Source organism: Pseudomonas folii (genome assembly GCF_014357575.1).
Lineage (GTDB): Bacteria > Pseudomonadota > Gammaproteobacteria > Pseudomonadales > Pseudomonadaceae > Aquipseudomonas > Aquipseudomonas folii.
In genome coordinates, this window is sequence record NZ_JACONW010000002.1 from 50,150 (window position 1) to 95,886 (window position 45,737).

At 56.8% G+C, this 45,737-nt stretch carries 46 protein-coding genes and 2 pseudogenes (1 of these 48 cut by a window edge); 44 read left to right on the forward strand and 4 right to left on the reverse strand.

Annotation, left to right across the window (positions count from 1 at the left end; translation table 11 throughout):
• From H8S59_RS00975 to H8S59_RS01040, 14 genes are all read left to right on the forward strand, one after another.
• Nucleotides 1-25, forward strand: partial view of a hypothetical protein gene (locus H8S59_RS00975; RefSeq protein ID WP_187520143.1) — the end only. Its footprint begins 692 nt before the window's first position; only the last 25 of its 717 coding nucleotides appear in the window; its start codon lies beyond the left edge, outside the window; its stop codon occupies nucleotides 23-25.
• 14 nt (nucleotides 26-39) lie between these two features.
• Nucleotides 40-1,068 carry a coat protein gene (locus H8S59_RS00980; protein ID WP_187520144.1) on the forward strand — a complete coding sequence of 343 codons (1,029 nt, stop codon included), beginning with the start codon at nucleotides 40-42 and terminating at the stop codon, nucleotides 1,066-1,068.
• 43 nt (nucleotides 1,069-1,111) lie between these two features.
• Nucleotides 1,112-1,618, forward strand: coding sequence for a hypothetical protein (locus H8S59_RS00985; RefSeq protein WP_187520145.1), 507 nt, complete (start codon nucleotides 1,112-1,114; stop codon nucleotides 1,616-1,618).
• Between the two features lie 9 nt (nucleotides 1,619-1,627).
• Complete coding sequence (locus tag H8S59_RS00990) at nucleotides 1,628-2,131, forward strand: DnaT-like ssDNA-binding protein (protein WP_187520146.1); 504 nt, start codon at nucleotides 1,628-1,630, stop codon at nucleotides 2,129-2,131.
• A 14-nt stretch (nucleotides 2,132-2,145) separates the two neighbouring features.
• Complete coding sequence (locus tag H8S59_RS00995) at nucleotides 2,146-2,514, forward strand: hypothetical protein (protein WP_187520147.1); 369 nt, start codon at nucleotides 2,146-2,148, stop codon at nucleotides 2,512-2,514.
• Nucleotides 2,511-3,164 carry a hypothetical protein gene (locus H8S59_RS01000; RefSeq protein WP_187520148.1) on the forward strand — a complete coding sequence of 218 codons (654 nt, stop codon included), beginning with the start codon at nucleotides 2,511-2,513 and terminating at the stop codon, nucleotides 3,162-3,164. Before H8S59_RS00995 ends, H8S59_RS01000 begins: the two co-directional genes overlap by 4 nt.
• Entirely contained in the window at nucleotides 3,161-3,571 is a 411-nt protein-coding gene (locus tag H8S59_RS01005; protein WP_187520149.1) for a phage tail terminator-like protein, read from the forward strand. The genes H8S59_RS01000 and H8S59_RS01005 overlap by 4 nt, the downstream gene beginning before the upstream one ends.
• Before the next feature lie 69 nt (nucleotides 3,572-3,640).
• The gene (locus H8S59_RS01010) at nucleotides 3,641-4,294 is read left to right on the forward strand and encodes a phage tail protein (protein ID WP_187520150.1); all 654 of its coding nucleotides are present in this window, start codon (nucleotides 3,641-3,643) and stop codon (nucleotides 4,292-4,294) included.
• A gap of 3 nt (nucleotides 4,295-4,297) precedes the next feature.
• A complete protein-coding gene (locus H8S59_RS01015) occupies nucleotides 4,298-4,681 on the forward strand; it encodes a phage tail assembly chaperone (RefSeq protein ID WP_187520151.1) in 384 nt (127 codons plus the stop codon).
• A 62-nt stretch (nucleotides 4,682-4,743) separates the two neighbouring features.
• Nucleotides 4,744-4,992, forward strand: coding sequence for a DUF1799 domain-containing protein (locus H8S59_RS01020; RefSeq protein WP_187520152.1), 249 nt, complete (start codon nucleotides 4,744-4,746; stop codon nucleotides 4,990-4,992).
• 10 nt (nucleotides 4,993-5,002) lie between these two features.
• Nucleotides 5,003-7,966, forward strand: a complete 2,964-nt coding sequence (locus H8S59_RS01025; RefSeq protein WP_187520153.1) for a phage tail tape measure protein — start codon at nucleotides 5,003-5,005, stop codon at nucleotides 7,964-7,966.
• The gene (locus H8S59_RS01030) at nucleotides 7,966-8,304 is read left to right on the forward strand and encodes a phage tail protein (RefSeq protein WP_187520154.1); all 339 of its coding nucleotides are present in this window, start codon (nucleotides 7,966-7,968) and stop codon (nucleotides 8,302-8,304) included. Before H8S59_RS01025 ends, H8S59_RS01030 begins: the two co-directional genes overlap by 1 nt.
• A gap of 11 nt (nucleotides 8,305-8,315) precedes the next feature.
• Nucleotides 8,316-9,068: a phage minor tail protein L gene (locus H8S59_RS01035; RefSeq protein ID WP_187520155.1), complete on the forward strand. Its 753-nt coding sequence runs from the start codon at nucleotides 8,316-8,318 to the stop codon at nucleotides 9,066-9,068.
• A 2-nt stretch (nucleotides 9,069-9,070) separates the two neighbouring features.
• Nucleotides 9,071-9,835, forward strand: a complete 765-nt coding sequence (locus H8S59_RS01040) for a C40 family peptidase (RefSeq protein WP_187520156.1) — start codon at nucleotides 9,071-9,073, stop codon at nucleotides 9,833-9,835.
• A 228-nt stretch (nucleotides 9,836-10,063) separates the two neighbouring features.
• Here H8S59_RS01040 and H8S59_RS01045 read toward each other — a convergent pair whose 3' ends face one another.
• Entirely contained in the window at nucleotides 10,064-10,585 is a 522-nt protein-coding gene (locus H8S59_RS01045; RefSeq protein ID WP_187520157.1) for an aspartyl protease family protein, read from the reverse strand.
• A 599-nt stretch (nucleotides 10,586-11,184) separates the two neighbouring features.
• Between H8S59_RS01045 and H8S59_RS01050 the strand changes: the two genes are divergently transcribed.
• The 15 genes and pseudogenes from H8S59_RS01050 (at nucleotide 11,185) to H8S59_RS01120 (ending at nucleotide 22,060) form a co-directional block, all read left to right on the forward strand.
• Nucleotides 11,185-11,772 (forward strand): tail assembly protein, encoded by a 588-nt coding sequence (locus H8S59_RS01050; RefSeq protein ID WP_187520182.1) that lies wholly within the window; start codon nucleotides 11,185-11,187, stop codon nucleotides 11,770-11,772.
• A 60-nt stretch (nucleotides 11,773-11,832) separates the two neighbouring features.
• Nucleotides 11,833-15,399 carry a TipJ family phage tail tip protein gene (locus H8S59_RS01055; protein WP_187520158.1) on the forward strand — a complete coding sequence of 1,189 codons (3,567 nt, stop codon included), beginning with the start codon at nucleotides 11,833-11,835 and terminating at the stop codon, nucleotides 15,397-15,399.
• The gene (locus tag H8S59_RS01060; protein ID WP_187520159.1) at nucleotides 15,396-15,764 is read left to right on the forward strand and encodes a hypothetical protein; all 369 of its coding nucleotides are present in this window, start codon (nucleotides 15,396-15,398) and stop codon (nucleotides 15,762-15,764) included. The genes H8S59_RS01055 and H8S59_RS01060 overlap by 4 nt, the downstream gene beginning before the upstream one ends.
• Nucleotides 15,761-16,426, forward strand: a complete 666-nt coding sequence (locus H8S59_RS01065) for a hypothetical protein (protein ID WP_187520160.1) — start codon at nucleotides 15,761-15,763, stop codon at nucleotides 16,424-16,426. Before H8S59_RS01060 ends, H8S59_RS01065 begins: the two co-directional genes overlap by 4 nt.
• 31 nt (nucleotides 16,427-16,457) lie before the next feature.
• Nucleotides 16,458-16,889, forward strand: a pseudogene (locus H8S59_RS27130) (tail fiber domain-containing protein); the annotation flags it as partial.
• A gap of 512 nt (nucleotides 16,890-17,401) precedes the next feature.
• On the forward strand, nucleotides 17,402-17,767 hold the full coding sequence (locus H8S59_RS01075; protein WP_187520162.1) for a hypothetical protein: 366 nt from the start codon (nucleotides 17,402-17,404) through the stop codon (nucleotides 17,765-17,767).
• Nucleotides 17,764-18,045, forward strand: a complete 282-nt coding sequence (locus H8S59_RS01080; protein ID WP_187520163.1) for a tail fiber assembly protein — start codon at nucleotides 17,764-17,766, stop codon at nucleotides 18,043-18,045. The genes H8S59_RS01075 and H8S59_RS01080 overlap by 4 nt, the downstream gene beginning before the upstream one ends.
• 61 nt (nucleotides 18,046-18,106) lie before the next feature.
• Nucleotides 18,107-18,544, forward strand: a complete 438-nt coding sequence (locus H8S59_RS01085; protein ID WP_187520164.1) for a cell wall hydrolase — start codon at nucleotides 18,107-18,109, stop codon at nucleotides 18,542-18,544.
• Nucleotides 18,541-19,044, forward strand: a complete 504-nt coding sequence (locus H8S59_RS01090; protein WP_187520165.1) for a DUF2514 family protein — start codon at nucleotides 18,541-18,543, stop codon at nucleotides 19,042-19,044. Before H8S59_RS01085 ends, H8S59_RS01090 begins: the two co-directional genes overlap by 4 nt.
• An 87-nt stretch (nucleotides 19,045-19,131) precedes the next feature.
• Nucleotides 19,132-19,428, forward strand: a complete 297-nt coding sequence (locus H8S59_RS01095) for a hypothetical protein (protein WP_187520166.1) — start codon at nucleotides 19,132-19,134, stop codon at nucleotides 19,426-19,428.
• Nucleotides 19,421-19,687, forward strand: coding sequence for a hypothetical protein (locus H8S59_RS01100; protein WP_246474978.1), 267 nt, complete (start codon nucleotides 19,421-19,423; stop codon nucleotides 19,685-19,687). Before H8S59_RS01095 ends, H8S59_RS01100 begins: the two co-directional genes overlap by 8 nt.
• 817 nt (nucleotides 19,688-20,504) lie before the next feature.
• Nucleotides 20,505-21,023, forward strand: coding sequence for a GNAT family N-acetyltransferase (locus tag H8S59_RS01105; protein WP_246474987.1), 519 nt, complete (start codon nucleotides 20,505-20,507; stop codon nucleotides 21,021-21,023).
• An 88-nt stretch (nucleotides 21,024-21,111) separates the two neighbouring features.
• Nucleotides 21,112-21,327 carry a hypothetical protein gene (locus tag H8S59_RS01110; RefSeq protein ID WP_095095815.1) on the forward strand — a complete coding sequence of 72 codons (216 nt, stop codon included), beginning with the start codon at nucleotides 21,112-21,114 and terminating at the stop codon, nucleotides 21,325-21,327.
• A gap of 192 nt (nucleotides 21,328-21,519) precedes the next feature.
• The gene (locus H8S59_RS01115; RefSeq protein ID WP_095095817.1) at nucleotides 21,520-21,699 is read left to right on the forward strand and encodes a hypothetical protein; all 180 of its coding nucleotides are present in this window, start codon (nucleotides 21,520-21,522) and stop codon (nucleotides 21,697-21,699) included.
• Nucleotides 21,700-21,802: 103 nt separating this feature from the next.
• Complete coding sequence (locus tag H8S59_RS01120; protein WP_187520169.1) at nucleotides 21,803-22,060, forward strand: DUF1652 domain-containing protein; 258 nt, start codon at nucleotides 21,803-21,805, stop codon at nucleotides 22,058-22,060.
• A 31-nt stretch (nucleotides 22,061-22,091) separates the two neighbouring features.
• Here the strand turns inward: H8S59_RS01120 and H8S59_RS26875 are convergent.
• Nucleotides 22,092-22,387 (reverse strand): annotated as a pseudogene (locus tag H8S59_RS26875) (DUF2388 domain-containing protein).
• Nucleotides 22,388-22,657: 270 nt separating this feature from the next.
• Between H8S59_RS26875 and H8S59_RS01130 the strand changes: the two are divergent.
• The 4 genes from H8S59_RS01130 (at nucleotide 22,658) to H8S59_RS01145 (ending at nucleotide 26,967) form a co-directional block, all read left to right on the forward strand.
• A complete protein-coding gene (locus tag H8S59_RS01130) occupies nucleotides 22,658-23,140 on the forward strand; it encodes a DUF6882 domain-containing protein (RefSeq protein ID WP_187520170.1) in 483 nt (160 codons plus the stop codon).
• Nucleotides 23,141-23,676: 536 nt separating this feature from the next.
• Nucleotides 23,677-23,898 (forward strand): hypothetical protein, encoded by a 222-nt coding sequence (locus tag H8S59_RS01135; RefSeq protein WP_095095829.1) that lies wholly within the window; start codon nucleotides 23,677-23,679, stop codon nucleotides 23,896-23,898.
• Nucleotides 23,899-24,105: 207 nt separating this feature from the next.
• On the forward strand, nucleotides 24,106-25,350 hold the full coding sequence (locus H8S59_RS01140) for a PrpF domain-containing protein (protein WP_187520171.1): 1,245 nt from the start codon (nucleotides 24,106-24,108) through the stop codon (nucleotides 25,348-25,350).
• A gap of 537 nt (nucleotides 25,351-25,887) precedes the next feature.
• Nucleotides 25,888-26,967: a polyamine ABC transporter substrate-binding protein gene (locus H8S59_RS01145; protein WP_095095838.1), complete on the forward strand. Its 1,080-nt coding sequence runs from the start codon at nucleotides 25,888-25,890 to the stop codon at nucleotides 26,965-26,967.
• A 9-nt stretch (nucleotides 26,968-26,976) separates the two neighbouring features.
• On the opposite strand, the gene H8S59_RS01150 is transcribed toward H8S59_RS01145, so the two are convergent.
• Nucleotides 26,977-27,873, reverse strand: coding sequence for a LysR substrate-binding domain-containing protein (locus H8S59_RS01150; RefSeq protein ID WP_095095841.1), 897 nt, complete (start codon nucleotides 27,871-27,873; stop codon nucleotides 26,977-26,979).
• Nucleotides 27,874-28,240: 367 nt separating this feature from the next.
• On the opposite strand from H8S59_RS01150, the gene H8S59_RS01155 reads away from it, so the two are divergent.
• The 7 genes from H8S59_RS01155 (at nucleotide 28,241) to H8S59_RS01185 (ending at nucleotide 35,555) form a co-directional block, all read left to right on the forward strand.
• The gene (locus H8S59_RS01155; protein WP_187520172.1) at nucleotides 28,241-29,074 is read left to right on the forward strand and encodes a transporter substrate-binding domain-containing protein; all 834 of its coding nucleotides are present in this window, start codon (nucleotides 28,241-28,243) and stop codon (nucleotides 29,072-29,074) included.
• Between the two features lie 70 nt (nucleotides 29,075-29,144).
• Nucleotides 29,145-29,807, forward strand: a complete 663-nt coding sequence (locus H8S59_RS01160; RefSeq protein WP_187520173.1) for an amino acid ABC transporter permease — start codon at nucleotides 29,145-29,147, stop codon at nucleotides 29,805-29,807.
• Complete coding sequence (locus H8S59_RS01165) at nucleotides 29,807-30,583, forward strand: amino acid ABC transporter ATP-binding protein (RefSeq protein WP_187520184.1); 777 nt, start codon at nucleotides 29,807-29,809, stop codon at nucleotides 30,581-30,583. Before H8S59_RS01160 ends, H8S59_RS01165 begins: the two co-directional genes overlap by 1 nt.
• A gap of 79 nt (nucleotides 30,584-30,662) precedes the next feature.
• Nucleotides 30,663-31,796 (forward strand): enolase C-terminal domain-like protein, encoded by a 1,134-nt coding sequence (locus H8S59_RS01170; protein WP_214658152.1) that lies wholly within the window; start codon nucleotides 30,663-30,665, stop codon nucleotides 31,794-31,796.
• Complete coding sequence (locus H8S59_RS01175; RefSeq protein WP_214658153.1) at nucleotides 31,793-33,091, forward strand: NAD(P)/FAD-dependent oxidoreductase; 1,299 nt, start codon at nucleotides 31,793-31,795, stop codon at nucleotides 33,089-33,091. Before H8S59_RS01170 ends, H8S59_RS01175 begins: the two co-directional genes overlap by 4 nt.
• Before the next feature lie 160 nt (nucleotides 33,092-33,251).
• The gene (locus H8S59_RS01180; protein WP_187520174.1) at nucleotides 33,252-34,193 is read left to right on the forward strand and encodes an aliphatic sulfonate ABC transporter substrate-binding protein; all 942 of its coding nucleotides are present in this window, start codon (nucleotides 33,252-33,254) and stop codon (nucleotides 34,191-34,193) included.
• A 33-nt stretch (nucleotides 34,194-34,226) separates the two neighbouring features.
• Entirely contained in the window at nucleotides 34,227-35,555 is a 1,329-nt protein-coding gene (locus H8S59_RS01185) for an LLM class flavin-dependent oxidoreductase (protein ID WP_187520175.1), read from the forward strand.
• A 294-nt stretch (nucleotides 35,556-35,849) separates the two neighbouring features.
• Here the strand turns inward: H8S59_RS01185 and H8S59_RS01190 are convergent, their stop codons facing one another.
• Nucleotides 35,850-37,052 (reverse strand): MFS transporter, encoded by a 1,203-nt coding sequence (locus H8S59_RS01190; protein ID WP_187520176.1) that lies wholly within the window; start codon nucleotides 37,050-37,052, stop codon nucleotides 35,850-35,852.
• 402 nt (nucleotides 37,053-37,454) lie between these two features.
• Here H8S59_RS01190 and H8S59_RS01195 point away from each other — a divergent pair, with 402 nt between their 5' ends.
• The 4 genes from H8S59_RS01195 (at nucleotide 37,455) to H8S59_RS01210 (ending at nucleotide 45,696) form a co-directional block, all read left to right on the forward strand.
• Nucleotides 37,455-39,020 (forward strand): ATP-binding protein, encoded by a 1,566-nt coding sequence (locus tag H8S59_RS01195; RefSeq protein ID WP_187520177.1) that lies wholly within the window; start codon nucleotides 37,455-37,457, stop codon nucleotides 39,018-39,020.
• Nucleotides 39,021-39,044: 24 nt separating this feature from the next.
• The gene (locus H8S59_RS01200; protein WP_187520178.1) at nucleotides 39,045-39,659 is read left to right on the forward strand and encodes a response regulator transcription factor; all 615 of its coding nucleotides are present in this window, start codon (nucleotides 39,045-39,047) and stop codon (nucleotides 39,657-39,659) included.
• A 97-nt stretch (nucleotides 39,660-39,756) separates the two neighbouring features.
• Nucleotides 39,757-40,119 (forward strand): response regulator transcription factor, encoded by a 363-nt coding sequence (locus tag H8S59_RS01205; RefSeq protein WP_187520179.1) that lies wholly within the window; start codon nucleotides 39,757-39,759, stop codon nucleotides 40,117-40,119.
• A gap of 9 nt (nucleotides 40,120-40,128) precedes the next feature.
• Nucleotides 40,129-45,696, forward strand: a complete 5,568-nt coding sequence (locus tag H8S59_RS01210) for a trifunctional serine/threonine-protein kinase/ATP-binding protein/sensor histidine kinase (protein ID WP_187520180.1) — start codon at nucleotides 40,129-40,131, stop codon at nucleotides 45,694-45,696.
• Nucleotides 45,697-45,737 lie beyond the last annotated feature (41 nt).

Sequence of the window (45,737 nt, forward strand, 5' to 3'; positions counted from 1 at the left end):
GAAAGCCGCTGCTGAGGCCAAGTAAAAGGATCATCCGCAATGCCTACCATTCTCTCGGACGTCGTATTTCGCGACGAGCTGCGCGACTACATCAGCGTTAATACCGTTGAGCGTACCGCGTTCTTCCAGTCGGGCATCCTGACCAATAACTCGGATATGTCCCAGTTGCTGGCAAGCCCGTCGAACACTTTCACCATTCCGTGGTGGGTCGATCTGGATGCGTCTATCGAGTCGAACTACTCGAACGACGTATACACCGACATCGCTGTGCCGTTGTCCGTTACCAGTGCTTCCATGCAGGCGCGCGCTGCGTACCTCAACGAAGGCTGGAACTGCATGAATCTGGTGAAGAACATCACCAAGCAGGACCCGCTGGAGTTCGTAGCAGGTCGCCTGATCTCCTACTGGATGCGTGTTGCTCAGCGCCGCACCATCGCCACGGCTGTGGGTATCTACAACGACAACGTAGCCAGCAACGGTGGCGACATGGTTGTGGACGCAGGCGGCATCATCAACCCGACGGCAGTGATTCGCGCCAAGGGCTCGATGGGCGACTACACCGGTCAACTGGGCGGCCTGAGCGTCATCGCGATGCACTCAGCTGTGCACACCGAGCTGTCGATCCAGAACCAGATCGACTTCGCGCCAATTGCTGATCAAACCCCAGAGTTCGGTCGCTTCCAGGGCATGATCGTTGTTCTGGACGATGGCCTGCCTGTGATCGGTACGGGCGCATCTGCCAAGTACCTCTCAATCATCTTCGGCCCTGGCGCAATGGGTTACGCCGAAGAGCAGCCAGAAGGTCTGGACGGTCTGGAATACGAGCGAGCGCCTGATCGTGGCAACGGTGGCGGTACTGAGACCCTGTGGACTCGTCGCAACTTCGTTGTGCATCCGCTGGGCTACTCGTTCACCAGCGCAACCATCACCGGTACCCCGACCACCACTCGCCCGATCTCGGCGAACTGGGCGGACCTGGCGCTGGCTACCAACTGGGAGCGCAAGTTCGCTCGCAAGCAAGTGCCACTGGCGTTCATCACTTCCCTCGTAACCGCTCCAGCGGCCTAGTCGAAGCTCGGCCCTTCGGGGCTGGCCTTCAAAGGAGAAAACCATGGCTGTCGATAAAGACAATCACATCAACCCGAACCTAAAGGCTCGATGGGGCTTTGCTGGCGAGGAGGGCGATATCACTGTCGGGCCTCAGACCGTTGGTGAAACTGGCGGCGTAGATCACGCTCGTACGCGAACCGCGGAAGGTGGTGGTCGCAATAGCGGTGGTGGCGCGGATCCTGCCGTAGAAACCTTGCAGCTTGATGCGATCGGCAAGTTGGCTGAAGGGTTGGAAAACGGTGTATTGCTGGAGCCTGAAAGCGATGGCCCAGCAATGCGTATTCACCAGGCGCTCGTTGGTTTTCAGGAAGGCGTTCAGAACCTTTCTGATGAACTCGCCCAGGCGAAGCTGGACTTGGAGGCTGAACGCGCCAAGAACACTGACCCCCGTGATAGCCTCACCATCCCGGAAATCAAAGAGCAGCTGGACGCGAAAGAAGTCAAGTACACGTCCACTGCCAACAAGGCCGAGCTGCTCGAACTGCTGAAGGCTCAGCCCGCACCCTAGGAGTAACACATGGCACTCATCGTTGAGGATGGCACCGGCAAGCCGGATGCAGACAGCTACTCGACAGCGGCGGAACTGGTCAGCTATGCCGCAAGGTACGGCGTGACCATCCCTGCTGAAGAGACTGCGCAGGAAGCGCTACTGCGCCGGGCCGCCTTGGCGATGGATGGCATGAAGTGGAAAGGGAGCCGCCAAAGCAGCGACCAGGCTCTGGCGTGGCCACGCAAGGATGTCATCATTGATGACGAGATAAAGCCGTCGGGCTACATCCCGGCAAGAATTCAATACGGCCAGATGGCTCTGGCCGCCGAGATACACCAAGACGATATCGACCCCATCGATAAACGCAAAGGCGCTGTGACTCTTGAGCGTGTCGAGGGCGCAGTGACTCGCGAATATGCAGCGATCAGCAACAGCAGCGGACGACTGCTACCGGCAGCGCCAGACCGGCCAAGCCGCACGCAGTTTGCTGACTATCTTCAAAAGCGCGGGCTGTTCGCCATTCGCGCATAACAGTCGGAGCCAACATGGCCTTCTACGACGAAATGGCCGCGTTGGCTCTCGAACTGATAGCCGAGTTCGGCCAGCCGGTCACTTTGCGCGACGTTGTGAAGGGCGCCTACGATCCATCCATAGGAGGTACGGCGCCTGATTCAATCACCGAGCGGACCGCGCAGGGCATCCTTACCGACTTTACCGGTCAAGAGTTCCAGACGAACACCCTGATTAAAGTAGGCGATAAGAAGCTAAAGATAGCCGCTAGCGGACTGACTGCGCCGCCAAACCTGCTCAGCAAAGTAGTTGTGCAAGGTCGCACATGGTCAATCATCCCTCCGCTGAAAGAGATCAACCCAGCCGGGACGCCTTTGCTTTATGAGCTGCAGGTGCGGGCATGAGTAGGTACACAGGCCTCAATGGCAGTTTCGCTGAGCAGATCGCCCAGTTTGCCGAAGGCGCGCGCCAAGCGATGGACGCCAGTTTCCGAGAAATCATTATCGAGCTGGGCGGCTCTCTGATTCGAATGTCTCCAGTCGGGAACCAAGAGCTTTGGGCTAGTAATGTGGCTTTCCGAGCCAAGAATACCCGTGCAGCCGACGACTACGACTTTAAGGTGTCCGTCCGTAACACCGTCATCAACCTGACCGACTCTAATTTCACTAAGTCAGGAAACCTTCGCAAGGGTGTTAAATATGCCAAGCCCTTGACGAAGACCGAGCGAGACCAGAACTACAACGTCAATGGACTGGTCGCCGGAAAGGATTATGTCGGCGGTCGCTTTCGCGGCAACTGGCAATTTTCTATCGAGGCTCCTGCAGACGGGACGCTCGATATCGTCGACCCGAGTGGAAGCATGTCTCTGGCCCTACTGAGGGGGCAGGTCGCTTCGCTCACTGCGGGCCAAACAGCCTACATCGTGAACAATCTGCCTTATGCAATCCCGCTGGAGTACGGCCACAGCAGCCAGGCCCCATCGGGCATGGTCCGCGTGACGATTGCCCGCTTTCAACAGATCGTGGCCGAGGCCATCAGGAACAACCAGGTATGAGCCATAAGATAATCAGGTCGCTGCTGGAGACGCGCATTGCTGCGTGGGCCGCAGAGCGCGAACTTCGCGTTGCATACCAGGGTGTGAACTTCACCCCCGTATCCGATGAGACCTACCTGAGCGCATTCATGCTCCCGGCCGGGACCGGCACGGACACACTGTCAGGCGATCACCGGGTTTACACCGGCGTATTCCAGATCAACGTGGTGACGCCAGTCGGTAACGGTACCGGCGACGCTGAGGGCTTGGTTGATGAGCTGGCCGAACTGTTTCCGGCTTTCCTCAGGCTTAAGCGTGATGAATTCGAAGTGATGGTATTAACGCCGGTCGAGCCTGGACCGCCAATCACTGCCGACACGACTCTGACCGTCTCGGCCTCGTTCCAGTATCGATCCGACACCAACTAATTCGCCCGTTGGGCAAACCTGAACCCGCCACTGAGCGGGTTTTTTCATTTCTGAAAAGAGGAAACACCAATGGCGTTCAAGCTCCCCAACGGCGCGATCATGGAGATTGCATCTGTTTTCAACGCTGCCGTGCTGGCCACTGCGATCAGCAACGGCAATCCTGCTGTAGTCACTGCTGTAGGTCATAGCCTGGAAGATGGCGACATCATCGTCGCAACGTCCGGCTGGACACGGCTGAATGATCGTGTGGCGCGCGTTGATGCTTCACTGGCTGACTCGTTCGCACTGGAAGGCATCGACACCACCAAGACCAACGTTTACACCGCTGGCGCTGGTATTGGCTCTGTGCGCAACGTCAGTGCCTGGGCGCAGATTGCTCAGATCACCGAGGTTGCTACGAGCGGCGGCGATCAGCAGTTCACCACCTTTGGCTTCCTGGAAGACGATGACGACCGCCAGCTGCCGACCACCAAGTCGCCGATCAGCATGACCATTACCGTCGCCGATGACCCATTGCTGCCTTACGTGCCGATCTGCGAGGGTGCAGATGAGGACAAGGAATCTCGCGTGGTTCGGCTGAAGCTGCCGAATGGCTCCGAGATCTACTACAACGCGTACATCTCGATCACTTCCACCCCGACGCTGTCGCGCAACAACATCATGACCCGCACCATCACCCTGTCGTTGGCCTCGCGCCCTACTCGTTATCAGGCGGCGGCGTAACCCATGGCGAAGATCAAGATTGCTCAGACCCCGACCTTCAAGGCTAAGGTCGGAATTCCTCGCGTTGGGGCCGATTCTGTTCAGGTGGATTTCACCTTCGCCTACCTGAATCGCCTGGAGCTTTCGGCGCTGTTCGACAAGTGGAACCAAGCGCGTGACGCGCATGCAGCCAAGGTCAAGGAAGGTGGCATGTCGTGGCAGGAGGCTACGGCGTCCGAGATCGAGCTACAGGTTTCCCAGATCAAGGAAATCGTTACCGACTGGGCCTTCGAAGACAAGTTTGACGAAGAGGCTATCACTGCGCTTGTCACTACTTGCGTCGGCGCACCTCAGGCGGTACTTGAAGCCTATCAAGGCGCGTACAACCCGGCTCGCTTGGGAAACTGATTGCGGCGTCCAGGGCCTTGTACGAACCGGGCCCGTCGGATGCCGATCTCGCAGCATTCGGTATGACCAAGGCTGACATTCCCGATGTCGAGTTCGAGGTTTGGCCGGACATCTGGCCTGCCTTCCTCCTTTTCGAAGCAATGTCCACGCAATGGCGGGTCGGCATGGGCGGGCCTATTGGCCTGGACTACGCCGCAATCCCTGCCGTCGGCCAACTGCTGGGCATGAAGAAAACCGAAACCACCAAAGCATTCCAAGACATTCGTGTCATGGAGGCCGAAGCCATGCTCGTTATGAGCGAATCGAAGTAACGGAGCGCGCATGACAACCATTGCTGAACTCGGTATCAAGGTCGATTCGACCGATGCCGCGCAGGCGAGCTCTGACCTCGACAAGCTCACGGCGGCGGGCGGTCGGGCAGAAAAAGCTGCTGAGGGTGTGGCGAAGGGTGCTGACAAGGCATCTGCCGCCATTCACAAGCAAAGGGATGAGCTGAGCGACCTGCTGGGCGAGATTGATCCTACGGTTAAGGCCCTCGGTCGCCTGGATGAGCTGGAAACTAAGCTCGCCAAACACAAAGGCGTCGGGCTTGATGCTGCGACGTTCAGTGAATACCAGGCGAAGATCGATCAGTCCCGCGCGAACCTCGGCCGATTTGATGACAGCCTGACCCGCACCGGCAACACGGCCAAGCAAACTGCCGCAGCGCTGCGTGGCGTTCCTGCTCAATTCACTGACATTGCTGTGTCCCTGCAAGGCGGCCAGGCACCGCTTACCGTGCTGCTCCAGCAAGGCGGCCAGCTCAAAGATATGTTCGGCGGCATCGGGCCAGCGGCCAGGGCGCTGGGCGGATATGTCCTCGGGCTGGTTAATCCATTCACAGTCGCGGCTGCCGCTGTAGGCGTTTTGGGGCTGGCGTATTACCAAGGAAGCGAAGAGCAGGAGAAGTTCCGCGATGCACTGGTAACCACCGGCAATTCGGCTGGCACTACCACTTCATCGTTGGCGGGGATGGCTAAGCAGGTCAGCGCTACCGTTGGCACTACGGGCGCGGCCGCAGCAGTGCTCGCCCAATTGGCCGGTACCGGGAAGATTGTCAGCAGCAGCTTTGAAGAAATCGCTGTCGCTGCATTGGCGTTCGAGAAAGCTACCGGCAAGGCCGCATCGGAAACGGTCGCGGAGTTCGCCAAGCTGGCGGACGATCCGGTAAAGGCCGTTGTCGCACTGAATGACAAGTACAACTTTCTCACCGCTGCCGTGTTTACCCAGATTCGTGCGCTGCAGGAGCAAGGCGACACCTTGGGCGCTCAGCAGGTTGCCGAGGGTGCTTACGCCGATGCGCTGGTTGAGCGCGCCGGAACCATCACCAACAATCTGGGCGCGGTTGAATCTGCATGGGCTGCTGTAAAGAGCGGTGCTAAAGGCGCGTGGGACGCCATCCTCGACATTGGTCGGGAAGACACATTTGAAGAGAAATTCGACAAGCTGGCTGATCGCCTGGCGACACTTCGAAATGCGCAAAGCAATCCATTCATTCTCGGCGACAACCCGGATATGGGGCTGCTGGGCGGCGGCGAATCAGGCGCGCAGAAAGATGTAACTGCGCTACTGCAGAAAGAAGTAGACGACCAAGCCAAAGCCCGTCAGCAGATGTTCGATGCACTGAACATCCGTGAAGGGACGAAGGCCTACGAAACGCTCCAGAAAAATCTCGACTCTACTGCGTCCAAGTCCACGAAGCTGACGAAGGCGCTGCAGGACAACCAGCGTGAAATTGCCCAGGCGCGCAAGGCTGGCTTCCAGATAACGGCCGATCAGGAAGCGGCGCTTGAAAAGCAGACCCGCGAAAAATTCAAGGAAACCAAGAAGGGCGGCAGCACGGCCGTCGACCTAACAGGTTTCAATGACGCCCAGAACCAGCTCAAGGCAGTTTCCAGCTACTACCAGAACATCCAGAAGGAACTGGACTCGGCCCAAAAGGCTGGACTGGTTTCGGCTGAGTCCTACAGCAGTCAACGTATTGCACTTGTCGAGCAGGAGCGTGTAGAGGTTGCGGCGGCATATGAGTCTGAGATTACAGCTCTTGAGGCCGTTCGGGCGAAGTCCACCACATCGGCCGCTCAGCGCATCCAGATCGACCAAAAGATCGCTGATGCTCGAACCAGCATGGTCAAAGCGCAGCAGGATGCTGAAACCCAGCTTGAAGTACTCGCCAATGCCGAAACCGGCCGGATCGAAAAGCAGAAGCTCGCAATCAGCAGTTACACCGACGCACTCAACCAGCAAAACGTCGCCTTGCAACGTGCAGGGCAACGGGCCGCGAATGGCGTCGGGCAGGGAGATCGCCAGGCATCGCTGACAAGCTCGCTCAACGGCATCGAGGACCGGGCCAACCAGCAACGCCTTGACCTGGCTCGCGACAAAGCCAACAAATCGCGCAACATGAGCGCCGAGGAATACCAGGCCAAGCTGGACGCGATCAACCGCAGCGAGAAGGACCTCGCCGAGACGACGCTCAGTAACTACGAGCAGATGTCGGCGGCTCAGAGCGATTGGCGCAACGGTGCTACCTCGGCTTTCAGCAACTACCTGGAGTCGGCGCGCGATGTAGCGGGGCAGGCTAAAAGCCTGTTCACCAATGCTTTCACTGGCATGGAAGACGCGATCGTCAACTTCGCCATGACAGGCAAGCTGTCGTTCTCTGATCTTGCCAAATCTATCCTGGCTGATATGGAACGGATTGCGACGCGGCAGGCCAGCTCTGCACTTCTGACCTCGCTTGTTGGTGCCGGTACAAGTTATCTCACAGGCAGTAGCACCCCCGCATCCGCAGGCTCTACCTCGGCAGGCTACAGCGATGCTGCACTCAGCGGCTGGTCTGGCGTTCAGCAGGCCAAAGGCGGTGCATGGAGCGGTGGCGTCCAGATGTTCGCCAATGGCGGGGCTTTCACCAACAGCGTTGTCAGCAAGCCAACAGCCTTCGGGATGTCTGGCGGGCAGGCAGGGGTAATGGGGGAAGCCGGGCCAGAGGCAATTATGCCGCTGACACGAACTGCGGGTGGCAAGTTGGGCGTGATGTCAGTAGGCGGAGGCGTTGGCGGTACTCAGATCAACGTTGAGGTTCATATCGACGGCGACGGAAACGCAACATCATCGTCTGACGCGCCTGGGTATGACCTTTTCGGCAAAGAGCTGGCCACGTTCGTTCAACAGAAGTACCAGGAGTTGCGAACGAGGGATATGCGCCAAGGTGGCGTAATCAGCAATGCAATCAAGGGGCGCTGATGGCAATCGAACGATTCACCTGGGCTACAGAGAAGGGCGCGGATGGCGATGTCACCCAGCGCGTCCGGACCAAGCAGTTTGGCGATGGGTATGCGCAGTCGGTTGAGGATGGAATCAACAACCAGTCCGAGTCTTGGCCCGTCGTTTTCACCGGCATGAAGGCTCGGATATTGGAGATCAGGGAATTCCTTGACCGTCATAAGGGGGCAAGGGGATTTCTTTGGACACCGCCTCTTGGCGTTTTGGGCCTCTACAAGTGCACTGGCTATAAGCCCGTGCACCGCGGAGGCCAGGTTTACGCAATCACCGCCACCTTCGAACAAACCTTTCACCCCTGAGATAACCGCCCATGGCACTGATCACGGACATCCAAAAGCTGGAGCCCGGTGGCGAAATTCGCCTGTTTGAAATTGACGGGACCGAATACGGCGCGGATTACTTGCGGTTTCATGGGCACGCAATTCCGCACACGCCCGCAGAGCTACTGGCCTACGAGAAATCGTCGGAGGACCTGCCAGCCAAGTCCATATGGTGGCAGGGCGAGGAATACGCCGCATGGCCGGTTCAGATCGACGGGATTTCGTCCAGTAGTGATGGTACGGCGGCGCGGCCGACATTCGCGGCGGGAAACATCAATGGCCGCGTCACTGCGCTGTGTCTGGCCTTCGATGACATGCTCAAGTTCAAGCTGACTGTGCGCGAGACGCTTGCTCAGTACCTGGACGCCGCCAACTTCCCCGACGGCAACCCGACTGCTGATCCGACTCAAGAGGCGCTGGAAATCTGGTACATCGACCAGAAAACCAGCGAGGACGGCGAGGCCGTGACCTGGGAGCTTTCGTCTCCCGGCGAGATCGACAATCATGGGCTTCCGGGACGACAGATGACGACGTTTTGCCACTGGGCGATGACGAACGGGTATCGCGGCCCCGACTGTGGATACACCGGCCAGGCCATGTTCGATGACGAAGACAACCCCACGGACGACCCCTCGAAGGACGAGTGCAAAGGGTGTCTGTCATCCTGCAAGTTGCGCTTCGGCGAGAATAACGAGCTTTCATTCGGCGGCTTCCCGGCCGTATCACTCATCGCGCGGAGTTGACCATGTTCAAGTACATCCTTGAAGCGGTGCGGGCGCACGCTGCGGCCGAGTATCCGAAGGAATGCTGCGGTCTGTTGTTGGCGGTTGGCCGAAAGCAGCAGTACTTGCCGTGCGCGAATACCTCTACCGATCCGACAGAAGAGTTCCGGATTGATCCTGAGGATTACGCGTGGGCAGAAGATATCGGTGATGTGATCGGCATCGTGCACTCGCATCCAGATGCAACCAGCCGGCCTTCACCACGCGACTTGGCGATGTGTGAAGCGACAGAATTGCCCTGGCACATCCTAAGCTGGCCGGAAGGCGACCTGCGAACGATTGTGCCGACCGGCAATACGCCGCTGCTGAAGCGTCCATTCGTTCACGGTGCCTGGGATTGCTGGCAAGTCTGCGCGGATTGGTACAAGCGCGAGTGGGGGCTGGAGTTCGAAGCCTTCGAGCGTGCCGACGGCTGGTGGGAGAGCAAAGACAGCGTCAGCCTGTACGAAGCCAACTACGAGGTGGCCGGTTTCTACCGGGTCGATACTCCACAGCGCGGCGACATGATCGTCATGCAGGTCGGCCGGACGGAGCACCCGAACCATGCGGGGATTTTCCTCGGATGGAATCCAGCATTGCCGGATGAGGATGCTGCGACCTTTGGGCCAGGGCCTTTCCTGTTGCACCATCTATACGGACGCCCGAGCGAGATCATCGTTTTCGGCGGCCCCTGGCTTGACCGAACGCGCCTAGTCCTCAGGCATAAAGATGCACAACCAACCACATGATGCGGCAGGACCGCAGGAGAAGCTTATGAGCGAGCTCTGTTGCAAATTTGAAGCAGTGAGCAGCTTGGGGCCTATATCCTCATCTGAGTTCTCGGCATCTTCGAGCTTTCTTCCTGCGATCGAGTGGGTTCTGCTGGCAAGTCAGCGGGATTCCTTACCCGACAAGGAAGAACGATGCATGCACATCGTTCACGCAGCCAATTCGGTAGTGATCACGATAAATAAGCATCAAGCAACAGAGGCCGCTATTGCGTCTCGGCTATAAGGTCGATTTAAGGCAAACTCGAAAAGATAATCATGTGACACGGAGTCCATTATCAATCGTCCGCTCTGCAGGAACGACATCCCCAGAATGATTTGATATTGCCTGCTGTGGTTGAAAATAGGAACCGCAACGAATCTAGCATCGAAAAACCTAATCCCGGCATGGGTATCAATCCCGCAACGAAGATCATAACAATCAACATCGTGAAGAACCCCGCCGATCCCAGAGGTGGAAACTGTACCTCGCGAAATAAAACCACAAGCTTTAGCGAAGTCTCTGTCTATTGCTGAGTGATCGGCACCGGTGTCAATGAGGGCCAAGCCAAAAACTGGGCTGGTATCGATGTTGCTGAGGCGTTGTTCAGTTACTGATATATTTATGACCGGTATCAAGTCGATCTGCTTGGGAGTCTCAGAAAGTCGCCCATCCTTCATCTGAAATTTGATTTTTACTACGTTGGCATCGATAACTGATCTTGGCCGCACTACAGACTCCTATTTAACACCTACACCAAAATTGGCGCACCCCAGTCCTTGGGCTTGCAGGCAAAGGACTGGGAATCCTTCACATATAGCGGCGCGAAGCTACTACGCTCTGTATCGTGCGTGTTACTGATCGTTTGTCCACGCTGGATGGGCGCACAGGCCAGTGATACTCTCAGCCATCAACTATGAGGGAACATCATGCGAATTTTGATTGGGGCGCTGGCTGTGGCGTTGTTGGCGGGGTGCACTACGCCTGCTGATCTGAAGAGTGGCAAAGCTTCCATCAGCGCTTCTACAAGCAAGACACCTAAGCAATATGCTCTTTGCGTAATGCCGCGGTGGCAGGATGCTCGGTCAGGCGCGACCATGACCGAAACAGAGAAGGGTTACAGGTTGATCGTTGCAACTGACTCGACTACCGAAGAGCTTTTGGAAGTAACCAGATCGAGCAAAGGAAGCAGCGTAGCACTTTACCAGCGGCTTTCTTGGGCTCCCGGCTACGGCCGATCCGAGATAGAGCAGGCAGTTCGCGACTGTCTCTAATTGAAAGTACGTCTATAGCCGCCTCCGGGCGGTTTTTTATTGCCCGGAGAAAAATGATGGAAGCAACCGTAATTGAGTATCAGCCGCTCACAACCGTTGTACTTTACGGTCAACTGAGGCAGTTCGGCAGATCTTTCAGGCTGTCCGTCAGGAGTCCTGCAGAGGCGATAAAAGCCTTGTGCGTTCAAATTCCCGGCTTTGAACGTTTCATTTCGAACGCCAAAGCGCGGGGTATTGAGTTTGCTGTTTTTCGCGGCAAGAAAAACATCGGGGCGGACGAGTTGGGATACGGCGGGCAAGGAGACATACGGATAGCTCCAGTCATAACGGGGAGCAAGCGTGGCGGCGTCCTTCAGGCCATCGTTGGTGTTGTGTTGTTGGCTATCTCCTACGTTTTCCCAATGACAGCCCCGTACCTCGCACCTGCGGGTATCGGACTGCTCGCAGGCGGCGTTATTCAAATGCTCAGCCCGCAAGCCGGAGGTCTGAAGACCAGCGCTGCGCCAGAGAACACGCCCGGCTACGCGTTCGGCAGCGCGAAAAACACGACCGCGTCAGGCAATCCTGTCCCGCTGTGTATTGGTGAGCGGCGCTGGGGTGGCGCAATCATCAGCGCTGCAATCTACGCCGAAGACCAGATGTAACCCGAAAACTGAAACACCGCAGCCGCCCATGAGGCGGTTTTTTATTGCCTGGAGAAACGCATGGGCGCAGCAGAAAAGATCGATATCTACGGCGCAAAAGGCGGCGAGGACAAACCAAAAACGCCGTCCGAGGCTCCAGACAGCTTGCGCTCTGTAGCCATCGCCAAAATGCTTATTGCTGTTGGGGAGGGAGAGTTCGAAGGTATTCCCACCGCTCGTGACATCTATCTCGACAACACGCCCCTGCAAGACCCTCAAGGCAATATGAACTTCCCGAATGTGAATTGGGAATGGCGCAGCGGCGCTGTAGACCAGACCTACATACAGGGCATCCCATCGGTTGAAAACGAGACAACTATCGGGACTGAGTTGCGCAGCGGCATACCATGGGTTCGTTCAATCACAAACACCCAGCTTTCCGCTGTACGTGTGCGCTTTGCCTGGCCAGCGCTTCAGGCTGTTGATGCGAACGGCAACATCAAAGGCTACCGCATTGAATACAGAATTGAGCTGGCAACCGATGGCGGCGCTTATCAGCAAGTCATGAGCGAAGCCGTTGACGGCAAGACCACCAGCACCTATGAGCGCACCAGGCGTATTGACCTGCCCAAGGCGACCTCCGGCTGGCTGATGCGAATTACTCGGCTAACCGTCAACCAGAACAACAATAAAATCTCCGACACCATGCAGATCGCGGGCTTCACCGAGGTCATCGACGCGAAGATCCGCTACCCAAATACCGCGTTGCTCTACATCGAGTTTTCCGCTGAGCAGTTTCGCAGCATTCCTGCCGTCACCGTGGGGTGCAAGTCCCGAAAGTGGCCCGTGCCAAGCAACTACAACCCAGACACCCGGACCTATACAGGAATCTGGGATGGCACCTTCAAGGAGGCGTACACGAACAACCCTTCTTGGGTGACGCGTGGGATCACCATTAATGATCGCTTCGGCCTTGGTCGCCGTATCAAGTCGTGGATGGTCGATAAATGGGAGCTGTACCGAATTTCTCAGTACTGCGACCAACTGGTGCCAGACGGCAAGGGCGGCATGGAGCCGCGGTTCATCTGCGACTTGAACCTGCAGAGCAAGGCTGACGCATGGTCGTTGCTCCGCGACATCTCGTCAATCTATCGGGGTATGACCTACTGGGCTCAAGGTCAGGTCTTCACCGTGTCAGACATGCCTCGCGCTACCGATTTCGACTTTGCCTATACCAGGGCGAACGTCATCGACGGCAAGTTCACCTATTCCAGCGCATCGGAGCGTACTCGCTACACTCGGGCGCTGATCAGCTACGACAATCCACTGAATAACTACGACACCGATGTAACGGCTGTCACTGACCCAAAGCTACAGCGTCGATATGGCGATAATCCGCTGGAAGTCAGCGCTATTGGCTGCACTCGTGAGTCGGAAGCGCAGCGCCGCGGTAAGTGGGCGCTGCTGACCAACTCAAAAGATCGTGCGGTCGTCTTCAGGGTTGGCCTCGATGGCCGGATTCCGCTGCCTGGCTACGTGATCCCGATTGCAGATGAACTGCTCGCCGGGCGGGCCGTTGGCGGCCGCATCTCAGCCGTAAACGGTCGGGTAATTACCCTTGATCGTGACACCCAGGCCAAAACCGGCGACCGCCTGATCCTCAACTTGCCTGACGGTAAATGTGAGGGTCGTACCGTTCAGCTCGTGAGCGGTCGTCAGGTCACTGTCACCACGGCCTATTCGGTTCAGCCTGAGCGTGAACTGGTTTGGGCGCTGGATGCCGATGACCTGGCTATCCCGCTATACCGAGTCGTCAGCGTGGCCCGGCCGGAAGCAGGCGTGTTCGAAATCTCGGCCGTTCAATACGACCCGAGCAAGTTCGCGCACATCGACACCGGCGCACGCCTTGAAGAACGTCCGATCAGCGTCATTCCGATCACGGTCGTTCCGGCACCGGCCAGCGTAACGCTGGCGGCGACCTCTTCGATTGTGCAGGGGCTTTCAGTAGCCACCATGACAATCAGTTGGCCTGCCGTAAACGGCGCAGTCAGCTACGACGTGGAATGGCGCAAAGACAGCGGCAACTGGATCAAGCTTCCTCGCACCGGCACGACCAGCGTAGACGTGGTGGGTATTTACGCGGGCGATTACGTTGCACGCGTCCGCGCGGTAAGCGCCTTCGATATCTCGTCGATCTGGCGCAACTCGATGTTGACCCCGCTGACCGGCAAGCAAGGTCTTCCGCCGGCGGTTTCGTATCTGACGGCAACGCCTTTGCTCTTCGGTATTTACCTGAAGTGGGCATTTCCCGCTGGCGCGGAGGACACCCAGCGCACCGAGATATGGTACGGCCCTACAACCAGCCTTGAGGCGGCTACCAAGCTCACGGACCTTTCTTACCCGCAGAGCGATTTCTCAATGCTGGGTCTGCGTGCTGGCGTGACGTTCTTCTTCTGGGCGCGCCTGGTGGACCGGATCGGCAACATAGGCCCTTGGTATCCATTGGGTAACGGGGTTATGGGGCAGACCAGCTCTGAGGCTGCTCCGATTCTGGAGCTTATAGCTGGGCAAATCAGCGAGACAGAGCTGGGTCAGGACCTTCTGGACAAAATCGAGCTGATCGACGGCCTGCAGGACCAGATCGACGCGCTGGACGGGCTGAAGGCGTATGTGCCAACTGACACCTACGTAAAAGGCCAGATGGTCGTTGTCGATGGTCGCATCTACCAGGCCGAACAGGCCGTACCGGTCGACACGCCGCCGCCGAACCTCACTTACTGGACTGACGTCGGCGACATGCTGGAAACAGCTAACGGCCTCGTTCAGCAGGTAGAGACTCACACATCTGAGATCAGTGAACTGGACGGTATCGTTACTGCTCAGGCCTCGGCTCTACAGGTTCTGCGTGCATCTGCTCGGGATGATGACGGCGAGGGCGAGCTGGCGGATGCGCTCAAAGGCTACAGCAGCACGGCGAGCATCGTCACGGAAGCCAAGGTAGCTGCAAGCGCTAACGAGGCTACAGCCAAAACCGTCACGCAACTGACTGCAACGGTCGGCGAGAACGTGGCTCAGGTCACCGATCTGCGGCAGGTCGTAACCAACAACCAGTCTGCGACTGCAACGGCACTCCAGCAGCTCAATACGGCAGTTGGCGATAACTCTGCCGCGATACAGCAAACCAGCCAGGCAGTCACAACCCTGGATGGTAAGGCTTCGACAATGTGGTCGGTGAAGATGCAGATCACTGCCAATGGACAATATGTCGCGGCGGGTATCGGGCTGGGAATCGAGAACACTGGGGCGGGTCTTCAAAGCCAGTTCCTTGTCTCGGCTGATCGATTTGCCATCGTGAATAGCATTGCGGGCGGGGCCGTCTCGGTTCCGTTCGCGGTTCAGAACGGTCAGGTCTTCATGAACTCCGCCTTCATCCAGGACGGCACGATTACCAACGCCAAGATCGGGAACTACATACAGTCGAATAACTACGTTGCAGGCGTTTCTGGCTGGAAGTTGTTTTTTGATGGAACGTTCGAGATCAATTCTGCACTGGGCGGAGGCGGCAGACAGACCATCAACAGTTTCGGCGGCAAGGTCTTCGACCAGAACAGTGTGAAGCGATACCAGTGGGGGAACTTGGACGCATGAGCTATGGCGCGAGGGTATGGGACGAAAACGGCAATCTGGTAATGGATACCACCACGTTCACCTATCAGGTTCTTTGGCAGGGGGTGCTTGATTTCAGCCAGTCTGGAGGATCATCGCCAACAATCATCACGCTGAGCATCCCGGGCTTCAACCCGGATAACTGCGTGTTCATGATCATACCTACCCGATCACAGGATGTTCAGTTCGCGGAGGGAGACGCGACGGGCAATACGAAGTCCTATCCGTACGTGACCACTTCGCTTAATCAGGTAGTGGTCAGGTCGGCCAACCCATCATCAACGCTGGGCAATACCAATCAGACACGTGTCGTGGCCAAAGGGTATGCCGTGAGGTTTAGATCATGAGCTATGGCGTCATCTGTATTAACGAAAGCTCATATGTGCAAATCGATTCGGAGATGCCGCGCCTTTGCGTTCTAACAAAGGGCACTTACTCTGGAACAACGGACGCGACCGGAACCTTTGCTCGGCCTGTTACCAGTATTGATCCGCCCATTGTATTCATTCGCCCGAGTCAGGGTGGACAAATACAGATCCCCATCTCCGTTTGGTTTAATGGCGGGCCGGGGAATTGGACGGGCTTCACGATGAAGGCCTCAAACATATATTCCACATTGAGTGGTGAATACTTCGTCGCCGCTTGGGCCTCGATGGGCACCTCTGCATACGGAATGCGTATATGGGGGCCAGATGGGGCGCTGGTATACGACAGTGGTGCGCCTGCTGTTGTAGTAACTTTCGCGGCAGGTAATTGGAATTATGTTGGATCAGAGCAACTTACGCTTGGCAGGCGTTATATCTGGTCGATCAGCAAGGCTTTGGGTGTAGGTGAGTACATATCGATCAACTCATTCGCAATGCATTGTCACGCACCATCTAACGCCGGTGGCGGCTGCGGTATTGGAGTGGACTATGCCAACTCCAGAATAATGCTCTATAGCCTCGGCAGCACCGCGTGGACTGACCAAGGCCATCGCCCATTCCTTTGCGCCAAGCTGGTCGCATAAAGAATTCACCCTCCAACAAAGAGAGACTGCCATGCCCTGGTACAAAGCCGGGACGGTTTCCGTCGCCCAGAATTCGAACACAGTAACAGGCACCAACACCTCATTCATCGCTAACAGCCGGGTAGGTGACGCATTTCGTGGTCCCGATGGTGCATGGTATGAAGTAACCAACATTGCCAGCGACACGGCGATGTCTATCTCTCCCAACTACCAAGGGGTCACCAACGCCGCCGGTGGTTATGCGCTTGCGCCGTTACAGGGCTACGTTAAGGAATCTGCTGACGCTCTGCGCTCTCTGGTCAACCAGTTCGGTGCCAAACTGGCAGCGCTTGGCACGACGGGCAACTTCGACATTTTGCCAGTCAACAAAGGCGGGACTGGGGCCTCAGATGGGCCCAATGCACTCTCAAGTCTCGGAGCACAGGCGAAGTCAAACAGCTTGTCGGCTTTGAGCTTTGCGGGATTTGCTGCCGATCAACTTCCCTATTTCACCAGTAACAGCACAGCAGGCATGGCCACGTTTACAGCATTTGGCCGATCTCTTGTGGACGATGCGACACCGGCAGCAGCAAGGTCAACGCTACAGCTCGGGGCAGCTGCGCTCGCCGCTGTCGTTGGCGCTGTCGGCCAGTCGGGAGGTGTTCCAACAGGAGCCATTATGGAATACGGCTCCAACGCTAACGGGAGTTATTTGAGGCTTGCTGACGGCACTCAAATCTGCTGGACCAGAAACTATACATTTGGTCCGGCCCCGGCGAACGCCAACCCAATTTCTCCGTGGACGCCCCCCCAGCCCTTCGCCGCAAACGTTTCTGCCGTATTCCCCATGTTGCAGTTTCCTCAGTCTAACGATGCTGCCGTCGTTCAGCGTTTAAGTGGATACCAAAACGGCGGGGCGAATATTTCAATACAAGGTAACTTCAATATTTCGCAGGCTTACACGCTTGCCATTTTTGCAATCGGACGGTGGTACTGATGCGAATTAAACTTTCCCCGCAGCGTCGAGATGACACTCTTATTGTAATTAAGCGAGACCTGGTATTGGAGATAAACGGCGAGGTGTTCGATTTTTCGCCGATGCAAGAAGGGTCAACTCTGCCATGCGCCGCGATAAACTCAGAGTGGTTTGCGGGCGATGTGGAAATGAATGGTGGTGAGCTAGTTGTTACCCTCATCCTGCCAAACCCTTTCAATTACAGCCAAGCCCAGGCTTTTCCGATTGATCTGGTAAACGTGCCGGACGGTTTGGTGATATTTCCCGGCCCCCTGAGTCCTGAAGAAACTGCTCTCAAGTTTCCTCCCCAATCGTCGGTGTCTGAAGAATCACCGGAGGAATTATGACCGGCAACATAGATTGGTCCAAGTTAATCACGAAAGAAATGAAAGCCACTCAGGCCACTATGGTAATTATCGCTGGGATTACTGCTGAGCAATCCCGGTTAAAAGCAGTCGCCGATCGGGTGATCCAGCCTTTGCAGGATGATCACGACACGGGCGACGCAACTGAGGAAGACGAGGCGCTGCTGATTGCATGGAAGCGCTACCGTTCGGCGCTGGCTAAAGTGCAACTGCCGTCCGATTACCCCGCTGCCGTCGCGTGGCCAGTGACCCCGACTTAAGTAATCCCCGGCTTTACCGCACCCCGCCATCGAGCGGGTATTTTTTTGCCTGGAGAAAAGCATGACCTTATCCGATAAAGACCGCGACATCCTCGCACGCACCCTGTGGGGCGAGGCTCGCGGAGAAGGTTTGGCAGGGCAGATCGCCGTGGCCTGGTCAATCCGTAACCGTGTAGAAATGGATTTGCACAACGACGGTAAACCGGACTGGTGGGGCGAGGGGTATTCCGGTGTGTGCCTGAAGCCGTGGCAGTTCAGCTGCTGGAACAAGAATGACCCGAACTTTCCATATCTTAGCGGCGCAAAAGTGATCCCAGCCGCCCAATTGATGCAGGCATTCAAAGCTGCTGATCTGGTGATGTCTGCTGCTGAGCCTGACCCAACTGGCGGCGCGACTCACTACTACGCAACCACGATGCCCAAGGCTCCGGCCTGGGCGGCGAAGGCCAAGCAGACGCTGAAGCTGGGTCATCACGTCTTCTTCAAGGATGTGCCATGACAGCATTCCTCAAGCTGGTGCCAGTTTGGGTATTGGTGGTCGTTGCGCTCATGGTTGCTCTGGCTGGCGGCTTGATCTACCAGACATTGGCGCTCAGTGACGTACGCACCGAATACGCCACGTACAAGTCCGGTATCGCCGAAGCCGCAGCCAAGGCGGAGGAATCTGCCAGGGCCACCGAGCAGCAACGCCAAAAAGCCATTGAGAAGGTCCGCGACGATGCCTACGCCCAGAAACAGATTGATGATGCTCTTGCTGCTCGCCAGCGCGCTGACAATGACAGCCTGCGCAAACAAACCGATAAGCTGCTTGCCGACCGCGCCGCCCTCAATTCCCGCCTTGCCGCAAGAGGCAAGACAATCGGAGATCTTACCGATCTGCTCGCCCAGTTGCGATCAGAAGCTGATGGAGCTGCGGGCGAACTGGCGTCAGCGCTTACAGGAAGTCGTCGGGCCGGATTCGCCTGTGAGCGAGCCTATCAATCCCTGATCGACAAGTAGTCACCCGTCGCAAACTCATCTATCCAGTATTGACCCTGCATCACCTCGACGATTAACTGTACGCACATACAGTATTCGGTCAGAGATATGCGCTACCTAATCGTCAGGCGTCGTCACCTCGGCGTGGCCATCGACAAAACCCAGCTTCGGAAGATTCAGCCGGTCCTTGGCGACATCCATATATCCGAGATGCCGAACGAAACGCTTGGCCGAACCACTATCAGTGCCTGGCTATTCAGCAGCGCGCCAAATGCGCCGGATATCCTGCCGCGGCTACTCGACGTGCAGGTCACGGGCATGTCCCACAACGGCATGAACCTGACCGGCGTCGAGCAGATCGGCGATGCGTTCTACGCGCAGTCGTGGTGGTGCAGGATTGAGTAGCCATATAAAGGAAGGGGCACTTGCTGAGTGGGAGAAGGGCATCAAGGATCAGATGTCGTTTCTCGCGGATCCTGACCAGCACCGGAAGAAGATGCTCGGGCTTGCGCATGAGGCGCTACGGGTGAGGGCGATCGACAGCGATCAGCTGTCCGACATGCTCGAACTGCTGGATGCTGCCAGGGTGTGGGCTGAGGTTGAACTGAGTGAGGCGGAAAGGATTGGGTTGTTCGTCGGCAGGACGCCGGAGGAGGGTGCGTGAGTTTTGCGTGACTTTATGTGACCCTATGGTGATCTATGGCTATTCGATTGCAGCGAGCGCCAGTTAAATCAGCAGTAAGCACAGGAATCGCTAGGGTTCTGCGTGCATGGGGTGCAAGGGGTCGAGTGTTCGAATCACTCCGTCCCGACCATTTATTCTGTAGACGGCTCAAACACTTACGGTGTTTGAGCCGTTTTCATTTCAAGACCCAGAATCAAAACATCAGTCCGAAATCTCCTTGATATCGAGGTCCGCGACCAGATGATATCGTTGTGATCCTTCTGGTAATTCCTCGTCATCCCCTCAGTTATGCCCCGCGATGTTCTACCCGTCTTTGCCCGCCCGCTAGTTCAAGTGGAGCGAAAGTGCGCCCACCTCATGAAAGCCAGGCTGCTCATTACTTTAGCAATCCATGAATGCGCCGCCCGCCAAGGCTGGATGTGACAGAGTGGCTATTTGGTTGTGGATGGGGTATTTGTTTCGCGCTGCAAGCCAACCGCCCATGGAGCGCAAAATGCCCGAGCTGAGCTGGACAATCATCTTCCCAATCGGCATGGGGCTAGGCTTGGCGTGGCTCGTTGATGTTTGCTTCCCTACTCCTATGCCGAGAGAGATCGGCATATTCGCTGCTGGTATCGGAGGGGGGCTCGGTGCAATGTTGGAGTGGGTAGTTGTAGGGCATTTTTAACGCGGCGACACGTCATCAGGTGGCTATCGTTGAAGTGGTATCACGAATACTGGCATGATCTCGGCACTAAAAAAGTGAGCACCGAAATTGTCTGAGACCGTTCCAGAGTTCGCGCTTGACAGGATTAGATTGAGGCCTGTCCGGCCAAGTGATCTGCCAGCGGTCTACGTTGGCTTATCGGATCCGTTAGTCATCGCGCACTACGGAGTTTCGTACTCCAGCATTGAAGCGACTGAAGCGCAAATGCAATGGTTTGAGAAAATCGTTGCCGAGCAAACGGGAGCCTGGTGGGCTATAGCAGACCTGAAAGACGACTCAATGATAGGTGCCTGCGGTTTTAATGATTGGAGCCAACACCATCGCCGTGTAGAGCTTGGCTATTGGCTCATGCCCACCTACTGGCGCCAAGGCCTATTGACCGACGCTCTGCCATCCGTTTTTCGTTATGCCTTTGAAGTTATGGGTGTTCATCGAATCCATGCTGATGTTGAACCGGCCAATGAAGCGAGTTGCGCCTTGCTTCGAAAGCTCGGATTTCACCACGACGGAACTCTTCGTGATGTCGAGCTTAAGGACGGCGAGTTCCTGAGCCTCCACCAATACAGTCTGCTGCGTACAGACCCGGTTGCCCGGATGTATCTTGATTAGCTGCATTGGAATAACTATTTTAGCAAGCCGTTTTAAAGCCAGTCGCGCTACAGGTCTAAGTTCAAGCCCACACCCAGAGGGCTCAGACATGATCGGCAAGCACGCAATTGAACTAAAGCAGATGCTGGTCGCTGTTTACGCAACAGCTGCGAGTATGGGTATCGATATAGACGAGCTGTCAGAGCAAGCGGCTGCTGACTTAGGTGAAGAGCAGGTGGGGTTGCTCGATCAGTTCAAGCCAAGTGCGGTGGACAAGAGTCGATACTGCTGCCACTTGGTGAAGGGGAATCTGGCTGAATTTTAGAAAGCGCGCCTGACTTCGGGCGGCCGCCCAGACCTTAGTCAGGTATCCCTGCGCATGTCGGTTCGAGCTCCGCTCATGCCGGGCAAATTGAATGGTGGAACCTTCCACTTTTTGAGGGGAAGCTTTTCGGCCACTACTAGGAATGAAAGCCACACCCAATTACCATCCTGCTTTTGCTCAAAGGAGTGAGAGATGTTCCCGAAGTACTTGCGCTGGCCATCTCTGGTTTGTGTCGTTGGAAACCTGTTCGTGATTCTGTTCACCGGCTTGCAGGTTTACAGCGGTACTGCGCCATCTTCTCAACTGATCATGCCTATTGTGATGATCGTGATTTTTGGCTGGATGTTCACGCAGTCGACAAACACTAAATAGGGCTTTCGGTCTCGCCCTTGTCATCCTGATCCGGGTTGTGCAAGACGCACCTGAAGCCGTGATCTACTCTTGGTGAAACTACCGGGTCAGCAGAGGACGCACCATGTATTCAAAAGCAGATATCCAGCGAGTGCTTGAAACGGCGTTTTTACCTTCGAAGTGCGAATGCGTTATTGGCGCAAACGATAGCTTCTCGGTGAAGCTCTTCAACCCCGAATCAGCCGATGTCGAGCTGTATATAGCAGCGATCCCTTTGTCTGAGCTTTCTACCAGCAGATCCATCGCCAGGTTGGTGCTCTCGCTGAAAGAGCAGAGAGACCTTATGGGTAAGATGGAGTTGTCCATGAAGCGACTGGGGTAGGGCAGATACGAAAAGTCTGCCGGTGAGCCAGTCAGTCCCTTGCAGCAATAGCTTGGGCCAGTTGAAGATCAGACATCTGGGGTTGGTTAGCAGTCGAGCGGTAGCGCTGAACAGCCTGCTCAAACTGCGCGCCACGGATATCGCCATCCGAGCCGATAAAAGCCAGAGCATCGTCACGAGCCGGCGTAAAAAAATGGCGATTTTTTTGGATGAAATCTCACTTCCCAAAACTGTTGCGTACGAACTTATGTAGACGTATTCAGCGGCTTCTACCTGTGCGCCGATCAAGGTTGCCAGAGCCATCACCACAGCCTTCCATGAGTTCATTCTTCAATACGTCCATTTCCTGTTTGGGGGGGCGGCACAATAGCATGGGCGAGTACCCGTCAGATACGAAAAGCATGGCACTTGGCCGGGCTCGTTTTACTGACAGTTTCCACTCTTTTTGGGCGACCCTTCCCCCCTGTCACCCACTACCTTTGGGGCACGCTGAGGCTACCGGCTCAGACAACCGACGGTAATAGGTTTGCCTTATCTACCGGTCGTTTACTGCGGATCGACTGAAGGCTCGCCAGATACTGATAAAAAGGAATGCACATGGAAGACAATGAATTTGCTCTGTTGCTTGAAAAGGCGATGCAGAACCTGATGACCAAGCAGGAGGCGCTCCAGCAGAAGTTTGGTCTCGGTGAAATGGCTCGTTGGTGGATGGATCAGACGACTGCCACCGTTCAGTTTTTCGACGAGAATGACAGGCTTGCTGTTGAAGCCAATATTCTTAATATCGGTTCTTTTGCACCCAAAAGCGATACTTGGAAATGGGCGTGGTGCAACCCGAGTGTTGAGCCTGAGCTTCGCGATAAAGCGCTTCCATTGAAAAATCTGCGCGACATCACCGGCATTGAACTGTTTGGTAGCGAGGAGGCATTTGCCGTCGAAGGTGAATCGATGGCTTGGGAGCTGGCAGCCATCGCGGTCCATTATTTGAATGCCGAGGGATGCTACCGGGCTCCAACAGGGGAGGAGGGGCCGAATGTCTACCTCGCGCTTACCAATGTTAAGCATGTAAGGCACGATTGAACTTGATTGGCTTAAGTAGAGCAAGCACGTTACGGCAACGGTAAGCCTCATGCAGCAGGTTTTCTATATCTATATAGACGGCAGAAGAGCTGCAACATGACTTGCCTTCAAACACTGCCTCTGAGCTAACAAGTACTGGTCGTTAATCGTGACCTTGCAGAACGTCTCGTGTGTAGCCTGCTGGTGTCACTTATTAACGATTCACATTGGTCACCACCTACCGGCAATCCGCCCTGGTTTCAAGCTGGCCGATCTGAAAATACACAGGCTATGGCCTCCAGCTCCATCACCGGAGCCATCGGAAATTTTCAATTTCCTGTTCCTCCATAAGTCGCCAAGGTCAGACCGTTAACATGCTGGCCTCGGCTCTACTGTAAAGTTAGCGATACACATTTATCAGAAGAGGCTGATTTTGAGGATATCTCGTTCTGTCTAGAGGATAAAAAAGACTAAGTCGCGTGTCTGCCGTCGGGTCTGGCTAGCAAGTAAGATAGAGATGGTGTTTCATGCGTTCGAATTTTCAGGATTGTCAGACAATGAAACTGGACGAGCAGTATTTCGAGGATTTCCGGTGCATCGCCTGCAACTGCAACCCTTTTGATCCAGGCGATGGCACTACCAGCGGCCTGTTCGGGATTGAGGATCTGGTGGGCGAGCAATGTGCAGGGTGCGGCCATTCAATGAGTCTTGATGACCTGGAGGCCATGACTCATGCGGCAGAACTTCACATGATCAGGTCGCTGTTCTCGCCAGGATGATGGATGCTTTGAAGGTCGCATTTTAAGACTTGTCTTAAATCCACAGCATCCCTCTCTCATTAAAGTACACGCGTTCCCCCGGCGGTCAGGGCAACTCAACTCAATCCGTAAAGCAGTCTGGGCCGTCGGGGGAGCCTCGATTTTTAGGTGTGTAAGTCTGTAGGATGCGCTAAAACGCCCATTCATCCGACGGCGATGGAAAACTCCATGCACGCATCCTCATTTGCTAACCAGACCACGCTCAATAGTCGACTCCAAAGCGGCGTAATCGAATTGCCTGTGCATTACATGCGCGGCGGTACTTCGACGGGTGTGGTGATCTGGGAGCCATTGTTACCCCGCGACGAAGGGCTGCGCGCAGAATTACTGCGTCACCTTATGGGCGTTCCCCAGTCTGGAAATCAGCCCGGTAATCGCCAGATCACTGGCCTGGGGCGGGGGCCTGCCACTAGTAATAAGGTATTCCTGGCAAGGGTCGAGCAAACATCGGCAGGTCCTCGGATCGTCAGTACGCTGGCGCAGTTGGCCAGCGATCACAGCGCCATCGACTGGAGTGTGAATTGCGGCAACATGTCGTCTGCCTTGCCGCTCTGGGCCATTGATAGCGGGCTGATAGAAGCGCCTGCCTGCGGCGTCATCGAGATTGAAATCAAAAACACCAATACTGGCGTGGTGACGCTTGCGCGGATGTATCGCGATGAACAGGGGCGTTTTATCAATGCTGAAATCCCGGGTGTCCAGGGGGCTTTCCCCAGTGTGGACCTGTTTCTCCAGTCTCCGGTGGGCAACAAGACCGGTGCGTTTTTGCCGACAGGCAATGTTCTGGATACTGTCGCCGGGCATGACGTTTCCTGTGTCGACGTGGCGGTGCCGATGGTGATTGCCGACGCGGCGGGGTTTGGCAAGACCGGTCATGAGCCTGTCTCGGAGCTTGAAGCTGACCCGATATTCATGGCACAGCTAAGACAAGTCTGGATTGAGGCGGGGCTCAAAATGAAACTTCGCCGTCGCGACGGTGAGCTCATGAGCCTTGTAGATCTTGAGCGAAGCGAGACCATACCCAAGGTGTGCATCGTTGGCGCTCCGCGTCATGGCGGCAACATCGCCGTGCGTTACTTCACGCCTCAGACGGGCCATGCGTCGATGGCGGTATCCGGTGGTTGCTGTCTAGCTGCGGCTTGCCTTCTTCCCGGGACAGTTGCCTACAAAGTCGCGGTAGGTATTGCTCAGCCAGGCGCTGAGTTTTCAGACATCGAAGTGAGCATCGAGAACCCGGCTGGCAAACTGGATACGACGGTCAGTACAAGAACCGAAGGTAGTCACATCGACGTCAAGGCCGCTGCATATCGCCGAAGTACGCAGGTCCTGATGCGCGGACATGTACCGTTGTATAGCGCGTCTGCCGGGTTGATTGAAGCATTGGGCGAGGACGCTCAAAGCCAGAGGCAGTAAATCGCAGGCAAAAGAAAAGCCCGCGATGGGGATCAACGGGCTTAAAGTCATGAAGGAGCTGGGATAAGAATACGAGGCAGGGCGTGAAAAAAGCGTGAACGTTTCGTACAGATTTTTTCACATTCGTGCGCGTTCAGGCGTCACCGACCCTGGCCGTAGATACCATTCAAAATCACCAACTCAAGCACCGCCACGATAATGCACAGACTCACGAACCCAGGGCTGAAGACACGCTTGCGGTTTGATGAGCCACCCCCAAGCCAGGATACATCCACGAAAAAGCTGACTATTATCAGGCAAGCCAGTAACGCCCGATTCCGGGTCTTTTTCGTAAATTCTCTGGGTTCCCATTGAGTCATCTATTCAATCCGTGCCGACCTTAATCCGGAGAAGATTCTACACCGTCGACAAAGCAGTATGAATTGGCTAATGCTCACAACGCTCATAGTTAAAATATTGTCATCGCGCGCAAGACCAATCGGTTAGCATCACGACAACCACAGGGAGTGTGACTCTCATATTGAACAGGACTACAAGATGTTCACCAAAGCCTTCGTTCCGCTGATGTTGATAGCGTCAATGAGTCAGGCCGCGCCGACCGTGAAGATTTTCAACTGGACGGATTATTTCGCACCGGACACGTTGAAAAACTTCCAGAAAGAAACCGGTATTGCCGCCACTTATGACACTTACGAGCGCAATGAGAAGCTGGACGAAATACTGAAGGCAGGACATTCCGGTTACGACATCGTGGTGCCGTCGAGTCATTTCCTGGGTCGGCAGATTCAGCGCGGCGATCTGCAGAAGCTGGATAAAAGCCAATTGCCCAACTGGAAAAACCTCAATCCGGTTCTGCTGCAAGCCCTGGCAGGCGTTGATCCAGGTAACGCTTATGCCTTCCCCTATTTGTGGGGCACCACGGGAATTGGCTATAACGCCGCTCAGGTCGAAGCGGTGTTGGGCAAAGACATGCCGTTGAACTCCTGGGACTTGATCTTCAAACCCGAGAATATGAAGAAGCTGGCTCAATGCGGTGTTGCATTCGTCGACAGTGCGGCCAGTGTGTTGCCGATTGCGCTCAACTATCTGGGACAAGCACCCGACAGTGCAAACGCTGCGGATTACCCGAAAGCCAAAGCAGCGTTGCTCGCGATCCGGCCCTATGTGCGCTATTTCAACTCCACTGATTACATTACGGATCTGGCCAGCGGCAAGATTTGCGTCGCAGTGGGGTATTCCGGAGACATCATGCTGGCGCAGCAACAGGCGCAAGAGGCAGGTAAAGGCGTTGGCATCCACTATGTGCTTCCCAAGGAAGGTTCACCGATGTGGTTTGACATGATGGCCATCCCTGCAGACGCACCGAACCAGAAAGCTGCCTATGCCTTCATGAATTACATACTCGACCCAAAGGTGATCAGCGGCATTTCCAATTATTTGCATTACGCGAATGGCAATGAAAAGTCCGAGGCTCTGGTCGAAGCCTCCGTGCACAATGACATCGCCATCTATCCCGACGCAGATACCCTCAGCACCTTGTTCGCTTTGCAGGCGATACCTCCAGATATCGAAGCGCTAAGGGTGAGCGTTTGGGCGGAAGTTAAAGCCGGTCAGTGATCGACACGATCAGTGGCGACTCTGCCGCACCTGCTGGATCAACCAGTCTCGAAAAAGCAGCCCATGCTGTTTCTGGGATTTACGCTCGGGGCTGACCACCCAATACGATTCCCCCGAGCGTACCGGGTCGCCAAACGGCATGTGAAGTTCGCCGGATTGCAATTCCCGTTCTACGTAGTGAATGGGCACCACCGCAAGCCCCAGGCCACTGACGGCTGCGCTGATGAGCATTTCGCTCTGAGAAAACCTGACACCCTGAATCAATCCCGTGCCTACACATCCTGACGCTCGTAGCCATTGCAGCCAAAGGCTGGGGCGACTTGCGTTTTGCAGCGTTGGCAGCCTGGAAAAGTCCAGTTGATCATGCTGCTCACCCAGGGCCATCAACTTTGGCGACGCCACGACCACCAGTTCTTCAGCAAACAACTCCAGCGCCCTGGCTTCCTTCCACGCTCCGGTGCCGCGCATGATCGCAATATCGAAACGGCACGTCTTGAAGTCCACATCGGCTTCTATCGGGTTGACCTCGACGGGGATTTCCGGTGCCTGGCGAACGAAGTTTTCCAGTCGTGGCGCGAGCCAGCGGGACACAAAGGTGGGATTCGCGCCGATCATCAACGAGGCATCGGCTTTGCGGCCACGTACCAGGTCGATGGAGACTTCTTCGAGTCGGTTAAGCATGGGCACCACGTCCTGAACGTACTTGCTGCCCGCGTCGGTGAGTATCAGCCGGGAGCCCGAGCGCTCGAAAAGCCGCATCCCTAGAAACTGCTCCAGGTTGGTGATCTGCCGACTGATCCCGCTTTGCGTCACGAACAGATCTTCAGCCGCACGGGTGAAGTTCAAGTGCCGTGCCGAGGCCTCGAACGCCTGAAGCGCAGAAAGCGAAGGTAGAAATCGGCGCATGGCATTGATCCTGAGTGAGCGTGCCATGATTTTTAGTCATGGCGGCCCCATTTTTCAAGGCTTCAGTTGTAAAAAGCTTTGTGTCATCAATATGTCGTACAACTCTGTGCCAGGTTTGGACGCCCAGTCACAGGCCATACCCGGAACCTTGCTCGCGTGGAAGTAATATCGCGCATGGATACAGAATGACTACGCAGCACTGAGCAGAAGTCATCTGCCAAGAATAAGTCGAACAGCGCCGAGAACCATTCCAATGCGCCGTCAAATCGACATTTGCTTCACCTGTCTTTTTTCGACTGCCAGTCAGATTTTCGCGAGATGATGAGTTCACAACATCACAAATGGCCCAGAAAAAGGAACGCTTTGCATGATTACGCGCAGAAGATTTACCAAACTTTTCGGGGCGACCGTCATTAGCGCGTCGACGGGGCTCGTTTCACTGGGTGCCAAAGCAGACAGCTCACTTGAGCGCGTGAAATCCTCAGGCGTCTTGCGTATCGGCTCCATTGCCGATGGCGCGCCTTACTACCAGAAGAGCCTGACCGGCGGCCCATGGCGCGGCTTCTACATCGACATCTGTCAAAAGCTTGCGGATGATCTGGGTGTGAAACTTTCGATTCTGGAAACCACCTGGGGCAACTCGGTGCTGGATCTGCAGGCCAGCAAGATTGATGTGTTCTTCGGGTTGAACCCCACGCCAGAGCGACAAAAAGTCATCGACTTTTCCGGTCCGGTATTCAAGAACTCGTTCACATTCATTGCCAAAAAGTCAGTCACGGCCAAGACCTGGGATGACTTCAATACCGCCGATATGCGCATCAGCGTCGATGCAGGTTCCTCCCACGACAGTGCAGTGACCCGACTCGCGCCGAACGCTACGGTGTCCCGCCTCAAAACCGCCAGTGATGCCACGGCAGCGCTGCAATCCGGGCGTGTGGATGCTCAGTGTCTGGTGATGGTTCTGGCGCTCGCGTTACGGGCCAAGAACCCTGCGATTGGCCAACTGATTGTGCCAACGCCCATTAACTCCACCACTTCCAATGCCGGCTTCCGCCGTGAGGAAGACACCTCGTGGCGTGACTTCGTTGATGCCTGGATCACCGAGCATCGTGCCAACGGTTTCATCAAGGACGCAATCATGCGCAATATGGAACTGGTCAACGTCACCCAGAAAGACTTCCCGGAAGGCTTCGAAATCTGACCTCCTTCATTGCTGATGGGCAGCTTTCAAACCTGTGTAATTGATGTGTTAGGTGACGTGGGGTTTTGACATGTACGAGTGGGATTTTTCCGCACTCTGGGAATATCGCTGGCTGCTGCTTGAAGGCCTTGGCCTGACAGTGTCGTTTACCGCCGCCATCGTTGTGGGCGGACTGTTTATTGGACTGCTGGCGGCGATGGGGCTGCTGTCTCGTTTTGCGCTGGTGCGGGCTGTTGCACTGATGTTCACAGAGGTCTTTCGCTGCACGCCGGTGCTGGTGCAACTGATCTGGTTCTATTACGCGCTGCCGATCCTGGCGGGTGTCGAGATGACGCCGATCACCGCTTCGCTGCTGGCGTTGTCCTGTTATGGCGGTGCGTTCTACGCCGAAATCATTCGTGGCGGTATTGTTTCCATCGAGGCAGGGCAGCGTGAGGCGGGTGGTGCATTGGGCATGACGCCGATGCTGACCATGCGGCGGATCATTCTGCCCCAGGCGATCAGGCGCATGGTGCCTGCGCTGATGAACCAGTCAATCATGCAATTCAAAAATACCTCGCTGGTGTCGGTGCTGGCCGTACCCGACCTGGTTTATCAGGGGCAGATGATTGCCCACGACAGTTTTCGCCCGCTTGAGACGTATTCGGCGGTGGCCGTGGCTTACTTTGTGATCCTGTTTCCGCTCACCCTGATCGTGCGCTATCGCGAGAAGAAACATGGAGCCATTCAATGATGTCCGCGAAGCCGAAGATCGAAATCACCGCGCTGCGCAAGAGTTTCGGTGCGCTGGAGGTGTTGAAGAACATCAACTTCAAGGTTGAGGAGGGCGGTGTCGTCTCGCTGATAGGCCCTTCCGGTTCGGGCAAGTCGACGCTCCTTCGCTCCATCAATCTGCTGGTTGAGCCTGACGCGGGTGAAATCCGCGTGGGGGATACCACCTTCCTGTTCGGTCAGGGACGCCGCCCGCCCGGGACGAAAGAGCTTGCGGCTTTTCGGGCTAGAACCGGGATGGTCTTCCAGAACTTCAACCTCTTTCCGCACATGAGCGTGCTGGAAAACGTGATGGAAGCGCCGGTCCATGTGCGTCGGCTGAGCAAGAGCGTGGCCCGGGAACTGGCCATGGCGCAGCTGGAGAAAGTCGGCCTGGCTGAACGTGCTCAGCAAATGCCCAAAACGCTCTCTGGCGGCCAGATGCAGCGCGTGGCCATTGCCCGTGCGCTGGCGATGGAGCCCGAAGTGATGCTGTTTGATGAAGCCACTTCGGCGTTGGACCCCGAGTTGGTAGGCGAGGTACTGAGCACTATTAAACAGCTGGCGGCGGATGGCATGACCATGGTGATCGTCACTCACGAGATCGCCTTTGCCCGTGAAGTGGCTGACAGAGTGGTGTTCATGCGTGACGGCTACGTAGTGGAGGAAGGGCCTGCGCGCGAGACCATCGACAACCCGCGTGAAGACGCGACGCGTAACTTCCTCAACCATTTCCATAAAGGTAGCGGCGCCCGTTGAACCGGGCCTGACCGATTTCAACAGACATTAATCGTGCCCGGTCTCTGATTGTTCAGGCTGCGCGGCGGGCGGAGGAATCATGACCATGACAAACGAAAGCATTCAACGACTTCGGGTCTTCTTGATTGAAAGTCCGATCAAAATGGCGCGGCTTCAAGGCGTGGGCAATGTCAAAGGCAGCGTGAAACGGGTGCTGGTGGAGCTGACCTCGACTTCTGGCATTGTCGGCTGGGGAGAGGCTACGCCCTGGGAGGTGTTTACCGGTACCGCCGAAGGCGCGTTCGCCGCCATCGACACCTATCTTCGGCCGCTGGTGATTGGCGCAAATATCCGCTCGATCAGGGCCACCACCCTGGCAATGGATACTGCGCTGGTGGGCCACGGCGAAGCCAAACTCGCCATTGAAACCGCGATGTTCGACATCCTCGGCAAATCCTGCGGGTTGTCCATTGCTGACCTTTTGGGCGGCAGGGTGCGTGACAGCATTCCCCTGTCGTTCTCGATTGCCGACCCTGACTTTGATGCCGACATGGAACGCATGCGGGCTATGGTTCCGGCAGGCAATCGCATCTTCAAGGTCAAGACCGGGGTCAAATCCCACGCTGAAGACATGGCTCATCTGGACGCCATGCGCAGCGAATTCGGCAATTCGATCGATCTGCGCCTCGACTATAACCAGGCGCTGGCACCCTTTGGCGCGATCAGCATCCTGCGTGACGTTGACCAGTTCCGCCCCACATTCATCGAGCAACCAGTTCCTCGTAACTGCCTGGCGGCCATGGCGTCTTTTGCCGACGCACTGGATACGCCGATTCTCGCTGACGAGAGCTGCTTTGACGCCCGCGACCTGATGGAAATTATTCGTCTTGGTGCGGCGGACGCGATTTCGGTGAAGCTGATGAAAGCCGGGGGCATTCTCAAGGCACAAGGGATCATGGCCATCGCCGACACCGTGCATATCCCGGCCTATGGCGGCACCTTGTGGGAGGGCGGGATTGCGCTGGCCGCAGGCACTCAGTTCATTGCGGCGACGCCAGGCATGTCGCTGGGCTGCGAGTTCTACATGCCGCACCACGTACTGACCGAGGACGTACTGGAAGAACGCATTCCCAATCGTGATGGGGCCGTGATTGTTCCGACCGGGCCGGGGTTGGGCATTTCCGTCACTGAAGCATCGCTGCGCGGCAATGCGCGCATTCTGGCTGAACGATGAGTAGCGTATCCCGTATGAACCAGGACACCGCAACAACGCCCCGGCACATCGTCGTGATTGGCGGCGGCATTGTCGGTGCGTGTACCGCACTGGCGTTGCTGAAGGATGGCTATCGCGTGACGATTCTGGAGCCCAATGATCCCGGTGGCGAGCACGCTGCGAGTTACGGCAATGGTGCATTTATCAGCCCGGCGTCGATCATTCCGATGTCGATGCCTGGGCTCTGGAAAAAAGTCCCCGGTTTTCTGCTCGATCCTCTGGGACCGTTCACGATTCGCTGGCAGTACCTGTTGAAGCTCGCGCCGTGGTTGATCCGCTTCGTCAAGGCGGGCGCAACGCCTGCCAAGGCCGCCCGAACAGCCGGTATCCTTTCTACGTTGTTGTCTGATGCGCCCGCGCGACATCGGGCACTGGCCACGGCGTGCGGCGTGCCGGATCTCATTCGGCAGGACGGTTTGCTCTACGTTTATCCGGATCGCGATGCCTTCGCCCAGGAAGCTTTTTCGTGGCAGCTAAGGCGCGACAATGGCATCCAGTGGTGGGAACTGGACGCCGACGCCCTGCATGAATTCGAGCCTGCCCTGAGTCGCCGTTATACCTTCGGCGTGTTGCTTGAAAGTGGCGGGCATTGCCTTGATCCGGGGGCATATGTGCGCGGTCTGGTTAACAGCTTCACCGCGCTGGGCGGCGAGCTGATTCAGGCGCGGGCCGAGGGGTTCAACATCAGCAACGCTCGCCTGCAAAGCGTGCGGACCGACAAGGGCGCCGTCATCTGCGATGGCGCTGTCATCACCGCAGGCATTCACTCCAAAGTGCTCGCGAAAAGCGTAGGCGACCGGGTTTCTCTGGAAAGCGAGCGCGGCTACCACGTGCAAGTCGCTCAGCCTGCCAGTGGCCCGCGCATCCCGGTAATGCCGTCTGACGGGAAGATGGCCAACACCATGACTCGCAGTGGATTGCGTGCTTCAGGTCAGGTGGAGTTGGCGGGGGTTGGATACCCGCCTGACTGGAAGCGCGCAGAGATCTTGCTGCATCACTTGCTGAAGACCTATCCCGGGCTCGGTGATGACCCCACGCAACTGAAGATTTCCCGCTGGCAGGGCAATCGTCCTTCAACGCCGGATGGGCTTCCTGTCATCGCTAAGGCAAAGGCGACACCAGACGTCGTGCATGCTTTCGGCCATGGGCATGTCGGCCTGGCTTCGGCGCCTATGACGGCTGAAATCGTTGCCAGTCTGTTTGCCGGTAAGCCTACGCCCATCGACATCACGCCTTTCTCGGCCTCGCGCTTCTGATTCGAGGATTACGCGGATGTCGCTGGAGGGAAACGGCATAAGCTTATGTTTATACGTTTCTTCAATAGTTTTCGTAAATTATTATAATTAAATGGAATTTAAAAAGCGTCGCTTATGGTTTCTGGAATGAGCGGCGCATCCTCGAAAGGCGAAGGATTCCATGACCCTACGAAAACTTATCCTCGCAGCAGGCTTGATGCTTGCCGCGGTTACGGCGCACGCCGAACAGACCATCAATATCGGCTACCAACGTTCGTCCACGTTGTGGATCCTGCTCAAGGAAAATGGCCAATTGGAGCAGCGCCTCAAGCCGCTGGGTTTCAACGTCAACTGGCATGAATTCAGCAGTGGATTGCTCAGTGCGTTGAACGCGGGTGCGGTGGATTTGCACGCCGATGTGGCTGACGCCTTTGCCCTGTTTACCCAGGCAGCCGATGCGCCATTGACCTACTACGCACGCGAAGCGGCGTCGCCGAGTGCTCAGGCGATCATCGTCGCGAAGGATTCGCCGATCAAAAGTGTGGCAGACCTCAAGGGTAAAACCGTATCGGTGTCCAAGGGCTCGGGTAGTCACTTCCTGCTGATCGCTGCGCTGAAACAGGCTGGCCTGACCCTCAACGACATCACGCCGCGCTATCTGGAAGCGCCGGATGGTGTCGCCGCGTTTGCCAGTGGCAAGGTCGATGCCTGGGCGATCTGGGACCCGTTCCTAGCGACCCAGCAACGCGAGCATCAGGTGCGCATCATCACCGACGGCAGTCAGGGACTGGCCAATTACAACCGCTTCTATCTCGCCAATACCAGTTTTGCCAAGGCTCACCCCGAAGTCTTGCAGGTGGTCATCGACACCCTGCGCGAGTCTGGCAAATGGGTTAAATCTCATCCGCAGGACGCGGCAAAAATCCTTGCGCCGGTATGGGGCAACATCCCTGTTGAAACCGTGGAACTGGCCAACAGTCGACGCAGCTACGACATTGTCCCCGTCAAGCTGGATGAGCTGGCCGAGCAACAGCGCATTGCCGACACCTATTACGGCGCAAAGCTGATCCCCAAGCCGCTGAAGATTTCCGGCATCACTGTCTGGGCGCCTGAAGGCAAATAACCTCAGGCTTGACCCCTTCGACTGGAGTTGCACATGAGCCGTCAAATTCACCTGTCCGCGTTTCTGCTGACCGGGCCGGTCATCCACAGTCATGCCGTCTGGCGCCATCCGGAGACGGTCGGTAACTACCTCGATCCTGAGTATTACGCCCGTACAGCGCGAGTCGTGGAGGAGGGCTTGTTCGATTTTCTGTTTTTCGCTGACCGCCTCGCGGTCGGCGATCAAATGGGCGGTTCCCGGGACGTGGCGTTGCGCTATGGCGCTCAGGACGCCACGCGCCTGGACCCGTTGCCGATCCTTTCTTATCTGGTCGGTCAGACCCGCAAACTGGGGCTGGGCGCAACACGTTCGACCACCTATTACGAGCCCGCTCATATCGCCCGAGAGTTCGCGACGCTTGATCACCTGTCCAAAGGTCGCGCCGCCTGGAATATCGTGACCTCGATGAATGACAGCGAAGGGCGTTTGTTCGGCAAGGACAAACACCTGGAGCACGACCTGCGTTACGACCGTGCCGATGAATTTGTCGAAGTGGCGCTCAAGCTCTGGCGCAGTTGGGAGCGTGACGCGCTGAAGCTGGACCGTGAAACCGGCGTGCTGGCTGATCCATCCAGGATTCATCCGGTGCAGCATCATGGCGACTGGTTCAAGGTCGAGGGACCGTTGAACATTCCTCGCTCCCCGCAGGGCAGGCCGGTGCTGATCCAGGCCGGTTCTTCGGGGCGTGGTCGTCGTTTTGGTGCGCGCTGGGCCGAAGCGATTTTCACCATCCATCCCCACCTGAAAGCCATGCAGGCGTTTCGTGAGGACGTGCGGGCGCAAGTGGTGCAACAAGGACGCTCGGCAGATAGTTGCAAGGTGCTGACGGCAGTGATGCCGTTCATTGGTGGCAGCGAAGCCGAGGCAAGAGCCAGGCGCGACAAACACAATGCATTGGCTCGCCCTGAACTGGGCCTGGTGACGCTGGCCTCGCAACTGAATGTGGACCTGTCGCCATTCCCGCTGTCAGCGACGCTGGCAGACATTGCCCGGTCGCCACTGATTCATCCGGCAGCTGCGGAGAAACTGCTGATGCAGGGCGCGGATACGACGCTGGAAGAGCTGGGACGGATCTTCGCCAGCAGCGTCCGCGTCCCGCAACTGGTGGGCACTGGCGCGCAGATCGCGGATCAACTGGCGGATATTTTCCTGGCGGGTGGGAGCGACGGATTTGTCATTTCCCCTGCTTATCTGCCGGGCTCGTTCAGCGAGTTTGTTGAAAGCGTGATCCCGCATCTGCAGCGCAAAGGGTTGTTCCGGACGGCATATGAAGGTTCGACGTTGAGGGAGCATTTTGGGCTTGGGGAGTTGCCCGACGGTTGAGCGATGCTTTGATGCGAAAATTGATCTGTAGGACAGGCCGCGCTTCGCTTTGTCCGGGAAGAGGCCGGTATAGGCACAATATTTTTCATGGTCAGAAATACCGCCTTCCCGGCTGAAGCCGGTCCCACGTCAGTGTGCGGGCACCCCTGGAATCTCCCCGGTGTTCACGTCGTGGGACCGGCTTTAGCCGGGAAGAGGCCGGTATGGACACCATGTTTTTCACGGTCAGAAATACCGCCTTCCCGGCTGAAGCCGGTCCCACGAGCGCTCGTCAACCCCGAGAGTTCCACCAGACTAGCCTCGGCCAACACGCCCCACCACCAGAAACACCACCAGCGCAACCAGCGGCAAACCTGCTCCCAGCCACACGACTCCGTGCCAGCCATTCTGCTCGTACAAGCTGCTGGCGAGCGCTGAGCCAATAGCGCCGCCGACGAAGATGCTGGTCATGTACAGGGCGTTCAAGCGACCGCGGCTGGCCGGGTCGAGGGCGTACACCGCGCGCTGTCCCAGCACCATGTTCATCTGCACCGCAAAATCGAGCAGCACTCCCGTGATCGCCAGGCCAATTACGCTGTAACCCGGTTGACTCAGACCCACCAGAAACGCAACGGGCGCCATAATCATCGCCAGCAACGACGCGCGCCGGCTATGCCCGGCATCGGCCAGACGCCCGGCGACTGGCGCGGCAATCGCACCAATGGCACCCACCAGTGCAAAGAGCGCGATCTGGGTTTGCGACAGGCCGAACGTGCGGGACAGCTCAATCGGAGCTGCCGTCCAGAACAGACTGAACGCAGCAAACAGCAGGCTCTGATACAGCGCCCGCTGACGCAACACCGAATGTTTGCGCAGCAACGTCAGCAACGAGCCGAGCAGTTGTCCGTAAGACGCCTTGTGATCTGGCGTGCGTTTGGGAATGGTCAGGGCCAGCACCAGAATGATCGCCAGCATCACTACCGACGCGGTCACGAACACCGCTCGCCATCCGAAATGGTCAGCGATCAGGCTGGACAGCGGCCGGGCTAGCAGGATACCCAGCAGCAGGCCGCCCATGATGTTGCCGACGACCTGACCGCGGGTTTCTTCCGGTGCCAGGTGTGCCGCCAGCGGAATCAGCATTTGCACCGACACCGAACTGAAGCCGATCAGCAGGGAAATCATCAGAAAACCATTGGCGTGCTCGCTGAACGCCGCTGCCAAAAGGCTGGCAGTGGCCACGATTGCAGTGCCGATCATCAGCTTGCGGTTTTCCAGCAAATCAGCCAGCGGTACCAGAAATAACAGGCCAAGGGCGTAACCGATCTGGGTCAGGGATACGATCAGGCTCGCGCTGTGGGCCGACAACCCGACATCGGGGGCAATCAGCTCTACGATGGGCTGGGCGTAGTAAATGTTGGCGACGATGGCGCCACAGCAAAATGCAAACAACAGCACCAGGCCGCGAGTCAGGGTGTTTGGCGGGGCTTGAGTGGGTGAGGCTGCTGAGGAGGTCATAATCTCTGGCTCATGTTCAGTCTGAAGGGGATCGGCCTGCAACGGCTGTCGCGTTGATCGACAGGTCTTTATGACAGGCCTGGCGATGGGCAATTCGATGAAGATCAACAACATCACAAGCTCACAACAGAGCAAGTTTCCCGGTAATACTACTGCCGTATTGATAGCGTTTGGTTACTATCATAACGCCTGGAGTAAAAGTTGAGGTCATCTACTTGCGTGATTGTGCTTAGTCGCAACCAAAGTTTATCGAGCGAGTTTCCAGCCTATCCTTATAGATAGTATCGGTGGAACTAATTAGCTGCTTAGATACCCTGAGCCGCCCGTGATAAACCCTATATTGATCGCGATCTATCCGCGGGCCGGATACTTACCGATAACCGACGGACAGCGTGAATAAAAATGATCAGTCTCGGTCAAGCCAGCGTCTCTCTTGAACTCAGAGAAGTCTTCAGAAGTGGTGTGCCATTGCGGGTGGGCACACGGGCGTTCGATATTCTGGAACTGTTGATTACCTGTCCGGGCCGCCTGATCAGCAAGGACGAGATGCTTCAGCGCGTCTGGCCCGACACCGTGGTTGAAGAAAACAACCTGCAGGTACATATCTCCGCACTGCGCAAGGCACTGGGTGAAGACCGCGATCTGATCAGGACCATTCCCGGGCGCGGTTACATGCTGGTGGGGGGAGAGGACGAATCCGCTATTGCAGCCAATGATCATAAAGACCCGGTGACAGCGGGGTCATTCACGGGCTCGATGCTGCGCCAACACGATCTTCCTCATAACGTCCCGCTGATTGGTCGGGAAGCCGCGCTGGAAGAAGTCTGCCAGGCGTTGCTGAGCAACGCGCTGGTCAGCCTCGTGGGTTCAGGCGGGATCGGCAAAACATCCCTGGCAGTGGCGGTTGCCCACCACCTGTCCTTGACCGATAGTTTGCATGTCTGCTTCGTGCCGCTGGCACACACTACCTGCCCTGAGCGCATTGTCGAGTCTTTGGCGTGCGCTCTGGATCTGGTGGTTTTGCCGGGGAGGTCGCCGATGGAGGCAATTGTCGAATGCCTTGGTCAGCAGAATCGCCTGATCATTCTGGATAACGGTGAGCACTTGATCGATGCGGTGGCGGCGGTCAGTGAGCATCTGCTGCGCAGTTGTCCGCCGTTGCGGATTCTGGTCACCAGCCGTGAACCACTGCGCATTGGTGGCGAACGCACGCTCAACGTGGCCCCGCTTGCGATCCCGGAGCACGACGCCGACCGTCACGAAGTGCTGCAAAGCGGTTCAGCACAATTGTTCATGACACGCTTGCGGGCACTGGACTCTTATTTCCCCGCAGAGAACATGGAAAATCTGGACGAGCAGAGTGTGGCGTTGGTCGCACAAGTCTGCCGTCATCTGGACGGCATCCCGCTGGCGCTGGAGATGGCGGCCGCCCGCGCAGCCACTCTGGGGCTGTTCGAGTTGCTGCAAAGCCTGCAACATAGCCCACACCTCTTGTCCGGCGGCCTGCGCAGTGCACCTGATCGTCATCAGTCACTGGTGGCTTCGGTAGAGTGGAGCTATCGTCTGCTGAGCGCGGACGAGTGCGCGGTGCTGGAACGCTTGAGCCGTTTCGACGACCGTTTCACCTTCGCTCAGGCCTGTGAAAGGGCGCAGTCCCTGGCGCTGCCCCAAGGTCGGGTGATGGACTGCATTGTCAGTCTGGCGCAGAAGTCGCTGTTGCTGATTGCCGCCGAGGGGCCTTTTCGGTTTTACCGATTGCTGAAGGCGACCCGCAGCTGGCTGATGGAGACAATCACCGAGCTGGCGGGCGATAAAGGCTCAAGGCAGAGCATTGGGCAGCGTAATCAGCATGCAGTGCGCCCGGCATCCACCGCTTCTGTCGCGACATTGCGAGCAGTGGGGGGCGGCCTGCACGACTCCGACTATTTTCATCTCAATCACCAACGAATTCTGGCGACAAGCCAGTAGCACGAAGCTTCGGAAAATCTGTATATGAGCGCTACACCCAAGGTTTATGTGGTCGATGATGAGTGCACGATCCGCACGTCATTGGCTCGCCTGCTGAATTCTGCGGACATCAACACCGAATGCTTCGCCAACGCCCAGGCGTTTCTTGAGCAGTCTTTTGAAGATCAACCGACGTGCCTGTTGCTGGACGTCAACCTTGCCGCTTCAAGTGGTTTCGATGTGCAGGAGGAGTTGCTCCGTCGTGGCCATCGCTTCCCGATTATATTCATGACCGGCTTTGGCACGATTCCGATGTCAGTCAAGGCCATCAAAGCCGGCGCGCACGAGTTTTTGACCAAACCCTTCGAGCCAGACCATTTGCTGATGGTGGTGCGCCAGGCCCTCGAACACGATGAAAACGAGCTGGCGGGTCGGCTGCACGTCGAAAGCGTCAGGCGCCGTTTCGAGACCCTGACGCCCCGTGAGCGGGAAGTCATGACGCTATTGGTAACAGGCAAAATGAATAAACAGATTGCCGGGGATCTGGGCACCAGCGAAATAACGGTGAAAGTTCATAAGCGGCACATTATGACAAAAATGAAAGCACGAACTTTGATTGAGCTGGTCAAGATGCACGAGCAATTAAGTCTGGTCAGTTGATATAAAACAGCACAATTATACATAGCGTCAGTCGTGCTCTTTAATGGGAAGGCGTACTGTCTGCTTCTATTACTTTTACTGTCATGAAGTTGAGCTTATGATCCTCATTTGCGTTGTTGATGACGACGCTTCCGTGCGTAATGGTCTTGGCAATCTTCTCAAATCCTTGGGCTATGCTTCCGTGGGCTTTGCTTCGGGTGAAGCGTTTCTGGCTTCGTCGGCAAGTAATGATGCCGATTGCGTATTTCTCGATTTGATCATGAAGGGTATGCAGGGGCTGGAGGTCCTCCGGCAGTTGAAGGCCGAGGGCAAACCCGTCGCGGTTTTCTGCATGTCCGCCCAGGATGATGAACAAACCATCCGTCGAACACTCGACGCTGGCGCATTGGGATTTTTGCGCAAACCGTTCTCCGAGGAGGCGTTGCTTGATTCGATAAGGCGGGCACTGGAACGCCCGTAAGGGGCCTTTATGAGCAACATTCAGGCAGAGATGATCTCTGGCCTTCAGGCAAAGGCTCAACCTCAGGCCGAAGGCTACACGCCTGAATGGCTGGCGCTGCTGTCCTGGGACCTGCTGTTTGTCGATGGCGAGATTGATCGCTATCGCGTCCAGGTGCAGGGCTGCTATCGACAGTGGTTGGTGTTTCGTTCGTCGCTGCGTCAGGTAGAGGGCAGCAGGCGTCGTATCGAGCATGAATACGCGTTAGCTCCGCGACTTGAGCCTTCATGGGCACTGGTGCCCCAGGCGCTGTTGCAGACTGCCGAAGGCCCGTTGTGGGTGTGCGACGATCCTGGCGGTCAGGCGCTGCATGAACTCGCTGACGGGAAGATTTCCATTGATCGCTTTCTGCGCCTCGCGCTAGGCGCAGCCCATGCTGTGGGGCAGGCTCATGGTAATGGTCTGCTGCATCGGGACATCAAACCGAGCAATCTGCTTCAGGATGCTGAAGGCACTGTTCGTCTGACGGGGTTTGGCGTCAGTGTCGAAACCGGTTCCGGCATCCCGACGAACACTGACGATTCCATCTGCGGCACTTTGGCGTACATGCCTCCCGAGCAAGCCGGACGGAGCGGGCAGCAGGCTGACCAGCGTAGCGATCTCTATGCCCTCGGCATGACGTTCTATGAGCTGCTGACCGGCAGATTGCCCTTCGAGGCCGGCGATGCCGTGGAATGGGTGTATTGCCATGTGGCTCGCCAGCCACTGTCACCCCGGCAGTTTCGCGACTCGATTCCCGTACCCTTGGCTCAAATGATTCTGCAACTGATTGCCAAGAACCCCGATGATCGCTATCAAACGGCTTGCAGTCTGGAGGCTGACTTGCGTTCGTGCCTGACCCAGTGGAGCCAGTTCCAGCACCTCTCCGCTTTTGAGCCTGCCGACAGTGATCGCCGGTGCCGGGGCAGTGAGCCACAGTTCTTGCTGACAAGGCCTGTGGAGTATCAGGCGCTGCATGCGGCATTCAACCGTGTCGCGGAGTCGGGTCTGTCTGAGTTGGTGCTGCTGTCCGGTCAGGCCGGGGCAGGCAAGTCCACACTGGTTCGTCAGTTGCATCAGGGGCTGGCGTCCAGCCAGATGCTGTTCGCTTCCGGCAAATTTGACCAGACAGCGCATAACAGTCCTTATGCTTCCCTCGCACAGGCACTGCGTTCGCTGATCATGCGCGTCCTGGGAGAAACCGCCGAGGAGCTGCAGCGATGGCGCGACAGGCTGTCACTGGCGGTGGCCGGGCATGGCCGGTTGATTGCCAATCTGGTGCCCGAAATCGAGTTCATTTTAGGGCCTCAGGCTGCCGGGCCGGAGCTGCCCGCCAATGAAACCAAACATTTGTTCCATTACGTGCTGCAGCGGTTCCTGAACAGTTTTGTCAGCCCTGAGCGGCCGCTGGTGCTTTTTTTCGATGATCTGCAGTGGCTCGACGACGCAACCCTGTCGTTCATTTCCGGGTTCAGTGACGGGCAATACCGGAACATTCTGTTGGTGCTCGCTTATCGCGATAGCCGTGCTGAAGATTCCGCTCTGTCTGGTAATTTTATCGGCCAGCTACGCCGGTCGCCTGCGAGGCTGACCGAGATTCACGTGGCTGCACTGGATCTGGAGGCGGTCGCGCAATGGGTAGCGATGGCCTTGAGCGCCGATGCTGCGCTGATCAGGCCGCTGGCAGAACTGATCCACGAGAAAACCGATGGCAATCCGTTTTTTGTCGGGCAACTTTTGCGTACGTTGCTGGAGGAGCAACTGATCAGCTTCGACCGCCAAAGCAGCCAGTGGGGCTGGGATCAAGCGCGCATTCGCAGTCATCGGCATGCCGAGAACGTGATTGACCTGATGGTGGCGAGAATTGCCCGTCTTCCGTTGACCACTCAAAAGGTTCTTGGCCAGATGGCCTGCATCGGCTCAAGCATCGATTTGAAAACCCTGGGCCAGATCAGCCAGGGCGAGGAGCACGTTCTGCGCGCTGACCTTGCGCCTGCTATCGAGGCCGGTCTGGTAGTCGAGGACCATCAGGGGTTTGCGTTCTACCACGATCGTGTTCAGGAGTCGGCCTACCAGTTGACGCCGCTGGCTGCACGGCCTGCTGAACATGCACGAATTGCCCGGTTGTTGATTGCTGATCTTGAAGGGCGTGGACGCCCGGATCAGGTTTTCCGGATTGCCGGTCATTTGCAACGCATCCATCTGCAGCCGCTCGATTGTGCCGAGCACCGGCTGTTCTGCGGCTTGTTGATACAGGCTGCGCAACAGGCGATGGAGTCTGCGGCGGTTCAGTCTGCCTTTGGTTATCTGGTGGACGCCAGATCGTTGCTCCTTGATGAACCTTGGCATAAAGACCCAGAGCTCAGTCGGGAGCTGGGTTTCACGCAGGCCCAGTGCCTGATTCTCGATGGGCAGTTCGGGCGGGCAGGGCAGGTCATCGATGAACTGCTCAAGCATGTTAAGTCGCATGTCGAGCGTGCGCAGATCTACGCGCTCAAAGTGGAATTGCAGGTGCTTGCCTGTCGCTATCATGAGGCTGCGCAAACTGCCGGCGAGGGTTTGCGCCTGTTCGGCATCCACATCCCCGAGCAGGTAGACGCCCGGGAAGTCGAGCAGCGTTATCGCTTTCTGCTGGAAGTGCTGGGTTCCAGGTCTATCGACTCACTGGCTGAGCTGCCTGAAATGCGCGATCGGTCCTATGAGGCCGCCATGGGCCTGATGGCGAGCATGATCGCTTCGGCTTCTTTCATCGACGATGACCTGCTGTTTGTGCTGACCTGCGAAATGGTCCTGCTGTCCCTTGAGTACGGCGTATGCCCGGCGTCGACCCACGGTCTGGGATGGTTTGGTGTGGCGCTGGCGCATAAATATGCTGCTTATGGCGAAGGCGCGGCGTATGCCCGGTTGGCAAGAACGCTTGTGCAACGTCATGGCTACGTCAGTTCCGAGAGTGCAACGCTGGTTGCACTGGATCAGGTCTGCGTCTGGACGCAACCCCTGGAGCAGGCGCTGGGTTATGCACGATCCGCTTTTGCCAGCAGCTACAACGCAGGCAATCTGACCATGAGTTGCTACGCCTCATTGCATATCGTCTTCAACCAGTTGTTCATGGGCGAGTATCTGGAGCGCGTTGAGGAAGAGATCGACAAGGGGCTCGATTTTGCCGGGCGCGTCCGCTTCAAGGACGTTGAAGCCGCGTTGCTGACCGTGCGTGGCCTGATCCATGCGATGCGGCGTGGCAACTTCGCTGACAGCCCTCGTCACGACCAGGCAGAGCACGGGGGCGACGTTCCCGATGCCCGGAATAGCGCGATGACACCTGTTGTTTTCTGGTCGTGGTTGTTTGAGGGTATCGGCAAATACATGCATCGCGACTTCAAGGGCGCGGCCCTGTGTCTTGAGACCGCTGCGGGTCTTGCCTGGTCGACTCCAGCGCACATTCATGTGTTCGATCTGCATTTCTTCAGTGCACTGAATCTGGCCGCAGGTTGCCGCCATGACGACGCCGCCGGTGAAGTGCTGGATCGCATGACTCCACATCTGGAAAAGATCGACCGGTGGGCTGAGCTCAATCCGCATAACTTCAATGACAAGGCGTTGCTGGTCCGGGCTGAAGTGGCGCGCCTGCAGGGCGATGGTCTGGCCGCCATGACTCTGTATGAGGAGTCCGTCACGGCTGCCGCCAATGGGGGCTTTCTCCATGTACAAGCGCTGGCGCATGAGCTGGCGGGCGAATTTCATCACGTGTGTGGGCTGTATACCTCCGCGCGCAGCCATTACCGCAATGCCCGTGATTGCTACCAGCGATGGGGGGCCTTGGGCAAGGTCGCCGGGCTTGAAGCACGGGGCGGCATTCTGCGCGCACAGGCATCGTTGTCGCGGCCATCGATCAGTATCTCCATGGGGCAGGAATCGCTGGATCTGGTGTCGGTCATGAAGGCCTCTCAGGCACTGTCCGAAGAGATCCTACTGGATCGACTGATCGGGATTCTGTTGACCAATACAATCATTCACGCCGGCGCCCAACATGCGCTGTTACTGCTCATCGAAGATGAGACACCGCAGGTTCGTGCCCGCGGACAAGTGCATGAATCCGGCATCGTCACTGATCTTTCGGTGATGACGCCGTCCGCGCGGCATTTGCCATTGTCGATGTTGTACACGGTCATACGAACCCGGCAACTGGTCGTGCTGGACAACGCCATGCATCCGCATGTCTTTGCCACAGATGAGTACTTCGATGAGCATCAGGTGCGCTCGGTACTGTGTTTGCCACTTATCAAGCAAGGCCAGGTAGTGGGCGCGCTTTACCTGGAAAACAATCTGGCACCCGGGGTGTTCACTTCCGGCCGCACAGCGGTGCTTGAACTGCTCGCCGGGCAGGCTGCGATCTCACTGGAAAATGCTCGTCTATACGCCGAATTGACGGAAGAGAACACGCGTCGCAGACAGATCGAAGTGGCGCTACGCACCAGCAAGGCGACGCTGGCACTGGGGCAACGCATCAGTCAGTCGGGGAGTTTTCGCTGGGATCCGGGCACCGATGAGGCGCAGTGGTCCGACGAGCTGTTCGCGGTCTGGGGCCTGCCAGTGGCGGCGGTTGCTCCTGCACTGCCCGTGCTGGAAAAGATGATTCATCCGGAGGATCTGCAGGCTTTCTCATCGATGCTGTCCCGGGCTCTGCGAGATTCCAGTGCCTTTGAACATACCTTCCGGATCATCCGACCCGATGGGACGCTTCGCCATATCGAACTGCTGGGAGAGCCGGACGGCGAGCAGTTTTTCGTCGGCGTGGTCAGCGACGTGACCGAGCGCAAGACCACCGAAACAGCCCTGCGCACTGCACGCGCTGAACTGGGGAGGGTGTCTCAGGCAACCACCATGGGAGAGTTGGCAGCGTCCATTGCCCATGAGATCAACCAGCCGCTGGCGTCGATCGTGTCCAACGCCAGCGCCAGTGTGCGCTGGTTGAACCGGGATGTGCCGGTTGTTCAGGAGGCGCTTGCCGGGTTGGGGGATATCGTCAACGACGGCAAACGTGCTGCCGGCATCGTCCGCGCCCTGCAATCGTTGGCCAAACAGACGCCGCTCAATCGTGAGCCGTTGTACATCACGGATGTGATTCAGCAGGTGGTGTTACTGACGGCCACTGAGATCGAGCAGCGCCATGTATTGCTCTACAAGGAGGTCCGCGAGCCGCAACTCAGCGTAGAAGGCGATGCTGTGCAGTTGCAGCAGGTGATTCTGAATCTGATCATGAATGCCGTGGACGCCATGAGCGACCTTCATGACCGGCCGCGTCGCTTGGCGATCACTTGCGATACGGTGGCTGATGAGTACGTGGTGGTCAGTATTCAGGACAATGGTTACGGCATTGACCCCGAGCATGTCGAACGGATCTTCGACGCTTTTTTCACGACCAAGGAAAAGGGCATGGGAATGGGACTGGCGATCTGCAGATCGATCATCGAGGCCCATGGCGGCATGCTCCGGGCGTTTTCCGGGCGGTCGAGCGGGGCGGTGTTTGTTTTTACCTTGCCGGTGGTTGTAGGGGGATAGGTGTTATTTAAGGCAATGAGACCTTGTCGCCCATATCGCGG

Excerpts from the sequence above, each read along its gene's own strand:
- H8S59_RS00980 (WP_187520144.1), top strand. The coding sequence starts at position 40 with ATGCCTACCATTCTCTCGGACGTCGTATTTCGCGACGAGCTGCGCGAC.
- H8S59_RS00985 (WP_187520145.1), top strand. The coding sequence starts at position 1,112 with ATGGCTGTCGATAAAGACAATCACATCAACCCGAACCTAAAGGCTCGA.
- H8S59_RS00990 (WP_187520146.1), top strand. The coding sequence starts at position 1,628 with ATGGCACTCATCGTTGAGGATGGCACCGGCAAGCCGGATGCAGACAGC.
- H8S59_RS00995 (WP_187520147.1), top strand. The coding sequence starts at position 2,146 with ATGGCCTTCTACGACGAAATGGCCGCGTTGGCTCTCGAACTGATAGCC.
- H8S59_RS01000 (WP_187520148.1), top strand. The coding sequence starts at position 2,511 with ATGAGTAGGTACACAGGCCTCAATGGCAGTTTCGCTGAGCAGATCGCC.
- H8S59_RS01005 (WP_187520149.1), top strand. The coding sequence starts at position 3,161 with ATGAGCCATAAGATAATCAGGTCGCTGCTGGAGACGCGCATTGCTGCG.
- H8S59_RS01010 (WP_187520150.1), top strand. The coding sequence starts at position 3,641 with ATGGCGTTCAAGCTCCCCAACGGCGCGATCATGGAGATTGCATCTGTT.
- H8S59_RS01015 (WP_187520151.1), top strand. The coding sequence starts at position 4,298 with ATGGCGAAGATCAAGATTGCTCAGACCCCGACCTTCAAGGCTAAGGTC.
- H8S59_RS01020 (WP_187520152.1), top strand. The coding sequence starts at position 4,744 with ATGACCAAGGCTGACATTCCCGATGTCGAGTTCGAGGTTTGGCCGGAC.
- H8S59_RS01025 (WP_187520153.1), top strand. The coding sequence starts at position 5,003 with ATGACAACCATTGCTGAACTCGGTATCAAGGTCGATTCGACCGATGCC.
- H8S59_RS01030 (WP_187520154.1), top strand. The coding sequence starts at position 7,966 with ATGGCAATCGAACGATTCACCTGGGCTACAGAGAAGGGCGCGGATGGC.
- H8S59_RS01035 (WP_187520155.1), top strand. The coding sequence starts at position 8,316 with ATGGCACTGATCACGGACATCCAAAAGCTGGAGCCCGGTGGCGAAATT.
- H8S59_RS01040 (WP_187520156.1), top strand. The coding sequence starts at position 9,071 with ATGTTCAAGTACATCCTTGAAGCGGTGCGGGCGCACGCTGCGGCCGAG.
- H8S59_RS01050 (WP_187520182.1), top strand. The coding sequence starts at position 11,185 with ATGGAAGCAACCGTAATTGAGTATCAGCCGCTCACAACCGTTGTACTT.
- H8S59_RS01055 (WP_187520158.1), top strand. The coding sequence starts at position 11,833 with ATGGGCGCAGCAGAAAAGATCGATATCTACGGCGCAAAAGGCGGCGAG.
- H8S59_RS01060 (WP_187520159.1), top strand. The coding sequence starts at position 15,396 with ATGAGCTATGGCGCGAGGGTATGGGACGAAAACGGCAATCTGGTAATG.
- H8S59_RS01065 (WP_187520160.1), top strand. The coding sequence starts at position 15,761 with ATGAGCTATGGCGTCATCTGTATTAACGAAAGCTCATATGTGCAAATC.
- H8S59_RS01075 (WP_187520162.1), top strand. The coding sequence starts at position 17,402 with ATGCGAATTAAACTTTCCCCGCAGCGTCGAGATGACACTCTTATTGTA.
- H8S59_RS01080 (WP_187520163.1), top strand. The coding sequence starts at position 17,764 with ATGACCGGCAACATAGATTGGTCCAAGTTAATCACGAAAGAAATGAAA.
- H8S59_RS01085 (WP_187520164.1), top strand. The coding sequence starts at position 18,107 with ATGACCTTATCCGATAAAGACCGCGACATCCTCGCACGCACCCTGTGG.
- H8S59_RS01090 (WP_187520165.1), top strand. The coding sequence starts at position 18,541 with ATGACAGCATTCCTCAAGCTGGTGCCAGTTTGGGTATTGGTGGTCGTT.
- H8S59_RS01095 (WP_187520166.1), top strand. The coding sequence starts at position 19,132 with ATGCGCTACCTAATCGTCAGGCGTCGTCACCTCGGCGTGGCCATCGAC.
- H8S59_RS01110 (WP_095095815.1), top strand. The coding sequence starts at position 21,112 with ATGATCGGCAAGCACGCAATTGAACTAAAGCAGATGCTGGTCGCTGTT.
- H8S59_RS01115 (WP_095095817.1), top strand. The coding sequence starts at position 21,520 with ATGTTCCCGAAGTACTTGCGCTGGCCATCTCTGGTTTGTGTCGTTGGA.
- H8S59_RS01120 (WP_187520169.1), top strand. The coding sequence starts at position 21,803 with ATGTATTCAAAAGCAGATATCCAGCGAGTGCTTGAAACGGCGTTTTTA.
- H8S59_RS01130 (WP_187520170.1), top strand. The coding sequence starts at position 22,658 with ATGGAAGACAATGAATTTGCTCTGTTGCTTGAAAAGGCGATGCAGAAC.
- H8S59_RS01135 (WP_095095829.1), top strand. The coding sequence starts at position 23,677 with ATGAAACTGGACGAGCAGTATTTCGAGGATTTCCGGTGCATCGCCTGC.
- H8S59_RS01140 (WP_187520171.1), top strand. The coding sequence starts at position 24,106 with ATGCACGCATCCTCATTTGCTAACCAGACCACGCTCAATAGTCGACTC.
- H8S59_RS01145 (WP_095095838.1), top strand. The coding sequence starts at position 25,888 with ATGTTCACCAAAGCCTTCGTTCCGCTGATGTTGATAGCGTCAATGAGT.
- H8S59_RS01150 (WP_095095841.1), bottom strand. The coding sequence starts at position 27,873 with ATGCGCCGATTTCTACCTTCGCTTTCTGCGCTTCAGGCGTTCGAGGCC.
- H8S59_RS01155 (WP_187520172.1), top strand. The coding sequence starts at position 28,241 with ATGATTACGCGCAGAAGATTTACCAAACTTTTCGGGGCGACCGTCATT.
- H8S59_RS01160 (WP_187520173.1), top strand. The coding sequence starts at position 29,145 with ATGTACGAGTGGGATTTTTCCGCACTCTGGGAATATCGCTGGCTGCTG.
- H8S59_RS01165 (WP_187520184.1), top strand. The coding sequence starts at position 29,807 with ATGTCCGCGAAGCCGAAGATCGAAATCACCGCGCTGCGCAAGAGTTTC.
- H8S59_RS01170 (WP_214658152.1), top strand. The coding sequence starts at position 30,663 with ATGACCATGACAAACGAAAGCATTCAACGACTTCGGGTCTTCTTGATT.
- H8S59_RS01175 (WP_214658153.1), top strand. The coding sequence starts at position 31,793 with ATGAGTAGCGTATCCCGTATGAACCAGGACACCGCAACAACGCCCCGG.
- H8S59_RS01180 (WP_187520174.1), top strand. The coding sequence starts at position 33,252 with ATGACCCTACGAAAACTTATCCTCGCAGCAGGCTTGATGCTTGCCGCG.
- H8S59_RS01185 (WP_187520175.1), top strand. The coding sequence starts at position 34,227 with ATGAGCCGTCAAATTCACCTGTCCGCGTTTCTGCTGACCGGGCCGGTC.
- H8S59_RS01190 (WP_187520176.1), bottom strand. The coding sequence starts at position 37,052 with ATGACCTCCTCAGCAGCCTCACCCACTCAAGCCCCGCCAAACACCCTG.
- H8S59_RS01195 (WP_187520177.1), top strand. The coding sequence starts at position 37,455 with ATGATCAGTCTCGGTCAAGCCAGCGTCTCTCTTGAACTCAGAGAAGTC.
- H8S59_RS01200 (WP_187520178.1), top strand. The coding sequence starts at position 39,045 with ATGAGCGCTACACCCAAGGTTTATGTGGTCGATGATGAGTGCACGATC.
- H8S59_RS01205 (WP_187520179.1), top strand. The coding sequence starts at position 39,757 with ATGATCCTCATTTGCGTTGTTGATGACGACGCTTCCGTGCGTAATGGT.
- H8S59_RS01210 (WP_187520180.1), top strand. The coding sequence starts at position 40,129 with ATGAGCAACATTCAGGCAGAGATGATCTCTGGCCTTCAGGCAAAGGCT.